52 protein-coding genes and 1 pseudogene are annotated in these 55,432 nt (G+C 71.3%); 27 read left to right on the plus strand and 26 right to left on the minus strand.

Going from position 1 to position 55,432, the window contains the following annotated elements; translation table 11 throughout:
• Positions 1-55 precede the first annotated feature (55 nt).
• On the plus strand, positions 56-1,390 hold the full coding sequence (locus ABZU91_RS03285; protein ID WP_355233372.1) for a cupin domain-containing protein: 1,335 nt from the start codon (positions 56-58) through the stop codon (positions 1,388-1,390).
• Here ABZU91_RS03285 and ABZU91_RS03290 read toward each other — a convergent pair.
• The 5 genes from ABZU91_RS03290 to ABZU91_RS03310 form a co-directional block, all read right to left on the minus strand.
• Positions 1,356-2,018 (minus strand): hypothetical protein, encoded by a 663-nt coding sequence (locus ABZU91_RS03290; RefSeq protein WP_355233374.1) that lies wholly within the window; start codon positions 2,016-2,018, stop codon positions 1,356-1,358. The two genes, ABZU91_RS03285 and ABZU91_RS03290, sit on opposite strands and share 35 nt — an antisense overlap.
• Positions 2,015-4,690, minus strand: coding sequence for an FtsK/SpoIIIE domain-containing protein (locus tag ABZU91_RS03295; RefSeq protein ID WP_355233376.1), 2,676 nt, complete (start codon positions 4,688-4,690; stop codon positions 2,015-2,017). Before ABZU91_RS03295 ends, ABZU91_RS03290 begins: the two co-directional genes overlap by 4 nt.
• On the minus strand, positions 4,683-5,642 hold the full coding sequence (locus ABZU91_RS03300) for a hypothetical protein (protein WP_355233378.1): 960 nt from the start codon (positions 5,640-5,642) through the stop codon (positions 4,683-4,685). Before ABZU91_RS03300 ends, ABZU91_RS03295 begins: the two co-directional genes overlap by 8 nt.
• A 6-nt stretch (positions 5,643-5,648) precedes the next feature.
• Positions 5,649-5,909: a hypothetical protein gene (locus tag ABZU91_RS03305; RefSeq protein ID WP_030332749.1), complete on the minus strand. Its 261-nt coding sequence runs from the start codon at positions 5,907-5,909 to the stop codon at positions 5,649-5,651.
• Between the two features lie 152 nt (positions 5,910-6,061).
• A complete protein-coding gene (locus ABZU91_RS03310) occupies positions 6,062-6,442 on the minus strand; it encodes a hypothetical protein (RefSeq protein WP_355233381.1) in 381 nt (126 codons plus the stop codon).
• Between the two features lie 141 nt (positions 6,443-6,583).
• Here ABZU91_RS03310 and ABZU91_RS03315 point away from each other — a divergent pair, with 141 nt between their 5' ends.
• Genes ABZU91_RS03315 through ABZU91_RS03325 form a run of 3 tightly spaced genes read left to right on the plus strand, consistent with a single transcriptional unit; the run spans position 6,584 to position 9,701 of the window.
• On the plus strand, positions 6,584-9,142 hold the full coding sequence (locus ABZU91_RS03315) for an ATP-dependent Clp protease ATP-binding subunit (RefSeq protein ID WP_355233383.1): 2,559 nt from the start codon (positions 6,584-6,586) through the stop codon (positions 9,140-9,142).
• Complete coding sequence (locus tag ABZU91_RS03320; protein ID WP_355233385.1) at positions 9,139-9,351, plus strand: hypothetical protein; 213 nt, start codon at positions 9,139-9,141, stop codon at positions 9,349-9,351. The genes ABZU91_RS03315 and ABZU91_RS03320 overlap by 4 nt, the downstream gene beginning before the upstream one ends.
• Entirely contained in the window at positions 9,351-9,701 is a 351-nt protein-coding gene (locus ABZU91_RS03325) for a DUF3140 domain-containing protein (protein ID WP_355233387.1), read from the plus strand. The genes ABZU91_RS03320 and ABZU91_RS03325 overlap by 1 nt, the downstream gene beginning before the upstream one ends.
• Positions 9,702-9,758: 57 nt before the next feature.
• Here ABZU91_RS03325 and ABZU91_RS03330 read toward each other — a convergent pair whose 3' ends face one another.
• Both ABZU91_RS03330 and ABZU91_RS03335 read right to left on the minus strand, forming a co-directional pair.
• Entirely contained in the window at positions 9,759-10,004 is a 246-nt protein-coding gene (locus ABZU91_RS03330) for a hypothetical protein (protein WP_266241928.1), read from the minus strand.
• An 85-nt stretch (positions 10,005-10,089) separates the two neighbouring features.
• Complete coding sequence (locus ABZU91_RS03335; RefSeq protein ID WP_355233390.1) at positions 10,090-10,806, minus strand: TetR/AcrR family transcriptional regulator; 717 nt, start codon at positions 10,804-10,806, stop codon at positions 10,090-10,092.
• A gap of 24 nt (positions 10,807-10,830) precedes the next feature.
• Here ABZU91_RS03335 and ABZU91_RS03340 point away from each other — a divergent pair, with 24 nt between their 5' ends.
• The gene (locus ABZU91_RS03340) at positions 10,831-11,961 is read left to right on the plus strand and encodes an NAD(P)/FAD-dependent oxidoreductase (RefSeq protein ID WP_355233392.1); all 1,131 of its coding nucleotides are present in this window, start codon (positions 10,831-10,833) and stop codon (positions 11,959-11,961) included.
• Between the two features lie 4 nt (positions 11,962-11,965).
• On the opposite strand, the gene ABZU91_RS03345 is transcribed toward ABZU91_RS03340, so the two are convergent.
• Positions 11,966-12,937: a LysR family transcriptional regulator gene (locus tag ABZU91_RS03345; protein WP_355233394.1), complete on the minus strand. Its 972-nt coding sequence runs from the start codon at positions 12,935-12,937 to the stop codon at positions 11,966-11,968.
• An 88-nt stretch (positions 12,938-13,025) separates the two neighbouring features.
• A complete protein-coding gene (locus tag ABZU91_RS03350) occupies positions 13,026-13,634 on the minus strand; it encodes a hemerythrin domain-containing protein (protein ID WP_355233396.1) in 609 nt (202 codons plus the stop codon).
• A 174-nt stretch (positions 13,635-13,808) separates the two neighbouring features.
• On the opposite strand from ABZU91_RS03350, the gene ABZU91_RS03355 reads away from it, so the two are divergent.
• Both ABZU91_RS03355 and ABZU91_RS03360 read left to right on the plus strand, forming a co-directional pair.
• A complete protein-coding gene (locus ABZU91_RS03355) occupies positions 13,809-15,137 on the plus strand; it encodes a M20/M25/M40 family metallo-hydrolase (protein ID WP_355233398.1) in 1,329 nt (442 codons plus the stop codon).
• Between the two features lie 42 nt (positions 15,138-15,179).
• Complete coding sequence (locus tag ABZU91_RS03360; RefSeq protein ID WP_355233400.1) at positions 15,180-15,839, plus strand: hypothetical protein; 660 nt, start codon at positions 15,180-15,182, stop codon at positions 15,837-15,839.
• 80 nt (positions 15,840-15,919) lie between these two features.
• On the opposite strand, the gene ABZU91_RS03365 is transcribed toward ABZU91_RS03360, so the two are convergent.
• The gene (locus ABZU91_RS03365) at positions 15,920-16,111 is read right to left on the minus strand and encodes a DUF5703 family protein (RefSeq protein ID WP_039906151.1); all 192 of its coding nucleotides are present in this window, start codon (positions 16,109-16,111) and stop codon (positions 15,920-15,922) included.
• A gap of 99 nt (positions 16,112-16,210) precedes the next feature.
• On the minus strand, positions 16,211-17,182 hold the full coding sequence (locus ABZU91_RS03370; RefSeq protein WP_355233402.1) for an aldo/keto reductase: 972 nt from the start codon (positions 17,180-17,182) through the stop codon (positions 16,211-16,213).
• A 187-nt stretch (positions 17,183-17,369) separates the two neighbouring features.
• Between ABZU91_RS03370 and ABZU91_RS03375 the strand changes: the two genes are divergently transcribed.
• The 6 genes from ABZU91_RS03375 (at position 17,370) to mshC (ending at position 23,434) form a co-directional block, all read left to right on the plus strand.
• Positions 17,370-18,422, plus strand: a complete 1,053-nt coding sequence (locus ABZU91_RS03375) for an LLM class F420-dependent oxidoreductase (RefSeq protein ID WP_355233404.1) — start codon at positions 17,370-17,372, stop codon at positions 18,420-18,422.
• Positions 18,419-19,255, plus strand: coding sequence for an undecaprenyl-diphosphate phosphatase (locus tag ABZU91_RS03380; protein WP_355233406.1), 837 nt, complete (start codon positions 18,419-18,421; stop codon positions 19,253-19,255). Before ABZU91_RS03375 ends, ABZU91_RS03380 begins: the two co-directional genes overlap by 4 nt.
• 662 nt (positions 19,256-19,917) lie before the next feature.
• Positions 19,918-20,622, plus strand: coding sequence for an MSMEG_4193 family putative phosphomutase (locus tag ABZU91_RS03385; RefSeq protein WP_355233408.1), 705 nt, complete (start codon positions 19,918-19,920; stop codon positions 20,620-20,622).
• 112 nt (positions 20,623-20,734) lie between these two features.
• Positions 20,735-21,313 carry a DUF3090 domain-containing protein gene (locus tag ABZU91_RS03390; RefSeq protein ID WP_355233410.1) on the plus strand — a complete coding sequence of 193 codons (579 nt, stop codon included), beginning with the start codon at positions 20,735-20,737 and terminating at the stop codon, positions 21,311-21,313.
• On the plus strand, positions 21,310-22,128 hold the full coding sequence (locus ABZU91_RS03395; protein ID WP_355233412.1) for an SCO1664 family protein: 819 nt from the start codon (positions 21,310-21,312) through the stop codon (positions 22,126-22,128). The genes ABZU91_RS03390 and ABZU91_RS03395 overlap by 4 nt, the downstream gene beginning before the upstream one ends.
• Before the next feature lie 67 nt (positions 22,129-22,195).
• The gene (gene mshC, locus ABZU91_RS03400) at positions 22,196-23,434 is read left to right on the plus strand and encodes a cysteine--1-D-myo-inosityl 2-amino-2-deoxy-alpha-D-glucopyranoside ligase (protein ID WP_355233414.1); all 1,239 of its coding nucleotides are present in this window, start codon (positions 22,196-22,198) and stop codon (positions 23,432-23,434) included.
• 190 nt (positions 23,435-23,624) lie between these two features.
• Here the strand turns inward: mshC and ABZU91_RS03405 are convergent, their stop codons facing one another.
• Both ABZU91_RS03405 and ABZU91_RS03410 read right to left on the minus strand, forming a co-directional pair.
• Complete coding sequence (locus tag ABZU91_RS03405) at positions 23,625-24,416, minus strand: GntR family transcriptional regulator (RefSeq protein ID WP_355233415.1); 792 nt, start codon at positions 24,414-24,416, stop codon at positions 23,625-23,627.
• 159 nt (positions 24,417-24,575) lie between these two features.
• On the minus strand, positions 24,576-25,445 hold the full coding sequence (locus ABZU91_RS03410) for a PAC2 family protein (RefSeq protein ID WP_269678735.1): 870 nt from the start codon (positions 25,443-25,445) through the stop codon (positions 24,576-24,578).
• Between the two features lie 262 nt (positions 25,446-25,707).
• Between ABZU91_RS03410 and metH the strand changes: the two genes are divergently transcribed.
• Positions 25,708-29,223 (plus strand): methionine synthase, encoded by a 3,516-nt coding sequence (metH, locus tag ABZU91_RS03415; protein WP_355233418.1) that lies wholly within the window; start codon positions 25,708-25,710, stop codon positions 29,221-29,223.
• A gap of 107 nt (positions 29,224-29,330) precedes the next feature.
• On the opposite strand, the gene ABZU91_RS03420 is transcribed toward metH, so the two are convergent.
• From ABZU91_RS03420 to ABZU91_RS03430, 3 genes are read right to left on the minus strand one after another with little or no spacing between them, the layout of a single operon-like run.
• Positions 29,331-29,732, minus strand: coding sequence for an arsenate reductase ArsC (locus ABZU91_RS03420; protein ID WP_355233420.1), 402 nt, complete (start codon positions 29,730-29,732; stop codon positions 29,331-29,333).
• Positions 29,729-30,466, minus strand: coding sequence for an MIP/aquaporin family protein (locus tag ABZU91_RS03425; protein ID WP_355233422.1), 738 nt, complete (start codon positions 30,464-30,466; stop codon positions 29,729-29,731). The genes ABZU91_RS03420 and ABZU91_RS03425 overlap by 4 nt, the downstream gene beginning before the upstream one ends.
• A complete protein-coding gene (locus tag ABZU91_RS03430; protein ID WP_355233424.1) occupies positions 30,463-30,831 on the minus strand; it encodes a metalloregulator ArsR/SmtB family transcription factor in 369 nt (122 codons plus the stop codon). Before ABZU91_RS03430 ends, ABZU91_RS03425 begins: the two co-directional genes overlap by 4 nt.
• Before the next feature lie 77 nt (positions 30,832-30,908).
• On the opposite strand from ABZU91_RS03430, the gene ABZU91_RS03435 reads away from it, so the two are divergent.
• Positions 30,909-31,367: an ArsI/CadI family heavy metal resistance metalloenzyme gene (locus tag ABZU91_RS03435; protein ID WP_355233426.1), complete on the plus strand. Its 459-nt coding sequence runs from the start codon at positions 30,909-30,911 to the stop codon at positions 31,365-31,367.
• A 552-nt stretch (positions 31,368-31,919) separates the two neighbouring features.
• Here ABZU91_RS03435 and ABZU91_RS03440 read toward each other — a convergent pair.
• Positions 31,920-32,240 (minus strand): putative quinol monooxygenase, encoded by a 321-nt coding sequence (locus ABZU91_RS03440; protein ID WP_355233428.1) that lies wholly within the window; start codon positions 32,238-32,240, stop codon positions 31,920-31,922.
• 498 nt (positions 32,241-32,738) lie between these two features.
• On the opposite strand from ABZU91_RS03440, the gene ABZU91_RS03445 reads away from it, so the two are divergent.
• From ABZU91_RS03445 to ABZU91_RS03460, 4 genes are all read left to right on the plus strand, one after another.
• A complete protein-coding gene (locus ABZU91_RS03445) occupies positions 32,739-33,632 on the plus strand; it encodes a hypothetical protein (protein WP_355233430.1) in 894 nt (297 codons plus the stop codon).
• A 131-nt stretch (positions 33,633-33,763) separates the two neighbouring features.
• Entirely contained in the window at positions 33,764-34,198 is a 435-nt protein-coding gene (locus ABZU91_RS03450) for a hypothetical protein (RefSeq protein ID WP_355233432.1), read from the plus strand.
• Positions 34,199-34,395: 197 nt separating this feature from the next.
• The gene (locus ABZU91_RS03455; protein ID WP_355233434.1) at positions 34,396-34,806 is read left to right on the plus strand and encodes a hypothetical protein; all 411 of its coding nucleotides are present in this window, start codon (positions 34,396-34,398) and stop codon (positions 34,804-34,806) included.
• Positions 34,803-37,430 carry a tetratricopeptide repeat protein gene (locus ABZU91_RS03460; RefSeq protein ID WP_355233436.1) on the plus strand — a complete coding sequence of 876 codons (2,628 nt, stop codon included), beginning with the start codon at positions 34,803-34,805 and terminating at the stop codon, positions 37,428-37,430. The genes ABZU91_RS03455 and ABZU91_RS03460 overlap by 4 nt, the downstream gene beginning before the upstream one ends.
• Before the next feature lie 317 nt (positions 37,431-37,747).
• Here the strand turns inward: ABZU91_RS03460 and ABZU91_RS03465 are convergent.
• A pseudogene (locus tag ABZU91_RS03465) lies at positions 37,748-38,025 on the minus strand (hypothetical protein).
• Between the two features lie 160 nt (positions 38,026-38,185).
• Between ABZU91_RS03465 and ABZU91_RS03470 the strand changes: the two are divergent.
• The gene (locus ABZU91_RS03470; RefSeq protein WP_355233438.1) at positions 38,186-38,650 is read left to right on the plus strand and encodes a hypothetical protein; all 465 of its coding nucleotides are present in this window, start codon (positions 38,186-38,188) and stop codon (positions 38,648-38,650) included.
• A gap of 16 nt (positions 38,651-38,666) precedes the next feature.
• Here ABZU91_RS03470 and ABZU91_RS03475 read toward each other — a convergent pair whose 3' ends face one another.
• Positions 38,667-39,206, minus strand: coding sequence for a GNAT family N-acetyltransferase (locus ABZU91_RS03475; protein WP_355233440.1), 540 nt, complete (start codon positions 39,204-39,206; stop codon positions 38,667-38,669).
• 71 nt (positions 39,207-39,277) lie between these two features.
• On the opposite strand from ABZU91_RS03475, the gene ABZU91_RS03480 reads away from it, so the two are divergent.
• Positions 39,278-39,751, plus strand: a complete 474-nt coding sequence (locus tag ABZU91_RS03480; RefSeq protein WP_355233442.1) for a hypothetical protein — start codon at positions 39,278-39,280, stop codon at positions 39,749-39,751.
• 41 nt (positions 39,752-39,792) lie between these two features.
• Here ABZU91_RS03480 and ABZU91_RS03485 read toward each other — a convergent pair whose 3' ends face one another.
• Positions 39,793-40,362, minus strand: coding sequence for a helix-turn-helix domain-containing protein (locus ABZU91_RS03485; protein ID WP_355233444.1), 570 nt, complete (start codon positions 40,360-40,362; stop codon positions 39,793-39,795).
• Between the two features lie 83 nt (positions 40,363-40,445).
• On the opposite strand from ABZU91_RS03485, the gene ABZU91_RS03490 reads away from it, so the two are divergent.
• On the plus strand, positions 40,446-41,408 hold the full coding sequence (locus ABZU91_RS03490; protein ID WP_355233446.1) for a zinc-dependent alcohol dehydrogenase family protein: 963 nt from the start codon (positions 40,446-40,448) through the stop codon (positions 41,406-41,408).
• A gap of 46 nt (positions 41,409-41,454) precedes the next feature.
• Here ABZU91_RS03490 and ABZU91_RS03495 read toward each other — a convergent pair whose 3' ends face one another.
• Complete coding sequence (locus ABZU91_RS03495) at positions 41,455-42,174, minus strand: SDR family oxidoreductase (RefSeq protein WP_355233448.1); 720 nt, start codon at positions 42,172-42,174, stop codon at positions 41,455-41,457.
• 143 nt (positions 42,175-42,317) lie between these two features.
• Between ABZU91_RS03495 and ABZU91_RS03500 the strand changes: the two genes are divergently transcribed.
• Both ABZU91_RS03500 and ABZU91_RS03505 read left to right on the plus strand, forming a co-directional pair.
• Positions 42,318-43,229, plus strand: coding sequence for a LysR substrate-binding domain-containing protein (locus ABZU91_RS03500; RefSeq protein WP_355233450.1), 912 nt, complete (start codon positions 42,318-42,320; stop codon positions 43,227-43,229).
• Positions 43,230-43,314: 85 nt separating this feature from the next.
• The gene (locus ABZU91_RS03505) at positions 43,315-43,755 is read left to right on the plus strand and encodes a VOC family protein (RefSeq protein ID WP_355233452.1); all 441 of its coding nucleotides are present in this window, start codon (positions 43,315-43,317) and stop codon (positions 43,753-43,755) included.
• A gap of 182 nt (positions 43,756-43,937) precedes the next feature.
• Here the strand turns inward: ABZU91_RS03505 and ABZU91_RS03510 are convergent, their stop codons facing one another.
• Positions 43,938-47,264, minus strand: a complete 3,327-nt coding sequence (locus tag ABZU91_RS03510; protein ID WP_355233454.1) for a GH92 family glycosyl hydrolase — start codon at positions 47,262-47,264, stop codon at positions 43,938-43,940.
• Positions 47,265-47,509: 245 nt separating this feature from the next.
• Between ABZU91_RS03510 and ABZU91_RS03515 the strand changes: the two genes are divergently transcribed.
• Positions 47,510-47,950, plus strand: coding sequence for a GNAT family N-acetyltransferase (locus ABZU91_RS03515; RefSeq protein WP_355233456.1), 441 nt, complete (start codon positions 47,510-47,512; stop codon positions 47,948-47,950).
• Here ABZU91_RS03515 and ABZU91_RS03520 read toward each other — a convergent pair.
• Complete coding sequence (locus ABZU91_RS03520; protein ID WP_355233458.1) at positions 47,916-48,851, minus strand: NAD(P)H-binding protein; 936 nt, start codon at positions 48,849-48,851, stop codon at positions 47,916-47,918. The genes ABZU91_RS03515 and ABZU91_RS03520 overlap by 35 nt on opposite strands.
• A 92-nt stretch (positions 48,852-48,943) precedes the next feature.
• Between ABZU91_RS03520 and ABZU91_RS03525 the strand changes: the two genes are divergently transcribed.
• Both ABZU91_RS03525 and ABZU91_RS03530 read left to right on the plus strand, forming a co-directional pair.
• Positions 48,944-49,372: a VOC family protein gene (locus ABZU91_RS03525; protein WP_355233460.1), complete on the plus strand. Its 429-nt coding sequence runs from the start codon at positions 48,944-48,946 to the stop codon at positions 49,370-49,372.
• Positions 49,373-49,455: 83 nt separating this feature from the next.
• Positions 49,456-50,040 (plus strand): hypothetical protein, encoded by a 585-nt coding sequence (locus tag ABZU91_RS03530; protein WP_355233462.1) that lies wholly within the window; start codon positions 49,456-49,458, stop codon positions 50,038-50,040.
• A gap of 91 nt (positions 50,041-50,131) precedes the next feature.
• Here the strand turns inward: ABZU91_RS03530 and ABZU91_RS03535 are convergent, their stop codons facing one another.
• From ABZU91_RS03535 to ABZU91_RS03545, 3 genes are all read right to left on the minus strand, one after another.
• A complete protein-coding gene (locus ABZU91_RS03535) occupies positions 50,132-52,963 on the minus strand; it encodes a PQQ-dependent sugar dehydrogenase (RefSeq protein WP_355233464.1) in 2,832 nt (943 codons plus the stop codon).
• A gap of 88 nt (positions 52,964-53,051) precedes the next feature.
• Positions 53,052-54,332 (minus strand): ThuA domain-containing protein, encoded by a 1,281-nt coding sequence (locus ABZU91_RS03540; protein WP_355233466.1) that lies wholly within the window; start codon positions 54,330-54,332, stop codon positions 53,052-53,054.
• Positions 54,333-54,604: 272 nt separating this feature from the next.
• Positions 54,605-55,348 (minus strand): methyltransferase domain-containing protein, encoded by a 744-nt coding sequence (locus ABZU91_RS03545; RefSeq protein ID WP_355233468.1) that lies wholly within the window; start codon positions 55,346-55,348, stop codon positions 54,605-54,607.
• Positions 55,349-55,432: the final 84 nt, after the last annotated feature.

Genomic DNA, 55,432 nt, shown 5'->3' on the forward strand with positions numbered 1-55,432 from the left:
GACCCCGGGTCACCAGGACGGTGGCGCCGACGGCAGCGCCCGGTAGCGGGACGGCATGACGCACCTCGACCCGCCGGGTGGTCACGGCCACCCGGCGGTTCCGTCCGTTGCTCCCGATGGCGGCGTACCCGTCGCGGCGAGCGCCGTCGCCGCGCTGGCGCGCTGCGTCTCGGTCGAGCCGGCGAAGTTCGCCGCCGCGCACTGGGGCCATACCCCGCTGCTGTCGCGCGCGGCCGAGCTGCCCGACCCGGCGGGCTTCACCGACCTGTTCAGCCCGGACGACGCCGACGAGCTGCTCAGCCGGCGCGGTCTGCGTACCCCCTTCCTGCGCGTCGCCAAGGACGGACAGCTCGTGCCGGCGGCCCGCTGGACCGGCGGCGGCGGGGCCGGCGCCGAGATCGGCGACCAGGTGCTCGACGAGCGGATCCTCGAGCAGTACGCCAGCGGAGCCACCCTGGTGTTGCAGGGCCTGCACCGGATCTGGCCGCCGCTCGTCGACTTCGCCCGCGACCTGGGCCTCGCGCTGCGCCAGCCGTTGCAGGTCAACGCCTATCTCACCCCGGCGGGCAGCCAGGGCTTCGCCACCCACTACGACACCCACGACGTGTTCGTGCTCCAGGTGGACGGCCGCAAGCACTGGCGGATCCACCCGCCGGTCCTGCCCGACCCGCTGGAGAAGCAGCCCTGGGGAGGCCGCGCCGACGAGGTCGGCGCCACCGCGCAGGGCCCCGCCGCGCTGGACGTGGTGCTCGCGCCCGGCGACGCCCTCTACCTGCCGCGCGGCTGGCTGCACAGCGCGCAGGCGCAGGAGGCCAGCTCGCTGCACCTGACCGTGGGCATCCGCGCGTTGACCCGCTACGCGCTCGTCGAGGAGCTGCTCGCGCTGGCCGCCGAGGACCAGAGGCTGCGGGCCAGCCTGCCGTTCGGCACCGACGTCGCGGACCCGGACGCCATCGAACCGGAGCTGACCGAGACGGTGGAGGCGCTGCGCGACTGGCTGCTGCGGGCCGACCCGGGGGCGGTGGCCGCGCGGCTGCGGCAACGCGCCTGGCCGGCGGCCCGTCCGGCGCCGATCCGTCCGCTCGCCCAGGCCGGCGCGCTGGCCACGCTGGACGCCGACTCCCGGCTCACCCTGCGACCCGGCCTGCGCTGGCGGCTCGTGCCGCACGGAGACGGCCAGGTGGCGCTGCGGCTGTTCGACCGCAGGATCACGCTCCCCGCCGACTGCGCGGCGGCGACCCGGGCGCTGCTCGGTGGCACCGCCGTCCGCGTCGGTGACCTGCCGGGCCTGCCCGACGACGCCGACCGGGTCACCCTGGCCCGCCGGCTGCTGCGCGAGGCGGTCCTGGTGCCGGTCAGCGGCCGAGCACCAGGAGCAGCACCGTCGTGACCAACCCGGCGCCGAGCACCACCATGATCGGTCGGGGACCGAGCATCGCGTGCCGACGATCGGCCAGCAGCCGCGCCGGCGCCAGCCCCATCAGCGGCCCGAACAGCGTCACCACCAGCGCCAGCACCGGCATCCCGACCGCCAGGTCGCCGCCGTACCCGACGCCGAGCGCTCGCGCGGCAACGCCCAGGGCGTAGCCCAGCACCGCGCCGCCCACCCCGCACAGCGCCAGCAGGGGGTTGGCCGAGCCCGGCAGCTCACCCGGCTGCCCGGCCCGGTTGAGCAGGTCACGGGCGCGGCCGAGCAGCGACGCCGGGTCGGCCCCGTCACCGCCGTTGGCCGGCGCGGGGGGTCCGCCGAGACGACGAGCGCCCAGCCGTGCCCGGGCCTGCTGCCAGAGGTGTGCCACCTCGGCGTCCACCCGCTCCTGCTCCTCGCGGGCGTCGACCAGCTCCTGCTCGGCACGCCGCACCTCGGCGACGGCCTCGGCGACGGCCCGCTCGGCCGCCGCGCACTGCCGCTCGTACCAGGTACGTGCCTCGGCACGCTGCTCGTGCACCCGAGCGGTCAGCTCGGCCAGCCGTCGCAGCTGCGCCGTGTACGTCTCACTCTCCACCGGTTCGTTCATCGCGACGGTCCATAGGGGATGACCACGTGGCCCGTGCGGTGCACCGCACGGTCGAAGAAGAGCCCACGCCACGGGCGGGGGTACCAGTCCGGGCCGCCGGTGCCCGGGTAGAGCGACGCGCCCAGCTCGCCGCCGTGCGCGTCCAACGCCACCCAGGCCCCGATCTGGTCGGTGCGGGCGGCCGGACCGCCGAGGTCGGCGCGCATCCGCGCCACGCCCCGCCACCAGGCCAGCACGTGGGTACGCCGCTCCGGGCCGTCGTGCAGGATCCGGCGCAACTGCTCCAGACCGGTACGCCGCCCGGTCCGGGCCGCCAGCGCGCCGGCTGCCGCATCGACCGCGAACAGCAGCAGGTAGTGCGGGCTGCCCGTGCTGGACAGCCCGTCGGCCGTCTCGGTCATCAACTCGCCGACGGTCTCCTCGTCGTACCAGGCGGCATCGTCGGCAAGGTCGTCGTAGAGCGCGCGGGCGATGCCGTCGGCGTCCGGGTCGAGACAAGCGATGGAGAAGCGGGCGGTGCCGGGCGGGTGCTGGCGGGCGAGCGACCGGGCCGCGGCGTCCAGCACCGCGCACGCCTCGTCCACCCGCGTGCCGAGCACCGCCAGGTTGCGCCCCGGCGCGCGGGGCAGCCGCAGCGCCGCCGAGCGCGCCTGCACGTCGATGATCTCGCCGAGCAGGGCCACCGGGGTGCGTGGCGCACGGCCGTCCGGCGGGGCTTCGAGAGCCCGGAAGTCGGGAGCCTCGGTCAGCCGGGGGATCGCGTCACCGTCGAAGAGTCGGGCCGGCGCCGCGTCCGGCGGGCGCATCCGCCACAGGCGGTGCTGCAGGCCGCTCCACGTCTCCCAGTCACTGGCGGCCGGGATGCGGGCGACCTCGTTGCCCTCGACCATGCCCGACTCGGCGTTGACGACCGCGTGCCAGCGCGGCAGCGACTGCGCCGCGTCGTTGCGCTCGGCGAGGATCCGCAACGCCTTCGGCAGCGCGATCCGCAGGGCGAACTGGGCCACCAGCGCGGGACGCCCCCACAGCGCCTCGATGCCCCGGACGTCCTGCGAGGCGAGCACCAGATGGATGCCCTGTGACCGGCCCCGGCGAGCCAGGTCCTCCAGCAGGTCGGCGGCCTCCCGGGCCACCACGTCGCGGCCGGCCAGCAGCATCTGGAACTCGTCGACCACCGCGACGATGCGTGGCCAGTGCCCGGTCGGGTCCACCGCGCGCAGCTCGGCCAGCTTGGTGACCTCGTGCTTCTTGGCCGCGTCGGCCCGCCGCCGCAGCTCCTCGGCGAGGAACCGCAGCAGCGCCAACCCGAACTCCCGGTCGGTGTTGACGTTGATACCGACCAGACGCATGTGCGGCAGCCAGCTCGGGTCACGCCGACCCTGCGCGAACCGGGCGAAGGACACTCCCTCCTTGAAGTCCAGGAGATAGAACTCCAGCTCGGCGGGGGAGTAGCGGGCCGCCAGGGCGCCGATCCACGCGAAGATCAGGTTGGTCTTGCCGGTGCCGGACGGGCCTCCGATCAGGGCGTGCGGCGGATAGTCGCCGAGTGTCAGGCGTACCGACCGGCCCTGCGGTCCCTCGCCGATCGGCACGGTCAGGCCGTCCGCCGAGTTCTCCCGCCACATCAGCTCGGGCGGCGGCAGCAGGTCGCCGAACGGCGTCGGCGGCGGACCCTCGTTCACCCGGGCGGCGATCTCGCGGCAGGTCTCGGTGACCAGCGTCGCCGGCGGCGGCGGGTCCAGCCGGACCGACAGGCCCGACGGCCCGCCGATCCGAGCGCCCGAGGCGTCCGTCACCACGCGGGTCACGGTCGGGTCGTCGGGGAGCGGCACACCACGGACGACCAGGTGCACCCCGCAGGCGGCACCGGCGCGGACCACCCGGTCGAGCTGCCCGCGTTCGTGCCGGTTCAGCTCGTCGCCGCCGAGCAGCACCGCCACGCGCCACGGTTCGGGACGGCGGCCGGTCGCCGAGGCCAGCTCCCGCAGGGACCCGTACTCGCCGGCCAGCACCGTCTCGTTGATCCGCCGGATCTGTTCGACCAGGTCGTCGAGCAACGGGCCCAACCCGCCCGGTCCGACGAAGGTGAGCAACCCCGCCGTGCCCAGGGGCGCGAATCCGGCCAGTCCGCCGCCGAGGTGCTCCGGGTCGTACCCGATCAGTCGTACCCCACCGGGGTCGGCGCGGCCGACGGCCCGCAGCAGCAGCGCGGACACCACGGCGTCGCAGCCGGCGCGGTCCTCTCCGGACAGGTGGACGTGTCCGGCGTCGAGCAGCGGCACCAGCGCGGGCACCGGCTCGACGTCGTCGAGCCGGACCGTGCCGACGCGCAGCGCGCCGGGCGGCTCGGCCCGGCTCAGGGGCGTGGGTGTCCAGCCCGGCCAGTCGGCGCCCGCGCAGCCGGGTGCCTCCCGGCGTGCGGCGGCGGCGGCCTGGCGGGCCAGCTCCGCGATCCGGGCGGCGTGCCGGGCGTCGATCTCGGCGAGGCGGCGGTCGCGCTGGCCACCCACCCGCTCGGGTACGGCGGCGGCGGCCCGGCGGACCCGGGCGAGCCGTTCCCGGCCGGCGCTCAGCTCGGCCTGTGCCGCCGACAGTCGGGTACGGGTGGCGCCCAGCGCCTCGGCGAGGGCGTCCCGGACGCGGGTGGCCAGCTGCCCGCGCTGGTCAGCCATCGGAGCCCCGGCGTGCCGGCGCGTCCCGCCACGGGCTGCCCGCCCGGGGCGGCGGGCCGCCGGATTTCGGTTCGGCCGGATCCGGTGCAGACTGCGGCGTGCCGCCGGCGACGGCCAGGTCCCGACCCAGCCGGGCGAGCAGCAGCCCGGCCGTGACACCGGCGGCCACCGCGGAGTCGGCGGCGTGTGGTGGCTCCCCGGACGACCGCGGCGGCGGCATGCGGCACACCCGGGTCAGCAGCGTCTCCAGCACCGGCGGTGGCAGCCCGGGCAGCAGGTCCCGGACCCGGCCGTCCAGCTCTCCGCGCAGCCGGCCCAGGTCGGCGGCACGGGGTGGGTGCCCCAGCAGCTCACCGGCCAGCTCGCGCAGCAGCGGCGGTGCCAGCGCCGCCATCCCGAGGCCCACGTCGGCCGAGGCGCGGCGCAGCTCGGTACGGAGGCGGTCGCGGTCACCGGCGCGTACGCCGCGTACGACCCGGTGCAGCAGCTCCTGGGAGTCGCGCAGTTGCTCGTCCGGCTCGTCGCCGGCACCGTCGCGCCCACCGGTCAGCTCGGCCACCCGCACCGACCACCAGCGACGCATCCGCACCTGCTCCGCCCGTTCCGGCGCCACGGTGGTCGGCCCGTCCGACGGGGCTTCGTCGTGGCGCTGGTCGCGCTGGTCGCGTTGCTCTGGCCGGGGCGCGGGGGTGCCGTCGGCGGTCAACCCGATCGCGGTCAGGTACGCCGACAACTGCTCCTGCGCCACCCGTAGCGCGTAGTTGGCGCTCTCGGCGTGCTCGGTGGCGGCGGAAAGCTCGGGAACCCCCATCGGGTTGGCCGACTCCTGGCGGACCCACCGCAGCCGCTCCGCGGCCAGGCCGAACTTCTCCAGGGCCTGACCGAGCAGGCCGACCGGGAACTCCTCGCTTGCCGCGCGGACCTGGCCGCCGATGTCCTCGATGATGGACACGTCGGCCTACAGAGTGGAGACGTAGAGCTGGGCCTGCTCCACCGCGACCAGTGTCGCGGCGAGACATTCCTCCAGCTCCTGACTGGCCTGTGTCAGCGACGCCTGGGCCGCCTCGACCGTCTCGTGCCCGCTGCCCTCCAGTGCGCCGGCCAGCGTCTGCTGCGCCTCGGACAGCTTCTCACCCGCCGCCTGGACGGCTGTCTGCCCGTCGCCGATCTGTTGGAGGGCGACATCGATGGCAGCCTTCAGCTCGGCGACGCTCGCCACGGCGGAACCTCCTGGGGGCGGGGAGATCTCCATTAGAGCCTATCGGTGTCCACGGGAGAACATCCGCCCTGGCGGTGTTCCTGCCCGCCTGACCGTTAACCCCCTGGAAGTGCCGGGAGTCCGTTCTGTGGGAGTCCCAGTGCGAGAACTTCTCAATTATCGCGGAGCCAGCGCGGGCCGTACACCTCGGCGCCCAGGGCGGTGACCCGCTCGCGCAGCTCCCGGTCGGCGGTGACCACCAGCCGGCGGCGCTGCGGGGCCGCCTCCACCAGCTCGACCACCGTGTCGTCGCCGGACCCGGGAGCGGAGACCACGCGGACCTCGTCGATGCCCGGTACGTCCCGTGCCGCGCCCTCGACCACGAGCACCACGTCGACAGGTGCCGGCAACCGGGCGGGCAGCCCCTCGGCGGCCACCGGCGCGAGCGCGTCCCGCAGCCGGGCGGCGGCCCCGGCCCGGTCCCGCCACCACCCGTTCGGGCGGGAGCCCACCACGTTGGCGCCGTCGACGATCAGCAGCGGGTTCTCAGTCATGCCGCCAGCCTGCCATCCACCGGCCCGAACCGGCCGGACGCCACTCCACAACGCGGGGTGCGCCACCGCGTGCGGCGTTTGTCGGGCCGGGTGCCGGGTAGCCCCTGCCGACCGTGCCGCGCCCGACTGCGGAGGACAGACATGATGGGACCCGGTGATCTCGGCTCCGACCCGTGGGACGAATTCCTGGCCCGGTACTTCGGCCGGGGAGAGGGAGGACGCCGACCGCCGCACCGGGTCGACATCACCCGCCTGATGACGGCCGACGCGCGGGAGATGCTGGCCGACGCGGCCCGCCGTGCCGCGCAGCGGCAGAGCAGCGACCTCGACACCGACCACCTGCTGTGGGCGGCCCTGCAACGCGAACCCCTGCGCGATCTCGTACGCCGGGCCGGCGCCGACCCGGACACCCTGCTCAACGCGCTCGGCGGCAAGGGCGACGGCGCGCCACGCGGCGAGGTGCCGCCCAACCTGTCGCTGACCCCGGCGGCCAAGCGGGCGCTGCTCGACGCCCACCAGCTCTCGCGGGCGATGGGGGCCAACTACATCGGCCCCGAGCACATCCTGATGGCCCTGCCGCTCAACCCCGAGTCGCCGGCCGGACGGATGCTGGCCGCCGGGCGAATCCAGCCCGAGTCGTTGCAGGCCGCCAACGCCGAGCGCGGCCCGATGAACGGGCCGAAGCCGGACCGGGGCACGCCCACCCTCGACCAGTACGGCCAGGACCTCACCGACCTGGCCCGCAACGACCAGATCGACCCCGTGATCGGCCGCGCCGACGAGATCGAGCAGGCCGTGGAGATCCTGTCCCGGCGGACCAAGAACAACCCGGTGCTCATCGGCGAGGCGGGTGTCGGCAAGACCGCCATCGTCGAGGGGCTGGCCGAGCGGATCTGCGACGGGGACGTGCCGCAGACCCTGCTGGGCAAGCGGGTCGTCCAGCTCGACCTCGCCGGCCTGGTCGCCGGCACCCGCTATCGGGGCGACTTCGAGGAGCGCCTCAAGAAGGTCATCGACGAGATCCGGGCGCACCGGGACGAGCTGATCATCTTCCTGGACGAGATCCACACCCTGGTCGGCGCGGGAGGCGCCGGCAGCGAGGGCGGGATGGACGCGTCCAACATGCTCAAGCCCGCCCTGGCGCGCGGCGAGCTGCGGGTGATCGGCGCGACCACGCTGGACGAGTACCGCAAGAGCATCGAGAAGGACGCCGCGCTGGCCCGGCGGTTCCAGCCGGTGCTGGTGCCCGAGCCGAGCATCGACGACACCATCGCCATCCTGCGCGGGTTGCGGGACCGGTACGAGGCGCACCACCAGGTGCGCTTCACCGACGAGGCGCTGGTCACCGCCGCCGAGCTGTCCGACCGGTACGTCACCGACCGGTTCCTGCCGGACAAGGCCATCGACCTGATCGACCAGGCCGGCGCGCGGGTCCGGCTGCGTACCCGCACCCCGGCGTCCGACGTGCGGGAGCTGGAGCAGGAGCTCGACGACGTACGCCGGGACAAGGAGCAGGCCGTCACCGACGAGCAGTACGAGCGCGCCTCCGCGCTGCGCGATCGGATCGCCGAGCTGGAGGGGGAGATCCGGCGCGCCAACGGCGAGGACGGAATGTCGTCCTCGCAGGTGCCCGAGGTGGGCCCGCAGGAGATCGCCGAGGTGGTTTCCCGGGCCACCGGCATCCCCGTCAGCCAGCTCACCGAGGAGGAGCGCGACCGGCTGCTGCGCCTGGAGGGTCACCTGCACGAGAAGATCGTCGGCCAGGACGACGCGGTCACCGCGGTGGCCGAGGCGGTCCGCCGCTCCCGTGCCGGGCTCGCCGACCCGGAGCGCCCGATGGGCAGCTTCCTGTTCCTCGGACCCACCGGCGTCGGCAAGACCGAGCTGGCCCGCGCCCTGGCCGAGGCGCTGTTCGGCGAGGCCGACCGCATGGTGCGCGTCGACATGAGCGAGTTCCAGGAGCGGCACACCGTCAGCCGGCTCGTCGGCGCCCCGCCCGGGTACGTCGGCTACGAGGAGGCCGGTCAGCTCACCGAGGCGGTACGCCGCCGCCCGTACGCGGTGGTGCTGCTCGACGAAATCGAGAAGGCCCACCCGGACGTGTTCAACATCCTGCTCCAGGTGCTCGACGACGGGCGGCTCACCGACAGTCAGGGTCGTACGGTGAACTTCAAGAACACCGTACTGATCATGACGAGCAACCTCGGCTCCGAGTTGATCACCGGAACGCAGCGTGCCGTCGGCTTCGGCACCGGCGCGCCCGGCAGCGAGCAGGAGAACGACGAGCTGCGCGAGCGGCTGATGCGCCGCCTCCAGGAGAACTTCCGCCCCGAGTTCCTCAACCGCATCGACGAGGTCATCATCTTCCGCCGGCTGGAGGCCGAGCAGCTGCGCGACATCACCGCGCTGCTGCTGGAGGACACCCGTCGCCGGCTGCACGCCCAGGACATCCAGGTGGAGTTCACCACCGCCGGCGTCGACTGGCTGGCCGAGCACGGCTACCAGCCGGAGTTCGGCGCCCGTCCGCTGCGCCGGGTGATCCAGCGCGAGGTGGACAACCACCTGTCCCGGATGCTGCTGGAATCCGCGATCTCGCCCGGGCAGAAGGTCGTCGTGGACGCCCGCGACGGGCAACTCACCTTCGAGGTGACCGCGGGCGAGCGGGGCTACACCGCCGCCACGACAACACACCCGCGATGAGCGGGCCGGCGCGACGCGACGAGCACGAGGAGCCGCACGAGGACGCGGACGCCGCGAAGCCCCGGGACGAGGACGACCATCCCGACCCGATCCTGGCGCCCCCGACCGCGAATCCGCGCCGGACGCGGGTGCCCGCCGAGGGCCTGCATCCCAAGACCGACCAGGACGACCCGGAGGCGTCCGGGACGCGCCGGCGAGAGGAGACCTGATGGTACGCGACACGCGGCTCGACCCCGAGGTGGAAGTGCTCTGGGAGGACTTCCACGCCGAGGTCAACGTCCCGTCCGAGCAGCTGCGCACCTGGCTGTTGACCCGGGGCTCGGGGGAGGAGTCGTTCAGCCCGAACCCGGACCTCGACCTGCCCCAGCCGGGGCGGGAGATCCTCAAGGTGCTCAACAAGCGCAAGGTCGACCTCACGCCGGAGGACATCGACGTGATGCGGGAGGCGGTCGAGCGCATCCGCGAGCTGATGGACGCCAAGCCCCGGCGCGGCAACGCCGACGACGAGTGGCGGCACTCGCTGCTCGACCTCGGCCACGATCCACTCGTGGAACGCTGAGTTCGTCGACCTGTGCGACGGTGCCGCCCCGGTCCGGGGCGGCACCGTCGTCGCGCGCTACTGGCCCTGGTCGGGCTCCAGGCTGCCGATGGTCAGCCCCGCCGCGTCGGCGGCCGCGTCGCGCTCGCCCCGGGTCTGGTCCTCGCGCGTGAGCAGGTTGGCGTACTCGGTGACGTCGGCTGGGTCGGGCACCTCTGGCAGCCGGCGCAGGAACGCCTCGACCTGGCGGGTGGCGGCGGTGTGCGCGGCGGCGGCCTGGCGGAGCAGTTCGCGGTCGTCGGCGGGCGGGTAGAGATCGGTCATGTCCGCCAGATACCCGGACAGCGGCGGTTCGCACCGCCGGTGACCGCCGCGTCGCGGGTGGCCTTCGTCTCGCTGGTCGGTCGTGTCACCGCCCGGCGACGCCGTCCAGGAGGGTTGTCAGGTTGTGCGCGAAGGTCTCCTCGGCGTCGAGGTGCGCGCCCTCGATGACGAGTCGGGCGACGGTGGGATAGCGGCCCGTGTCGAGCATGCGCGTCAGGTAGGGGCCGAGGCTGGCCTGCCAGGCGTTCAGCTCGGTGCCGGTGGAACGGGCGGTGCGCCGCTCGGTGACCTCCCGCCGCAGCGCCCCGACGATGAAGGCGTTGAGGGCGCCCAGGGCCCGCTGGAGGTCGTCGACGCCGCGTATGCCGGGGGCCTGGCTGAGCGCCGCGGCGGTCGACTCACCCACGGCGAGCGCGTGCGGCCCCAGGTGGGGTCGCCCGCCGAGCAGGTCGGAGAACCACTCGTGCTCGAGGGCGGCGGCGCGGGTCCGCCGCACGATGGCCAGCAGCGTGGTGCGCCAGTCGGAGTGCTGACCGGCTTCGGCGATCTGGGCGTAGACGGCGTCGACCATCAGGTCGAGCAGCTCTGACCGGTTGGCCACGTAGTCGTAGAGGCGCATCGGGCCGACGTCGAGCTCCTTGGCGATCCGGCGGACCGACAGGCCGTCGAGGCCGTGCGCGTCGGCGAGCCGGATCGCCGCGTCGGCGATCTTCGCGCGGCTCAGCGGCACCGGCGTCGCCCGGGGGCGAGGCTCGGGCCGTTCCCACACGGGCACCACTTCGCTACCGTACGGTGTATCCACGCAATACAGCGTACGGTAAGGAGAATGATGATGCGAATGGCGATCGTCGGCGGTGGCCTGGGCGGGTTGACGCTGGCACGGATCCTGCGCCGACACGGCACCGAGGCGGTGGTCCACGAACGCGAGGCGAACCGGTCCGCGCGCGCACAGGGCGGGTTGCTCGACCTGCACCCGGAGTCCGGGCAGCACGCTCTCGCCGAGGCGGGTCTGGACGAGGAGTTCCGGTCGACGGCGCGGCCCGAGGGCGAGGAGCACCGCATCCTCGACCCGGCCGGACGTACCCTCGTGCACCACATGCCGCGACCCGGCTCGTTCGACGGACGCCCGGAGGTCGACCGCGCCGTACTGCGTGGTCTTCTGCTCGACGCGCTCCCGCCCGACGCCGTCGCGTGGGGGCGCCGGCTCGTCGCGGCGTCGCCGCGACGAGGCGGGGGCTTCGTCCTCACCTTCGACAGTGGCCACCGCGCCGAGTGCGACATCCTGGTCGGCGCGGACGGCGCGCGCTCGGTCGTCCGGGCGCTGCTGACCGACGCGCAGCTGTCCCACGTGTCCAGCCACGTCGAGCTGACCATCAGCGACGCCGAACGACGCCACCCGGACCTCGCCGAGTTGGTCGGTCCCGGGAACCTGTGGTGCGTCGGCGTCAGCCAGATCCTCGCCGCGCAGCGACTCGGCGACGGCAGCATCCGGGTCGGGATCTCCCTCCCCGCCGACGACCGAGACCTCGACGCCTACCGGGACAAGCGTGTCCTGCTGGACCTGTTCGACGGCTGGGACACCCGTCTGACCGCCCTCATCGACGCCGGCGACGACGCGCCGACCACACGCCGGGTCGAGGCCCTCCCGGTCGGCGCGCGCTGGGCCCACCAGCCGGGCATCACCCTCCTCGGTGACGCCGCGCACCTCATGCCTCCGGTCGGCGAGGGTGCCAACCAGGCCATGCTGGACGCCGCCGAACTCGCGCGGGAGATCGTCGCCCACCCCGCCGACCCGGACGCGGCGATCCGGTCGTACGAGGAGGCGATGTTCGCGAGGATCCAACCGATCGCCGAGATGTGCGCGCGGGTTCAGGCGATGATGCTGTCCCCGACGGCGGCCGACGACCTCGTCCGCTTCTTCACGCCACGCGCCGCAGAGCCCGCCGCGCCCCGCTAGACCCTCACACCCCGCTGGGCTGCCGGACGCCGAAGCCCGGATTGCGCACCAACCAGTCCAGGTAGCTGGGGTGCGGCGCCAGCGAGTCGGTGTACGCGGCCTTCGCCGTGGAGAGCAGCAGGTCGGCGTCGCGGGCGGCGGGCGAGTCCGGGTGCCACCCCAGCAGCAGCCGCCAGCGCAGCGGGACACCGGCCAGGCGCCGGGTGACCAGACCGGACACCGGCCGGAACGTCGCCTGGCACAGGGCCACCGCCACGCCCGCCTCCACCAGGTCGACGCAACCGCGGATGTCGGTCTCGTACACCTTGCGGGGAGTGAAACCGGCGCGGGCGCACGCGGCGGCGAAACAGTCGCCGAAGCAGCCGTCGCCGGGCGCCGCCACCCACTGCTCGTGGCGTAGGTCCGCCAGGCGCACCTCGTCCCGGTCGGCGAGCGGGTGGCTCGCCGGCAGCAGCACCAGCACCGGGTCCACGGCCACCTCCCGCCACCTCAGCCCGAACTCGGCCGACGGGGTGGCGTCGCCGCACACGCCGGTGAGGGCGAAGTCCAACCGCCCACCGGCCACCAACTGCGCCAGCTCGTCCACCGACCACGAGGCGTACGTGGTGATCTGGGCCGGCGGCTCCTCGGCGGCGAGCCGATGCACCAGCCGGCCCAGGATCGGGCTGTTCACGCCGCCGAGGCGGTAGCAGCGCGACACCTCGGCGGCGCCGGCCAGCCGTGCCGCCTCGTCCTGTAGGCCCTTCATCGCCGGCAGCAGCACCCGGGCCCGGGCGAGCACCAGCTCACCGAGCGCGGTGGGCCGCGCGCCGCGCCGATCCCGGTCGAACAGCGGCCCGCCCAGCGTCCGTTCGATCCGCTGGAGCTGGGCGGTCAGCGCCGGCTGGGCGAGCCCGAGCGACGACGCCGCCTTGGTCACACTCCCTGTCTCCGCGATCGCGCAGACCACCCGCAGGTGTCGCAGCTCCAGGTTCATACGGTGACGGTAGGACCACGCCGCAGCCTGCGGAAGGGGCCAAGTGTATCGGTGACATTGAATGCATTCTGTGGTGCGGCCCGCGCCTTCAGTCGCGCGGCGGCTCCGGCAGGTCCTTGAGGTACGTCGGCCGCCGCGTCACCGCGTCGCGGAGCTTGTCCACCACGCCCACCGCCGGCTCGACGATACGGTTCCACGGCGGCGTGGCCGGGGTGCCCGGGTGCGGCCGGGTCGGCGCGGCCTCCTCGGCGATCTCCAACCGGTTGCCCAGCCGGATCAGCTCCTCCGACGTCGCCACCGCGCGCAGCTCGGCGACGAGCGTGCCCACCCCGTCGACGTGGCGGCGGACCCGCTCGGCGACCTCGGTCACGGTCTCGTCGCTCAGCCCCTTGAGGGCGGCCAGTAGCGCCGCGTCGCCGTCGATCTCGGCGTCCACCCGGGCGGCCTCGGCCGGCAGCGCCGCCCGCACCGCTGGCAGCAGGTACTGCTCCTCGGCGGAGATGTGCCGCGACAGCGCGGCGGTGAGGACGGCCAGCGCCTCGTGCGGCGTCGCGTCCGGGCCGCTCAGCTGGTCCACGAGGGTCAGCAACTGCCGGTGCTCGCGGTCCACGATGTCGGCGACACTGCGGCCGCCGGGCCGGTAACCCTCCTCGGGTGCGGGCGTGGGCGGCAACGGGGGCAGGGGAACGGCGGACATGATGCCCTCCTCGACTGGCGGGCGGAAGCTCCGGCAGGGGAATGTGCGGTCGTGGGCGGCGGTACCCGAACGCGAGCGTCGCGAAACCGCTCCCGGATCAGTCGACCTGGATGCCCGCCCGCGTCCCGTCGGTGCGCCGACCCGCCGCTCATCCCGGGCTGGTATGAAGGGGCGATGACGAGCGACGCCGCCTCCGCCCGACCGGACCCCACCGCGGAGGTCGTCGACCTCTGCCGCGACCTGCTGCGCATCGACACCACCAACACGGGTGACAACGACACCAGCGTCGGCGAGCGCCGCGCGGCCGAATACGTGGCGGAGAAACTCGCCGAGGTGGGCGTCGAGTCGGTCCTGCACGAGTCCGCGCCCGGCCGGGCGAACGTGGTGGCCCGCATCCCCGGCGCCGACCCGAGCCGCGGCGCCCTGCTCGTACACGGCCACCTGGACGTGGTGCCCGCCGACGCCGACGAGTGGTCGGTGCACCCGTTCTCCGGGGAGGAGCGCGACGGCTACCTGTGGGGTCGCGGCGCGATCGACATGAAGGACTTCGACGCGATGGTGCTCGCCGTGGTGCGGCACTGGCAGCGCACCGGCGTCCGGCCCCCGCGCGACATCGTCCTCGCGTACACCGCCGACGAGGAGGCGGGCAGCGACTACGGCGCGCGCTTCCTGGTCGAGAACCACCGCGACCTCTTCGACGGGTGCACCGAGGCGATCGGCGAGGTCGGCGGGTTCTCCTACTCGGTCAACGACAGCCAGCGCCTCTACCTCATCGAGACCGCTGAGAAGGGCATCGACTGGCTGCGGCTGCACGCCAAGGGCCGCCCCGGGCACGGATCGATGGTGCACGACGACAACGCGGTCACCGCGCTCGCCGAGGCCGTGGCCCGCATCGGCCGGCACCGCTTCCCGGTGGTGGTCACCGACACCGTACGGGCGTTCCTGACCGAGGTCTCCGACCTGCTCGGCATCGAGCTGGACCCGGACGACCCGGAGGTCGCCATCGCCAAGCTCGGCCCGATCGCCAACATCATCGGGGCGACCATCCGCAACACGGCCAACCCGACGCGCCTCGCCGCCGGCTACAAGGACAACGTCATCCCGGGCCGCGCCACCGCCACCATCGACTGCCGCAGCCTCCCCGGCCAGTCCGAGCTGTTGGAGCGGCAGTTGCGCGAGCTGGTCGGCCCGGACATCGACATCGAGTACGTCCAGCGGCAGCCCGCGTTGGAGACCACCTTCGACGGCGACCTCGTCGAGGCCATGTCGGCGGCGCTGCGCGCCGAGGACCCGGGTGCCCGGCCGGTGCCGTACATGCTCTCCGGCGGCACCGACGCGAAGGCGTTCTCGACGCTCGGCATCCGCTGCTTCGGGTTCGCGCCGCTGCGGCTGCCCGCCGACCTGAACTTCTCCGCGCTGTTCCATGGCATCGACGAGCGCGTTCCGGTCGACGGACTACAGTTCGGCGTGCGGGTTCTCGACCGGTTCCTCCGCACCTGCTAGCAGTGTCCGCGTTACCTCCCCATCGTGAAGGGACTGCCCCACATGACCGACCAGCACGGTGAGCTGGACGCCGCACTCGAGCGGGTGATCGAAGCGGCCCGCCACCACCTGGCCGCCGTACGCGCCGCGCAGGGCCGCGTCGACGACGACGACGTCTGGCAGGCGTACGTGGCGTTGAACAACGCGTCCTTCGCCTACGACGAGCAACTCCTCGACGCCTTCGGCGAGGTGACGCCGTGGGACGTCGACTCGATCGATCCGAACGAGGCCGACGAGCGCTTCGGTGGCGAGGGTGTCGAGGCCAGCGACCCGCACCCGCGGGTGATCTCGGTGCGGCAACGCCGCGACTACCGGGTGCCGAGCATCTCCGCGCTGCTGCGGGCGGCCGAGGCGGCCCGCCGCGAGGGCACCCCGGAGGACGACGAGCCGGCGCCCGTGGAGGGGGTCGGCGAGGCGGTGCTGGAGCTGCTGCAGAGCGGCGACGGCTCGCTCGGCGCGCTGGACGTCCCGGAGCTGGAACCGCTCGACGGGGTGGTCATGGTCAGCGAGGTGGGCACCCCTGTCGACCTGGAGTCGTTCGACGACGACGACGCGGTCGGTCCGTTCCAGCCGGCCGGCGACGACCGGCTCGTCGGTCGACTCGACGAGCACCCGTTCCTGGAGCTCGACGACGACCACGACCACGCCGGGCACCAGCACTAGGGCCAGGAGCCGTACGACGCCCGGGGCCCGACCGTACGCGGTTCGGGCCCCGGGCGTTCACCGCCCGTCCCGGCCTGGTGTCAGTACGACAGGCCCGGCTGCGGCTGGTTGACCCGTCGACGCCGCAACATGACCTGCCGAGTGCCGTCACGGAACAGCCGTACCCGGGCCAACTCCCATCCGGAGAACTCCGCCTGGATCGCCAACTGCGCCGCGGCGGTCAACCGGTCGACGTTCGGCGGCAGCCGCAGCGGCGCGTACTCGTAGTCCATAACGTCCATGCTGCCCAGCCCAGCGGCCGTTCGCCACCCCCTGGAGGGTGACCAACGCCGCTGCCGCGCGTGGTTCGTGCCGTCCTGGGCCGTCTCGGGTCACCCGTCGCGCTCGGGATAGCCGACCGGCACCGACGAGACGTCCTCCAACGCGGTGGTGATCTCCTCGGGCAGCGTGATCCGCTCGACCTGCAACGCGCCGAGCAGTTGCCCGACCGTCCGGGCGCCCAGGATCGGCGCGGTCACCCCCGGCCGGTCCCGGATCCAGGCCAGCGCTACCTCCAGCGGCGACACCCCCAGCCCGCCGGCCGCCGTCGCCACCGCCTCCACGATGCTCGAGCAGCGCGGCTCGAGGTAGGTCGAGACGAACCGCTCGAAGTGGGGGGAGGCGGCCCGGGAGTCCGCCGGCCGCCCGTGCCGGTACTTGCCGGTGAGCACACCCCGACCCAGCGGCGACCAGGGCAGCACGCCGAGGCCCAGCGCGTCAGCGGCCGGCAGCACCTCCCGTTCCACGCCCCGTTCCAGCAGCGAGTACTCCACCTGGGCGGCGACCACCGGCGCGCGGCCCGGCCAGGCCGTCTGCCAGGCGGCGGCCCGCGCGGTCTGCCAGCCGGAGAAGTTCGACACCCCCACGTACCGGACCTTGCCGCTGGCCACCGCGTGGTCCAGCGCCGCCAGGGTCTCCTCCAGGGGGGTGTCCGGGTCGTACCCGTGCAGCTGGAACAGGTCGACGTGGTCGGTGCCGAGCCGGCGCAGCGACGCCTCCAGGGTGCGCAGCAGGTGGCCTCGAGAGCCGTCGCGCCGCCGGCCGCTGCCCGGGCGCAACCCCGCCTTTGTGGCGATCAGCAGTTCGTCGCGCGGGACGAGGGTGCCCAGCAGCGAACCGATCACCGACTCGGCGTCGCCGTCGCCGTACACGTCGGCGGTGTCGATCAGGTTGCCGCCCGCGTCCAGGAAACTCTTCAACTGGGCGGCCGCATCGTCGGCGTCGGTGTCCCGGCCCCAGGTCATGGTGCCGAGCGCGAGCCGCGAAACCGCCAGCCCGCTTCGGCCGAGCGGTCGCTGTTGCATGGGTGAACCTTATTTCGAACCCGCCGCCACGGATATCCTCGCTCCCGTCATCTCTGGCGGTTCTGCCGGTTCCGCCTCCGGCAGGCACCTCGACGGACGGGGGATCATTGGCGGTGAGCCGGTGATCGAGTCCGTTTTCGGCATTGCGTAACCTGGTGCGACCTGTGCCACGGATGGGGGAGGACCAGTGCGACTCGGGCTCAGCCTCGGATACCAGACAGCGTGGAGTACGCCGGCCGACCACCTGGCGCTGGCCCAGGAGGCGGACCGCCTCGGCTATTCGGTGGTGTGGGCGGCGGAAGCGTACGGCTCCGACTCGCCCAGCATGCTCGCCTGGATGGCCGGCCAGACGCAACGGATCGACGTGGGCGCGGCGGTCATGCAGATCCCCGCCCGCACGCCGGCCGCCACGGCGATGACGGCCGCCACCATCGACGCGCTCTCCGGCGGCCGGTTCCGGCTCGGCCTGGGCGTCTCCGGCCCGCAGGTCTCCGAGGGCTGGCACGGTGTGCGGTTCGGCAAGCCCCTCGGGCGGACCCGCGAGTTCGTCGACATCGTCAAGCTGGCCATCGCCCGCAAGGAGGTGGCGTACGACGGCGAGCACTACACACTGCCGCTGCCCGACGGCCCCGGCAAGGCGCTGCGGCTGAGCTTCCACCCGCCGCGCGAGCACATACCGATCTACCTGGCCGCCGTCGGCCCGAAGAACCTGGAGCTGGCCGGCGAGATCGCCGACGGCTGGCTCGCCGTCTTCTACGCCCCCGAGTTCGCCGACGAGCACCTCGCCGCCGTCTCCGCCGGCCGGGCCAAGGCGGGCAAGGAACTGGCCGGCTTCGACGTGGTGCCGTCCGTGCCGGTCGTCATCGGCGACGACGTCGCGTCCTGCGCCGAGCTGGTCCGCTGGTACGCCGCGCTCTACGTCGGCGGGATGGGCAGCCGGCAGCAGAACTTCTACAACCAGCTTGCCACCCGGATGGGTTACGGCGACGCCGCCCGCGAGGTCCAGGACCTCTACCTGGCCAAGCGCCAGCGCGACGCCGCGGCGGCCGTACCCATGGAGTTCATCGACCGTACGTCGCTGCTCGGCCCGAAGGAGCGCATCGCCGAGAGGATGCGTGAGTACGCCGCCTCCGGCGTCACCACGCTCTCGGTGAGCCTGTTCGTGGCGGACCGGGACAGCGGCGTGCAGACCCTGCGTACCGTGGCCGAGGCGCTCGACCTGTCCGGAGTTGGCGAGTGACCTGGATCGAGGCCATCGTCCTGGGCATCGTCCAGGGGCTCACCGAGTTCCTGCCGGTCAGCTCGTCGGGGCATCTGCGGATCACCTCGGCGATCTTCTTCGACCGCGACGCCGGCGCGTCGTTCACCGCGGTCACCCAGCTCGGCACCGAGGCCGCCGTGCTGATCTACTTCGCGAAGGACATCTGGCGGATCACCCGTACCTGGCTGGTCGGGCTCAGGGACAGGTCGGTGCGCTCCAGCCTCGACTACCGGATGGGCTGGTACGTGATCGTCGGCTCGATCCCCATCGGGCTGTTCGGGTTCCTCTTCAAGGACCAGATCAAGACGGCCGGGCGCAACCTGTGGGTGGTGTCGACCACGCTGATCGTGTTCGCGTTCGTGCTGGCCTTCGCCGAGTACTGGGGTCGGCAGACGCGCACGCTGGAGAACTTCCGGATGAAGGACGGCATCGTGATGGGCTTCGCCCAGGCGATGGCGCTGGTCCCCGGCGTGTCCCGCTCCGGGGGGACGCTCACCGCCGGACTGCTGCTCAACCTGACCCGGGAGGCGGCGGCACGCTACTCGTTCCTGCTGGCCATCCCGGCGGTGGTGATGTCGGGGGTGTTCAGTCTCGGGGACGTCTTCGAACCGTCCGCCCCGGGCACGTCCGTACCCTCGGTCGCGCAGACGATCGTGGCCACCGCCATCGCCTTCGGCATCGGCTACGCGGCCATCGCCTGGCTGCTGCGCTACGTCGCCCACCACACGCTGTACGTCTTCGTGCTGTACCGGGTCGCGCTGGGCACCCTGGTCCTCGCCCTCCTGCTGACCGGCACGATCAGCGCCACCTGATCCGCTCCCTGCGGGTACGACGATGGCCGGCACCCCGTGCGGGGTGTCGGCCATCGGTGGTTCTTAGCTGTTCCAGTGCTGGGCGACCAGGTCGGTGGCCTGCTGCTCCCACTGGGCGTACGCGTCCGGGTAGGCGGAGACCTGTACGGTCTGGGCGGCGTCGGTCAGCGGCATGTCCTGCCAGCCGTCGACCTGCTTGAGGCCCTTGAGGAACGCGGTCGTGGGGGGTCATTCCCCGGGGTCGGCGAGCTGCCTTTGCTCTGCTTCAGCCCAGGAAACACCTGCCGTTCGATAATCGGACACCGGGTGTCTCCTGGGCTGAAGCAGAGCAAAGGACGCGAGCTGAGGGGGCCTGGCCCGACGGGCGGGCGGTGACCCGTGGTCCTTCGATCGTCCGAGAGCGACGAGTTCCGGCACGCCACGAGGCCCGCTTGCGGATGCACCCGGTCACACCCCACATCCCCCACACGCCACGAGACCGGCCAATCGCACCCAGCGGAGGCGATCCGACGCGGTGATCGACTCCAGTTCACTGAACTCGGGGTGTCCGGGACCGGTCGATACCGCCAGATCGGCGACGTCTTGTCGATCACGCCGATCCGGGGCGGCGTGGCCGGGGCCCGTGGCACTCGGGAGGTACCGGGGAGGCCTAGGGTGATCGTGTGGCGACCCTTCTGCTTCTGCGACACGGCCGTACCACCGCGAACGCCGACGGCGGCCTGGCCGGCCGGCAGCCGGTCGAGCTGGACGACACCGGGCGCGCCCAGGCCACCGCGGTCGGCGAGCGGCTGCGGTCGGTGCCGCTGGCAGCGGTCGTCACCAGTCCGCTGATCCGCTGCCGGCAGACCCTGGAGCTGGCCTTGCCGCAGGCCACGCCGGTTGTCGAGGAGGGCCTGATCGAGTGTGACTACGGCAGCTGGGAGGGGCAGCCGCTGAAGAAGCTGGCCAAGGAGCCTCTCTGGCCGGTGGTCCAGCAGCACCCCAGCGCGGCGGTCTTCCCGCAGGGCGAGGCGATGGCGGCGATGGCGGCCCGCGCGGTGGCGGCCGTCCGCGATTGGGACGCCCGGGTGAGCGCGGAGCACGGGCCCGAGGCGGTCTGGTTGGCGTGCAGCCACGGCGATGTGATCAAGGCCATCGTGGCGGACGCGCTCGGCGTACACCTGGATGCCTTTCAGCGGATCGTGGCCGACCCGGCGTCGGTGACCGCGATCCGCTTCACGCCGCTGCGTCCGTTCCTGGTCCGGCTCAACGACACCGGCGGTGACCTCGCCGCGCTGGTTCCGCCGCCGCGCAAGCGGCGTCGGCGGGCCACGCGGGCGGCCGACTCGGACGCCGCTGTCGGCGGCGGAGCGGGCGCGGCCAGGTGAGAAACACCGCCACGCCCGGGTGTGGCCCCCGCTACACCGGGCGCGTTGCCCCTGCGGCGATTCGGGTCGGTGGGGTGCGCGACGCCATGGTGGGCCGGATAGGGTCGTGGGTATGACCCACCAGGTGCACGCCTTCGAACCGCCGGAGCGGTTCGTCGCCGGGACTGTCGGGCCGCCGGGGGAGCGCACGTTCTTCCTGCAGGCCCGCGGCGGCGGCAGGCTGGTCAGCGTCGCGCTGGAGAAGGTCCAGGTGTCCCTGCTCGCCGAGAAGCTGGAGGAGCTGCTGACCGAGGCGCAGCGTCGCTTCGGGGTGGACCTGCCCGAGCTGGCGCCGGTGATCGGCGACAACGAGCCGCTGGACACCCCGGTCGACGAGGAGTTCCGGGTCGGGACCCTCGGGCTGGCCTTCGACGTCGACACCGCGACAGTGGTGATCGAGGCGATCGCCGCCGGCGAGGTGGAGCCCGAGGTCGAGCTGGGCGACGAGGACGACGACGAAGACGACGAGGACGAGGAGCCGGACGAGGACCTGGACCGGCTGCGCGTCCGGCTCACGCCGCAGGCGACCCGCCAGTTCATCGAGCGGGCCCGGAGGGTCGTCAACGCCGGCCGGCCGCCGTGCCCGCTGTGCGGCCAGCCGTTGGATCCCGCCGGGCACCTGTGCCCGCGGCACAACGGTTACCACCGGTGACCTTGTCCGGCCTTCAGCCCCTGCACGACGGTGATGCCGCGCTGCGGCTGCTGCGCGACGGCACGATCGACCTGGAGGGTCGGCTGGTCGACGCGTCGAACACCACGCTGCGGGGCATCCTGACCCTCGACGGCGTGACGGCCCGCTGTGTCTACAAGCCGGTACGCGGGGAGCGCCCGCTGTGGGACTTCCCGGACGGCACCCTCGCCGGCCGGGAGGTGTCGGCGTACCTGGTGTCCCACGCCACCGGATGGGACCTGGTCCCGCCCACCATCCTTCGCGACGGTCCGTTCGGCCCCGGCTCCTGCCAACTCTGGATCGACGAGCCGGAGGACGCCGAGCCGCTGGTCGGGTTCGTGCCGGCCGAGGAGGTGCCGCCGCGCTGGTTCCCGATCGCGGCGGCCCGGGACGACGACGGCGCCGCGTACGCCCTCGCGCACGCAGACGATCCACGGCTGGCCCGCCTCGCCGTGCTCGACGCGGTGATCAACAATGCGGACCGCAAGGGCGGGCACGTGCTCGTCGGCGCCGACGACCGCATCTACGGCGTGGACCACGGGGTGAGTTTCCACGTCGAGGACAAGCTTCGTACCGTGCTCTGGGGTTGGGCCGGCAAGCAGTTGCCGCCGGACGCCGTGGAGATGCTCGACGGGCTCGCCGGACAGGTCGCCGGGGCGCTCGGCGAGGAGCTTGCCGACCACCTGACGATCAGCGAGATCGGCGAACTCGCCGCCCGTGTCGACCTGCTGCGGGAGACCGGCCGCTTCCCGCAGCCGCCGGAGGACTGGCCGGCGATACCGTGGCCACCCATGTGAGTCCCCTGTCATCTTGATCACCCGTGGGGCATCCCGGTGCCGCCTGAGGGCTGGTTAGGCTGAGGCCATGGAGTCTTGGGCGGGACACGAGGTGCCACGGCTGCCGGGTCGGGGCGAGCCGTTGGCGTTGTACGACTCGGCGCGACAGGGTGTCCACCCCAGCGACCCGGCCGACGCGGCGAGCATGTACGTCTGCGGCATCACCCCGTACGACGCGACCCACCTCGGTCACGCCGCCACCATGATCACTTTCGATCTCGTGCAGCGGATGTGGCGCGACGCCGGCCGTCCGGTGCGCTACGTGCAGAACGTCACCGACATCGACGACCCCCTGCTGGAGCGGGCCGCCCGCGACGGTGAGGACTGGGTGGTCCTGGCGATGCGGGAGACCGCGCTGTTCCGCGAGGACATGGAGGCGCTGCGGATCATCCCGCCGGAGCGTTACGTGGGCGCGGTCGAGTCGATCCCGGACATCGCCGACAAGGTCGAGGTGCTGGTCAAGGACGGTGCCGCGTACCGGCTCGACGACGGCACCGGCGACGTTTACTTCGACATCTCCGCCACCGGCCGGTTCGGCTACGAGTCGAACCTGACCCGCGAGCAGATGCTGGAGATCTTCCCCGAGCGCGGCGGTGACCCCGACCGGGCTGGCAAGCGCGACGCCCTCGACCCGCTGCTGTGGCGCGGGGCCCGCGAGGGCGAGCCGTCCTGGCCGGGCGGGGAGTTGGGCCCGGGCCGCCCCGGGTGGCACATCGAGTGCGCGGTCATCGCACTGAACCTGCTCGGCGACCGCATCGACGTGCAGGGCGGTGGCAACGACCTGCTCTTCCCGCACCACGAGGCGTCCGCCGCGCACGCCGAGCGGCTCACCGGGCAGACGCCGTTCGCCGAGCACTACGTGCACGCGGGGATGATCGGCCTGAACGGCGAGAAGATGTCCAAGTCCCGCGGCAACCTGGTCTTCGTCTCCCGGCTGCGCGCCGACAAGGTCGACCCGATGGCGATCCGGCTCGCGTTGATCTCCGGGCACTACCGCAGCGACCGTACCTGGACCGACGACCTGCTCACGGCCGCGCAGGAGCGGCTGGACCGCTGGCGGCGGGCCGCCGCGGCGCCCGCCGGGCCGTCCGGGGCCGAGCTGCTGGCCGGGGTACGCGCCAGACTGGCCGACGACCTCGACACCCCCGGCGCCCTGGCGGCAGCGGACCGCTGGGCCGAGGCAACCCTGGCCGGCGCAACGGACGACCCCGAAGCCCCGGCCCTGTTCGCGAAGACGGTGGACGCCCTCCTAGGCATCCGCCTCTAAAACACCCGCCCCGGCCGCCGTGCCCCTTATGCGAGGCCTCACAAGTCCATGATCGACGCGAACCCCTCACCTACTGCGCCGATCTTGCACTTTCGGACGTAACGAAAGTTGCCAATCGGGGCAAAGGGGCGACACAAAGTGCAAGATCGGCGGGGCGGAATGGGGCGAGGCAGGGCAGGGCGGGGTGGGGTTAGCCCAGGACCAGGCCGGGGTCGGGGTCCGGGTCGGGGGCTGGGGCGGGGATCTGGTACTCCTCGGTGAGGGTGGTCATGGGTCCGGGCCAGGTCGCCTGGGCCACCTCGATCGGCTTGCGGTGCGCGTCGTACGCGACGTGCAGCAGGTGCAGCACCGGGGTGTCGGGCCGGATCTGCAGCGTCTCGGCCTCGTCTCGGCTGGGCTGGCGGGCGGTGATGGTGTCGGTGGCCGAGACGTACCGACGGCCGGTCGCCTCCTCGGCCTCCTGGTAGAGCGGCCGGCCGAACGCCTCGGCGCGCTCCAGTGAGGTGCCGGCGGTGTTGGCGGGCAGGAACCAGGAGGCGCCCACCTCGACGGGGGAGTCGTCGGTGCGGACGAGGTGGCGGCGGCAGAGCAGGTTGGTGCCGTCGGTGACGCCGAACGCGTCGGCGACCTCGGCGGGCGCGGGGGCGAGACCGACCGAGACGAGTTGCTGACGGTACCGGGCGGCGAGGTCGGTGTGGTAGCCGCGGAAGCCGCCGTACCGGCCCCGGGAGAGGCGGTTCAGTCGACGCCGGGTGCCCCGGACGTACGTACCCGAGCCGGGTTTGGTGATCAGGATGCCCTCGACCCGCAGCTGGTCGACGGCGCGTTGGACGGTCTGCTTGGCGACGCCGAACATCTCGGCGATGGCCGGAATGGACGGCAGTCGTTCACCCGGCCCCCAGTCGCCGCGGCGGACCTGGACCTTGAGCTGCGCGGCGATCTGCCGGTGTGGAAACTCGGCGGCCCCGGGGTTGATCTGCACACCAGCCTCCCTTGATCACATCTAGGTTCCTAGGATGCCCTAGCGGGTGTGCCGGCGCCACCCCTGACACGCGAAAAACGGGCCCCCGGACCGCGAAGGTCCGAGGGCCCGCAGAAGGCCAGTGCTCCCAGAAGCCAGTGCTCCCAGAGGCCAGTGCTGCTACCAGGAACCGGCGGTGGGGCCGGCCGAACCGCCCCGACGCCGCAGGTACTTCTCGAACTCCTGGGCGATCTCGTCACCGGTCAACGGGGTGATGCCCTCGTCGCCGACGCGCTCCTCCAACTCGCGGACGTACTCGCCCAACTCGGCGTCCTGCTCGGCGGCGCTGCGTACGCGCTGCTCCCACTCGGCGGACTCCTCGGCCAGGTCGGCCATCGGCACCGGCAGGTCGACGACCTCCTCGACGCGGTGCAGCAGAGCGAGGGTGGCCTTGGGGCAGGGCGGGTTGTTGGCGTAGTGCGGCACGTGCACCCAGAACGACACGGCGTCGACCTCGGCGCGGGCGCACGCGTCGTGCAGCACGCCGACGATGCCGGTCGGCCCGTCGTAGCGGGTCGGGGTGAGCTGGTAGCGCTCGGCGGCCTGCGCGTCCGAGGCGCTGCCGCTGATGGGCAACGGCCGGGTGTACGGCACGTCGGCCAGCAACGCGCCGAGCAGCACGACCCGTTCCACCTCCAGGCTGTGGCAGATCTCCAGCACCTGTTCGCAGAATGTCCGCCAGCGCATGCTGGGCTCGATGCCCCGGATCAGCACCACGTCACGGTCGGTGCCCTCGGGGCTCGCCACCATGAACCGGGTCGTCGGCCACTCCACGCGGCGGGTCTCCCCGTCGGCCATGGTGATGGTGGGCCGGCTGACCTGGAAGTCGTAGAAGTCCTCCGGGTCCAGCTCGGTGATCTGCCGGGCGTTCCAGACCTGCTCGAGGTGCTCGACGGCCGCGGTGGACGCGTCGGCGGCGTCGTTCCAGCCCTCGAACGCGGCGATGGCCACGGGGGACCGCAGGACAGGCAGTCCGTCGAACTCGGTCACGCCGTCACCTCACCCTGCTCGTCGCGGCCGATACCGGGACCGCGCCCGGTTGTCGGACCGTGGTGCACGATGGCGTCCCTGTTCTCCTTCACGTCCGCCAGCCTACGTGCCGGGCAGGGATGCGGCCCGTCGGCCGCGCCGGTCCGCCCGGTCGGTGACCGGGCATACGGCGGCGAACCGGACAGCGTGATCCGCCCGACACAATATGGGATCGGGCGCGGAGGGCGCTCGAGTTCGCCTGCGGCCGCACTAACCTGAACGGGTGCGGAACTCGTTGCTGGATGTGCTGGCCGACCGGATCCTCATCGCCGACGGCGCGATGGGCACGATGCTGCATGCCGCCGACCTCACGCTCGACGACTTCGACGGCCTTGAGGGATGCAACGAGATCCTCAACGTCACCCGTCCCGACGTGGTGCGGGGGGTGCACGACGCATACCTGGCCGCCGGCGCGGACTGCGTGGAGACCAACACGTTCGGGGCCAACCTGGCCAACCTCGGCGAGTACGACATCCCGCACCGCATCCGCGAGCTGGCCGAGGCGGGCGCGCGGATCGCCCGGGAGGCCGCCGACGCGGCCAGCACTCCCGAACGCCCCCGGTTCGTGCTCGGTTCGATCGGTCCGGGCACCAAGCTGCCCACCCTCGGGCACGCCGACTACGCGACCCTGCGCGACGCGTACCAGGAGAACGCCGCCGGCCTGATCGCCGGCGGCGCGGACGCGCTGATCATCGAGACCTGCCAGGACCTGTTGCAGGTCAAGGCGGCGGTGATCGGCTCGAAGCGGGCGATGGCCGAGCTGGACCAGCAGGTGCCGATCATCTGTCACGTGGCCGTGGAGACCACCGGCACGATGCTGGTGGGCAGCGAGATCGGCGCGGCCCTCGCGGCCATCGAGCCGCTCGGGGTCGACCTGATCGGGCTGAACTGTTCGACCGGCCCGGCCGAGATGAGCGAGCACCTGCGCTACCTGTCGCAGCACTCCCGCATCCCGCTGTCGGTGATGCCCAACGCCGGCCTGCCGGTGTTGACGGCCGACGGCGCGTACTTCCCGCTGACTCCCGTGGAGCTGGCCGAGTCCCTGGAACGGTTCATCACCGAGTACGGCGTGGGGCTCGTCGGCGGCTGCTGCGGCACCACCCCGGAGCACATCCGGGTGCTGTCCGAGCGGCTGCACGGCAGCGTCGCCCCGGCCCGCGAGGCCCGGCACGAGGCCGGCGTCTCCTCGGTGTACCACCCGGTGCCGTTCGCCCAGGACGCGTCGGTGCTGATGGTGGGGGAGCGGACCAACGCCAACGGCTCGAAGGCGTTCCGCGAGGCGATGCTCGACGGTGACTGGCGGGCCTGCGTGGAGATCGCCCGCAGTCAGGCCCGCGACGGCTCGCACCTGCTCGACCTGTGCGTCGACTACGTCGGGCGCGACGGCACGCAGGACATGCGCGAGTTGGCCGCTCGGTTCGCCACCGCGTCGACGCTGCCGATCATGTTGGACTCCACCGAGCCGGCGGTCATCGAGGCCGGGCTGGAGATGCTCGGCGGTCGCTGCGTGGTCAATTCGGTGAACTTCGAGGACGGCGACGGCCCGGAGTCCCGCTACGGGCGGGTGATGCCGGTGATCCGGGAGCACGGAGCCGCAGTTGTGGTGATGTGCATCGACGAGGAGGGGCAGGCGCGCACCGCCGCGGACAAGGTCCGCATCGCCTCGCGCACCATCGACGACCTGACCGGCAGGTGGGGGATGGACCTCTCCGACATCCTCATCGACACGCTGACCTTCCCGATCGCGACGGGGCAGGAGGAGACCCGCCGCGACGGCATCGAGACGATCGAGGCGATCCGGGAGATCGCCCGGCGTTACCCGGGCGTCAACTTCACCCTGGGCATCTCGAACATCTCCTTCGGCCTCAACCCGGCCGCTCGGCAGGTGCTCAACTCCGTGTTCCTGCACGAGTGCGTGCAGGCCGGCCTGACCTCCGCGATCGTGCACGCCAGCAAGATCCTGCCGATGTCGAAGATCCCCGACGAGCAGCGTGAGGTCGCCCTGGACATGGTCTACGACCGACGCCGCGAGGGGTACGACCCGTTGCAGCGCTTCCTCGAACTCTTCGAGGGTGTCGACGTGACCAGTGCCCGGGCCAGCCGGGCGCAGGAGCTGGCGGCGCTGCCGCTGGACGAGCGACTCAAGCGGCGCATCATCGACGGTGAGCGCAACGGCCTGGAGGCCGACCTCGACGAGGCGATGGCCGGCGGCCGGTCCCCGCTGTCGATCATCAACGACATCCTGCTGGACGGCATGAAGGTCGTCGGTGAGCTGTTCGGCTCCGGGCAGATGCAACTGCCGTTCGTGCTCCAGTCGGCCGAGGTGATGAAGACCGCAGTGGCGTACCTGGAGCCGCACATGGAGGCCACCGAGGACGGCGGCAAGGGCCGCATCGTGCTGGCCACCGTGCGCGGCGACGTGCACGACATCGGCAAGAACCTGGTCGACATCATCCTGTCCAACAACGGCTACGAGGTCGTCAACATCGGCATCAAGCAGCCGATCAGCGCGATCCTCGACGCGGCCGAGCAGCACCGCGCCGACGCGATCGGCATGTCCGGGCTGCTGGTCAAGAGCACGGTCATCATGAAGGAGAACCTGGCCGAGATGGCCACGCGCGGCGTTGCCGAGCGCTGGCCCGTCCTGCTCGGTGGGGCGGCGCTGACCCGGTCGTACGTCGAGGACGACCTGCGCGCGACGTACCCCGGGCAGGTGCACTACGCCCGTGACGCGTTCGAGGGCCTGTCCCTGATGGACCGCGTGATGACCGCCAAGCGCGGCGGCGCCCCGGTCGTCGACCCGGAGCGCGAGGCCGCGCTCGCCACTCGCCGGGCCCGCCGCGAGCGGCAGCGCGCGGTGGTCACCGAGTCGCTGCCGGAACTGCACGACTCCTCGGTCCGCTCCAATGTGGCCCTCGACGTGGAGGTGCCCACCCCGCCGTTCTTCGGCACGCGGGTGGTCAAGGGCGTGCCGATGGCCGACTACGCGGCGCTGCTCGACGAACGGGCCACATTCCGTGGGCAGTGGGGGCTCAACGGCGCCCGGGGCGGCAACGGACCCTCCTACGACGAGCTGGTCGAGACCGAGGGCCGCCCGCGACTGCGGTACTGGCTGGACCGGCTGATCGCCGACCAGGTCCTGGAGGCAGCCGTGGTGTACGGCTACTTCCCCGCGTACTCCGAAGGAAATGACCTGGTGGTGCTCGACGAGAACGGGCACGCGGAGCGCGCCCGGTTCTCGTTCCCCCGCCAACGCCAGGAGCGACGGCTCTGCCTCGCGGACTTCTTCCGGCCCAAGGGCGACCAGCTCGACGTGGTCGCGCTGCAACTGGTCACGGTCGGGCAACCCGTCAGCGAGTACGCGGCGAAGCTGTTCGCCCGCAACGAGTACCGCGACTACCTGGAGGTGCACGGGCTGTCCGTGCAGCTCACCGAGGCCCTGGCCGAGTACTGGCACCGGCGGGTGCGCGCCGAACTGACCCTGCCCGACGGGCGCCCGCTGGGCCACGACGACCCGCAAGACCTGGCGGGCATCCTGCGCAACGACTACCGGGGCTGCCGGTACGCGTTCGGCTACCCGGCCTGCCCCGATCTGGAGGACCGGGCGAAGATCGTGGATCTGTTGGGCGCGGAGCGGATCGGCGTCGAGCTGTCGGAGGAGTTCCAGCTCATGCCGGAGCAGGCCACCGACGCCATCGTGGTCCACCACCCCGAGGCCAGCTACTTCAACGCCAAATAACGGGCGCACGGATTGCGCTGGACGGCTATCTCTGCCAGCCGTAATTGGTGGCGCAGTTCAGGAAACCCTGTTGACTGCATGAGGGTCAAGGGCCGCTGATCCCAGCACTACGTGCGGAGAGTGTCGACGAGCTTTTGAACCTGGACGCGGATGTCGTCGCGTACCTGACGGACGACGTCGAGGGGTTGACCCGCTGGGTCGGTGAGTTTCCAGTCTTCGTAGCGTTTGCCGGGGAAGACGGGGCAGGCGTCGCCGCAGCCCATGGTGATGATGACGTCGCTGGCTTCGGCCGTGTCCCAGGTGAGCTTGGCGGGCGATTGGCTGGTGATGTCGATGCCGACCTCCCGCATGGCTTCGACGGCGACCGGGTTGATGTGGTCGGCGGGCTCGCTGCCGGCGGAGCGGACCTCAACGGTGTCGCTGGCGAGGTGGCGTAGCCAGCCGGCGGCCATCTGGGAGCGGCCGGCGTTGTGGACGCAGACGAATAGGACGGTGGGCTTGCTGCTCATCGAGCTTCGGTCTCCTGGGTGAGGCGGGGCACGACGACGGCGTTGGCGGTGTCGGCGGCGTGGGGGTACCAGGCGGCGATGGCGGCGACGGCGACCAGGCCGCCGACGAGCTGGGCGGCGATGAAACCGGGTACCGAGGTGGGGGCGATACCGGCGAAGGTGTCGGTGAAGGCCCGGCCGATGGTGACGGCGGGGTTCGCGAACGACGTCGACGAGGTGAACCAGTAGGCCGCGCCGATGTAGGCGCCCACGGCGGCCGGGGCTGCTGTGGCGCGGCCGGAGCGGGCGAGGGCGAAGACCAGGACGACCAGGCCTGCGGTGGCGACGACCTCGGCCAGCCACAGGTTCCCGCCGCTCCGCTCGGTGCGGGACCAGGCCACGGCCGGCACGTCAAACATCAGGTCAGCCAGCACCGTGCCGGCGATGGCTCCGCCGGTCTGCGCGGCGGTGTAGGCGGCGAGGTCCCGGGTGGTGAGGCCGAGGCCGGCGCGGCGGCCGAGCCACCAGTCGACGACGGAGACGATCGGGTTGAAGTGCGCGCCGGAGACCGGGCCAAAGGTCAGGATCAGCGCGCCCAGGGCCAGGGCGGTGGCGATCGCGTTTTCCAGGAGTTGGAGACCGACGTCAGTGGGGGAGAGCCGGGCGGCGGCGATCCCGGAGCCGACGACGGCGGCGACCAGCAGGGCGGTGCCGGCGCACTCCGCCGACGCCCGCCGGGGCAGGGTGCGGCTCACGCGGCGGCGGCCGGGGCGGCGGAGATGTCCAGTAGCGCGCCGAGCTTGCGGAATGCCTCCGGCTTGGCCCGGTACCAGACCCAGGTGCCGCGCCGCTCCGAGTCGACCAAGCCGGCTTCGCGCAACAGCTTGAGGTGGTGGGAGATGGTCGGCCCGGACAGGTCGAACGCCGGAGTCAGATCACAGACGCAGATCTCGGGGACCGACGCGATCATCGACATCAGCCGCAGCCGGACCGGGTCACCCAGGGCCTTGAACAGCGGCGCGACCAGCGCCGCCTGATCGGCGTCCATGGGGCGGGCCGCTATCGGGGAGCAGCAGGCGACCGCGTTGAGGTCCACCACCGGCAGCTCTTGTTTCGACATTTCTCTAGCTTGACAGACTTCGAAACAGGGGGCAACGTAGGTCTTGCTTCGATAAACATCTAGGCAAGGAGATGGCCATGTCCCGCGTTCAGCTCGCCCTGCGCGTGTCCGACCTCGAAGGCTCGGTGGCCTTCTACTCGAAGCTGTTCGGCGTCGAGCCGGCCAAGCGTCGCCCCGGCTACGCCAACTTCGCCGTCGAGAACCCGCCGCTCAAGCTCGTCCTGTTGGAGGGCGAGGCCGACCAGCCCACCGTGATGGACCACCTGGGCGTCGAGGTGCCCACCACCGACGAGGTCAACGCCGCTACCAAGCGCCTCACCGACTCCGGCCTGATCACGTTGGAGGAGAACGACACCGAGTGCTGCTACGCGCTCCAGGACAAGGTGTGGGTGCGCGGTCCCGGCAACGAGCCATGGGAGGTCTACACCGTCAAGGCCGACTCCCCGCAGTTGGAGAAGGCCACCGAGAGCGCCTGCTGCACCCCGGCCGCCGAGAAGGAGCCGGCCACCAGCGGGGCCGCAGCAAGCTGCTGCTGATCGTTGCGCCCTCGTGCGCCCGTCCTCGATCCAGGAGGCGGGCGCGCAGCGCTGGGGCACGACGGGGGCACAAGACAGCGTGAAACGTCGTCAACCAGCGCGACACGACGAGGACCCGGAGCTGCCCCCAACAGCGTGCGGGCAGCGTTGCCGGAGGTCACAAAGATGCCGCACCAAGTTCCGCTTCAACGTCTGACACCGCGTAGAAGAAGCGCTTGTCAGTCAGAGCATTGCAGCAAGCATGGTGCCGATCAGACCCGCAGCCCAAACGCCAAACCAGGACCACAAGGCAGCGCGGCCATAGGGAAGGGCGCGGATGGCGGTGTAGAAGCGACGGTGCCGTTGTCGCGGACCTCGATCCGGTAGCCCGGTTGCGCCGTGTCGCCAGCAAGCTCCCATTGAGGAGCCGAGACCGAGCCGTCTTCAGCCGTGAACTTCCCCCAGCACCACCGGGTCTCGTGGCGGTCGTCGGAGACGCGCACACAGCTCGGGTGGTCCGGTCACGGGCTGGAAATTCTCCATGTGCCAGTTGGCGCGCAAGGAGGAGCGGCTCTAGTGGGAGACAGTGAGCGCCGTGAAAGGGGACCAGCCGGACGCGTTGGTCTTGACGATTTGCACTGTCTCGGTCAGACGCGGTGGAAGATCGCGTTGAGCCTGCTGGAACTGCTCCGTGCCAAGATGCGCCGCGTTGGCCGCCTCGTCTTTCCAGAACTCAACGAGAATATATTCGGTGGGATCATCGAGGCCGCGCGACCAGTCGAAGGATACGCAGCCCGGCTCTTTTCGGGTGTCGAGGGTGTACTCACGAATGATTTCTGGCCATCGGTCTGCGTCTTCCGGGCGCACTCGAAACCGTGCAGTTACGATGATCATGGTCAGCCCCTCGTCTCAAAGTCTCCGGGTCGGTGTCGGTGGTCTCGGCGATACGTCGATCCTAGGATCGTCGGTGTCCCAAAACTCGAACAAGCAGTTTTCTGACCCGTTTGCTCGACGTCTGCCGTCGGGCGGTGGAGGTCGGCGGGGCGGCATCGCCGGCCGGGCGCCCGAGCCTCGCGCTCCGGCTGGCGACCTCGCGTCCACGACGGGAGATCGGAGGTGTAGGGGGTTCAGATCCCCTCGCGTCTCGGGTTGCCGCCCTTCGCGAGATCGTGCCGCATCCAAGCCGTCCAACGAGAGCCAACGGCGGCCATCGTCGACCATCCATGCCAGGTGTGGCAGCAGCTCGAACCCGCAGTCATCCGGTTTGATCGACCATCCCCCTGGCTGGACCAATACAACGCCAAGCGAGGACCTCGGGCTGCGGCGGCGTTGACAGTCGAATTCGCCTGATGGCAGCCCCTGCGGACAGCCGCACTCCACGAGGGACGATCCGTGGGCGCGGCCGTCGATGAGCGATCCGAATCGCCGCAGGTCGGCCGGCTTGAGGGCGAAGTGACCCTTTTAACACGTCTTCTGGTGAACTCGGTGGTGCTCCTCCACGTCGGTGGCGACGTCGACTACTTTTCGGAGGACCACTTGCGCAATCAGCCCCATCCCGAACCGCCGCTGTGGCTCCAGGCAGCCGAGACGGCCGGGGCGTCGGTACTCCGCGAGATGAATGCGCCCTGGTTGCCGGCGCTGGCGGGCATCTGGGCGGCGAGCGTCACGCTGTTCGCCTACGCGCCGGTCGCCACGGCCATCAGTCGCCGACTCCGCGGCGAGCGGCGGGCGAATGTCGTCGAGGAACTGTTCACGCGGACCATGCTCGGGGTCTACCCAGGTGCGAAGCGGGACGAGCAGCGGCACCATCCGTCAAGGTCGAAGAGCCAGGACCGCTCCTACGAGGCGACCTTTCAACGACGGGACCCGCTCCACTCGACGGCTGTCTACACCGTCGTCGTACGCGATCTGCTGCGCATCCAGGAACTGTTCTACCGAAGACTGAACCACCCTGAACGGATAATGTACTGCCGTGACGCGAACGAGCGTATCGCTGCACAGTTGGCGCCCGACGGTCGAAGCCCGCAGACCTATGAGGAACTGGATTTCCACCATCAGGCCATCGTCGAACGTCAGATAACTGTCGACAGGCAGTTCTTCAGGTTGTACGAGACGTTCAGCGATCAGCAGGTGGCCGGCGCGCCCATCAGTGAGCTGACGCCGGTCAGCGCCCCGGCGCTGCCCCCCGTCGTCGTGGACGCGCTGGGTCTGGTCGAGGCCACCAGAGCACCGTTTCCCACCTTGGCGCCGTACCACCTGACCGCCCACGCGATGGCCGTCGGCTGACGGGTCCCCGTGTACGAAACGGCTGGACTGCTCCGCGCGGTGGGCGCGGAGCAGTCCAGCCGGATACCGCGTCCGGCGTGCCAGCTCGGCGAGGGGTGTGGTCACAAGGTGGTCGGGGAAGGATGACGGTCATGGTGGAGGCCTTCGTCGCGGAGCCGCCGTGCGCGGTGTGTGGGCAACCGGCGACCCACGTCGAACTCGTCGCACCGGATGCCCAGCCGGTCGGTTGGCAGGGCTGGTCACCGGCGCAGCGCGACGCCCACACCGCCGCGCGAGAGCGCCACAGCGGCCAGCGATGGTGGCTGCTGTATTCCGGGATTGCGGCGGGTAACGGGCTCGGCCGACCGGCGGACCCGGCAGAGGCACAGCGCATCGTCGACGCGTTCACCCAGCCGTACCGGTACGCCGCCGTCACGACTGCCGGCTTCTACGACGACGCCGGCTTCTGTGCGCGGTGCGACGCCCCGTACTGCTTCCACCACTGGAACGTGTCCAGCACCGGCTACGGACGGTGTCCCCGGGGGCACGGCAAGAGCCTCGACCCGCACTGGTCGTCCGACGACTAGTGCGGCACGATGACCGGTTCGGATGTGCGCTCCGCTGGGGCCGGCACCGGATTCGGCGATCCAGCGATTCGACGAAGCACGGCTGTAGCCCGCGCGGCTTGCGGCCCGGTGCATGTGGTCGCACCGTGACGGTGTGTGCACCGGTGTGGTACTGATCGGGTCGCTGGTGTGCTGTCTCGCTCGGAGGGTGTGGGCTGATGGATCCGGATGTGACTTCCCTGGCTGGTGCCGTGGTGCCATACGTGGCCGCGGCGGCCGGAGCGTACGGGGCGGGCGTGGTGGCGCGGGTGCAGGAGGTGGCGGCGGACGCGACGGTCGGCCTCGGCGGGCGGCTGTTGCGTCGGTTGCTGGGGCGGGAGGAGTCAGCGCCGCTGGTGGAGGCGGCGGTGCTCGATGTGGCTGAGGACCCGGCTGACGAGGACCGTTTGGCGGCGTTGCGTTTGCAGATCCGTAAGGCGGTGGCCGCCGACGCGCGGTTGGTCGCCGATCTGTCGGAGATGCTGGCGTCGGCGGGGGTGACGATCACCGCATCGGGCGAGCGGTCGGTCGCCAGCCAGACGATCAGCGGGGTGGTGATCACCGGGGATGGTGGCCAGGTGACTCGATGAGCGACCGGGATGCCGCCGACCGTGGCGCGGAGTCCGCCGGGGTAAGCGCCGAGGGCGGCAGGTCGGTCGCGGCGGGTGAGATCAGCGGGCTCGCCATCACGGGGAACGACGCGAAGGTCGATGCGCGGCGGATCGAACTGCATCGGGCGTCGACGGCACCCGATACGGGGGCTCGATTGCACAACCTTCCCAAGCCGGCGACGCGGTTGTTCGTGGGCCGTCAGGAGGAGTTCGCGGCGCTGGAGGCGGTGATGTCCGCTGGTAGCGGGGTGATCTGTCAGGCGGTGCACGGCCTGGGTGGGGTCGGCAAGACCGAGTTGGCGTTGCAGTACGCCCACCGCTGTCGCGACCGGTATCCGGTGCGGTGGTGGCTGACCGCCGACAGTCCGGCGGCGATCGAGAACGGCCTGGTGGCGTTGACGGCCCGGATGAACCCGGACCTGGTGTTGACCGCGACGGCAGCGGAGGCCGCGAGTTGGGCGGTCGGTTGGTTGCAGAACCAGTTGGGCTGGCTGCTCGTGCTGGACAACGTGGAGCAGCGCTCAGACGTCGAGCCGCTGTTGGCGCAGCTGGACACCGGGCACCTGTTGATCACGACCCGGCGTGACGTGAACTGGGAGACGCTTGTCGACGGTTGTCTGCGTCTTGACATGCTGGATCGTGAGTCCGCGGTGCGGCTGCTGCTGGAGCGAGGGGAACAGCAGGACCTGTTGGCGGCGGCGGTGTTGGCCGACGAGTTGGGGTATCTGCCGTTGGCGTTGCAGCAGGCGGCCGGCTACCTGAGGCAGACCCGCCTGCCGGTGTCGGTCTACCTGGATCGGCTGCGGGCGCAACCTGCCGAGGTGTTGAACACGATCGCGGAGGGCGACCAGGCAGAGCGTGCGGTGGCCCAGGTGTGGCTCCTCACCCTCGACCGGCTGCGCGAAGTCCGGCCGGCGGCGATCGACCTGCTGCGGATCTTGTCGTGCTACGCGCCCGACGACGTGCCGCGATCGATCCTGGCCGGGTACGCCGACCAGGCTGGGGCTGTTGACCAGGCGATGTCGGCATTGGCGTCGTACAACCTGGTCACGCTCACTCAGACGACAGTCAGCACGCACCGCCTCCTCCAGACGGTGGTCCGCGGTCAAGCGCAGACACAGGCCGAGGCTGGCCACCACGACGGGCGCAGCGACCTCTCCGAATCGTTGTGGCAACGAGTCCTTGACCGCGCGATGGCCCTGCTCGACCAAGCCGCGCCGTCGGGCAACCCATCAGAAGACGTAGATACCTGGCCGCAGTGGCGGGCACTCGCCCCACACATCGAGGTGCTCTTTCAACACACGCCAGAGCACGCCGTAGACCTGACTTTCGCCTACCTGTTGGGCCAGTTGGGGTTCTATCACTACACGCAGGCCAGGTACAGCCAGGCATTGCAGGCCGAGAGGCGTGTGTTGGAGATGTCCGAGGCGGCGTTGCCGGCGGGGCATCCTGACATCGCGCTGCGGTTGGACAATCTGGCGGGCACGTTGGGTGCTCTGGGGCGGTCGGACGAGGCGTTGCCATTGCAGCGGCGGGCGTTGGAGATCAGTGAGGCCGCGTTGCCGGCGGGGCATCCTGACATCGCGCTGCGGTTGGACAATCTGGCGGGCACGTTGGGTGCTCTGGGGCGGTCGGACGAGGCGTTGCCGTTGCGGCGGCGGGCGTTGGAGATCAGTGAGGCCGCGAGGCCGGCGGGGCATCCTGACATCGCGCTGCGGTTGGACAATCTCGCGTCCACGTTGAGTGCTCTGGGGCGGTCGGACGAGGCGTTGCCGTTGCAGCGGCGGGCGTTGGAGATCAGTGAGGCGGCGTTGCCCGCAGGACACCCCACCATCGCGCTGCGGTTCAACAATCTCGCCTTCACGATGAGGGTTCTGGGGCAGGCTGAAGAAGCGCTGCCGTTGCAGCGGCGGGCGTTGGAGATCAGTGAGGCGGCGTTGCCGGCGGGGCATCCTGACATCGCGCTGCGGTTGGACAATCTCGCGTCCACGCTGGGTGCTCTGGGGCGGTCGGACGAGGCGTTGCCGTTGCGGCGGCGGGCGTTGGAGATCAGCGAGGCGGCGTTGCCGGCGGGGCATCCTGACATCGCAATCCGGCTGGACAACCTGGCGTACTCATTGGGGGATTTGGGGCGGGAGCAGGAGGGGTTGCCGTTGCAGCGGCGGGCGTTGGAGATCAGTGAGGCGGCGTTGCCGGCGGGGCATCCTGACATCGCGCTGCGGTTGGACAATCTCGCGTCCACGTTGGGTGCTCTGGGGCGGGAGCAGGAGGGGTTGCCGTTGCAGCGGCGGGCGTTGGAGATCAGTGAGGCGGCGTTGCCGGCGGGGCATCCTGACATCGCAATCCGGTTGAACAACCTGGCGTACTCATTGGTGAAGTTGGGGCGGGAGCAGGAGGGGTTGCCGTTGCAGCGGCGGGCGTTGGAGATCAGTGAGGCGGCGTTGCCCGCGGGGCATCCTGACATCGCAACTCGCCTGAACAACCTGGCATACACGTTGAGGGAGCTGGGGCAGACCGAGGAGGCGCTGTCGCTGCAGCAGCGGGCTTCGGAGATACGAATGAAGATTCAGCGTAGGCGGTCGGGTTCGAATGACGCAGGCTGAATGCTGTCCTGCCGTGAGGTCCACTCCATCGCTGATCTCGTCCGAGCGCTGCGACTGCCCGACGCCATCACGCTCCGCCCGGCGAGGTGAGTCGAGACACCGGCTGGGAGTTGACGCGGCCTGAGCACGGCCCGGAGGGATGTAATCCCGGTACTCAGACGATGCCTCGTCTGATCGGCGGATACCCCGCCTCGGCCTCGCAGGCGTCCATGACTCGCACTCCGGGCCGTGCCGGACGAGGATATGCGGGCGAGGCGGCGCGTGGGGCACGGCGTTCCGGTCTCGGCACGCTCGGCGCGATTCTCGGCCGGGGCGGGTCACTCGACGAACGTGCCATCCGGATGCATGATCTGGTCTCGCACCAGCGGTGCGAGCGCGGACCAGGCCCATCGTCCACGGCGACCGACATGCGGATACGCCCATCGCCGTCGTCAAGGGCGTAGCTGACCACGCTGTACCGCTTCCCGTCCTCGCCGACGACCTGCCGGATGTCCTTGTCATCGAGCATCGCGCGCCACCCGTAATAGCCGATGCGCTGCCACTCGACCAGACGTGCGTCGGCAAGCACTGCTGCGATTCGCCCGTCCAGACTCACGCGCCCAGCCTCTCACCCGGACGAGGGGAGCAGCGATTCCACGTAGGGCGTGCACCACGCGCCAACCGACGACCACCGTTTTCGGTGCACGGCAAAGCCTCGTCGCGCGGTGCGGTGTGCGGGATCGCGCCGGGCGCTGACCGCCGCTAGTGTTCGCGCGGTGAACCTCGTGATCGATGAGAGCAGCCGCCAGGTACGCGAGTTCGTGTGCCAGTGCTGTGACACGGACGCGGACCGGACGTGGGCCAACATCTACGAGGGCGACACCGCTTTCGCCGTCTACTTCGCGAGCTGCTACCACCACAACGGGATCCACGAGGCGTGGATCGATGCCATCCTGGGGACGTGGGGGAATGATCGCTTCGACGACCACATCACGTTCGGCTGCCGGGTCGGCCCGGTGGTCGGCTCCCCGGCGGCCCCTGCTGCGACGCTCGTCAACGGTGGCGAGGTTGCCGGTGACAGTCCGATCTTCGGACGCAAGCTCACCCGGGAAGAGGGGCTCAGTCACCCGAGGATCGCCGAGTTCTGGCAGGTCGTGGACGTGATCCTGGAACGGGACGACCTGGTGCGCCGCCACGTGTACGGGCCGGTCACGCCCGACGGTGCGCGGCCCGGGCGGTAGCGCCCAGGATCGTCGGTCAGGGGTTCGCCGTCACCGACGGGTCGAACCCCGCCGCGGTACGGGGGCCGGCGAGCTGCGTGACCATGGTGTCGGCGTCGTCGAACGATTCGACGGTGTGGAAGCCCTCGCTGGCGTACAGCTTCGCGGCGACGTTCGCCCGCTCCACGCTCAACGACACCGCCCGCAGGCCCCGATCGTGTGCGACGGACAGAACGGCGCGCAGGAGCGCCCGGCCCACACCGCGATTGCGCCAGTGTTCCACCACACCGAGGGTCAGCTCTGGTATGTCGTCACTCACGTACCCGTAGCCCGGATCGGCGGCGGTCAGGTGTCGACACCAGGACGCGCCGACCGGCCGGTCGGCCGGGTCCACCGCGATCACCCCGAAATCCCCCGGCCGCATCCAACCGTCGACGTAGTGGGCCAGCTCGGGGTTGGCCAGGATCTCCTCGCGCGGCCAGTTGCGCTCGGGCAGCCAGTTGACGGCCTGCACGAGCATGTCGACAAGGAAACCGTTGTCGGCCGACGTGGCGGTACGGATGCTGAACGTCGTCACCGCCGAAGCCTCGCACAACGGCGCCCTGTCCCGGGACAGTGCGGCGTCGACGGCGGGGCTACCGTGACGGCATGATCGTGCGTACGCGCTGGATGATGCCCCACCCACCCGAGTTGTTGTGGCCGGCGCTGTGCGACTCACGCCTGGAGTTGCAGCCCAGGTGTCCGGTCTTCTATCTGGGTACGCCTCGACCGACGACGTGCCGCCTGCCCGAGGGCCACGGTGAGGTGGGCGCCGCCCGGCAGTGCGTGTCGGAGCAGGGTGTGGTGCGGCAACGCATCACGACGTGGGAGCCGCCGGTCCGGTTGGCGTTCCACATGGAGTCGACCGACCTGGGCTTCCACCGCTTCGTCGACCAGCTCGGGGACGTGTTCGAGTTGACCCGGACGGAACGCGGCACGCAGGTGACCCGGACGACGACGGTCACGGTTCGTGGGTTCGGTCGGGCGGCCCTCTATCCGGCCCTGTGGGTCGGGTTGAAGTCGGTCCACCGCTTCGTGTTCCGCAACTGGCAGCAGATGCGGTTGTCGCCGGCGACGGTGTGACGGGTCAGGGCGAGGCGCGGCCGGGTCGGTAACGACGCGCTTCAGGCGCGGAACGCTCGGATGGCCAGCGCGGCGAATCGTCGGGAGGCGGCGACCCGGGCGTCCGTCGAGGTCGCGTGCAGGCCACCGTTGGCCATCAGGATGAGGATGAGGTCGTCCAGGACGAAGTCGGGTCGCAGGTGGCCGGTGTCCCTGGCCCGGAGTGTCAGGTCGGCGAGTGAGGCGAGGGCCGTTCGGCGTTTCGCGGCGAGATCCACGGCGTGCGGGAAGGCCGTGGTGAACGCCGTGGTGTAGCCCCGGTCGCGGGCGTGTAGCTCGCAGAGCTGTTCGATCACCTGGCACAGGCCACGCCACGGGTCGGGGTCGGCGAGTCCTTCGTCGACGATGACCTGGCAGGCGTCCATCTGTTCGGCGAATGCCTCGGTGGCCAGTGCCTCCTTGGTGGGGAAGCGCCGGTAGAGGGTGGCGGGGCCCACCCCGGCCCTGCGGGCTATCTCGCGCATCGGCACGTCCATGCCGTCGGTGGCGAACATCGTCCGGGCGACGTCGAGGATCCGTTGGCGGTTGTCCCGCGCGTCCGACCGTAGGTTTCGAGTCAACTGCTCGGTCACGCTCTCATTTTAGCTAAACGGACGCCGGCGTCCACTACCGTTTGCGCTGACCACAGGGCGGTCCGGCTCGAGAAGAGGCACATGTGAAGGCAGTCATGATCCGGGAGTTCGGCGATCCTCGCGGCTTGGCGGTGACCGACATCCCTGACCCGGTTCCGGCTCGGGGGCAGGTGATGATCACCGTCGAGGCGGTCGGTGTCGCGGGCGCCGACGTCATGATCCGAAGCGGCGCCCTCGCCGCCTACGGCTTCCGGGAGGGTCACATCCTCGGCGGCGAGGTGGCGGGGACGGTGGCCGCGGTGGGCGAGGGCGTCGACGCGGCGTGGATTGGGCAGCGCGTCTGGGCGTTCACCGGCACCGGCGGTGGGTACGCCGAGCGCGCGGTCGCCCCGATCCCGGAGGTGCTGCCCCTCCCCGCTGGCCTCTCCGTCGTCGATGCCGTAACGCTCGGCAGCTCCGGGGTCGTGGCCCACTTCGGTCTCGCCCACGCGCATCTCTCCGACGGAGAGACCGTCCTGGTACGCGGTGCGGCCGGCAGCATCGGGATCATGGCGGTGCAACTCGCGAGCCGCCGGGACGCCAGCGCTGTCGCGGTCACCACCTCGTCGCCCGAGCGTGGTCGCCGGCTGCGTGGCCTTGGTGCAACCCACGTGCTCGACCGCACCGGAGCAGGAGGGTCGGACGCTCCCCGCGGCTATGACGTGATCATCGACGTTGTCGCGGGTGACAGCATGCCCTCGTTCTTCGACAGGCTCAATCCCAACGGCCGTCTCGTGCTCGTCGGCGCGGTCGGGGGCCAGCCGCCAGCAGACTTCGGCGCGACGCTGATGGCCGCCTTCCAGAAGTCGATGTCGTTCGCCACGTTCAGCGCCGCGACGGTGCCGGAACCCGCCCGCCAGGCCGTGCGGCGTGACCAGTTCGCCGCGGCGGCCCGTGGCGAACTGGTCTCCGTCGTGCACGAGGTGCTGCCCCTGGAACAGGCGGTGGCCGCCCACCAGAAGATGGCCGCCGGCCAGGTCTTCGGGCGGATCGTCCTCACTCCGTAGCGGGGACGGGCGGCGACCACCCGCGCAGGGCCGCGGCGCACGGGTCTCAGGCGAGCAGGGTGCCGCCGTCCACGGTGACTACCGTGCCGGTGGCGTACGTCGACCGCAGGAGGTAGACGAACGCTTCGGCGACGTCCTCGGGCTCGCCCACCCGGCCGAGCGGCAGTGACGCGCTGAGCTGGGCGTACATCTGCTCTCGGGTGTCGTCGGGCAGTGCGTCCCACAGCGGTGAGCGGATGACGCCGGCGGAGACGGCGTTGACCCGGATCGGTGCCAGTTCGACGGCGAGCGAGCGGACCAGCGCGTCGATCGCTCCGGTGATGCTGGCGGCCACCGACCATCCCGCGTTCGGCCTGTGATTGGCGGTGCCGGTGGTGAGGGTGATCGACCCGCCGGGCCGCAGGTGCGGGAGCGCCGCGTGGACCGCCGCCAGCGACCCGAAGTAGCGCAGGTTGAAGGCGGCACGGGCGGCGGCGAGGTCGAGGGCGTCGACGGACATCAGCGCGAGCGGTTCGCCGGCGGTGTAGACGAGGTGGTCGAACGGGCCGAGCCCCTGGAACAGCCGCGTCACGTCGTCCGGGTTGGCGAGGTCGGCGACGTACCCCTGGGTGCCGGCCGGCAGGGCGGCGAGGGCGCGGTCCACGCTGCGCCGGTTGCGGGAGGCGACCACGACCTGGGCACCCTCCTGGGCGGCCCGGGCAGCGGTCGCGAGCCCGATTCCCGATGTTCCGCCGAGGACGATGACGCGCTGGTCGGTGAGGGTCATGATGGTCCTTCCGGATCGTGTTCGGCTGACGCACACCACGGTGCGTCGGCACTGTTGCTCTCGTCCAAGACCTCTTTGACCTGCTGTGATACCCGACGGGTATCGTGGAGGTCGGGTACGTGCGCGGCGGACGGAAGGGTCGGATGGACATCGATCTGCGCAAGCTCCGCTACTTCGTGGCCGTTGCCGAGGAACTGCATTTCGGCCGGGCCGCCGCGCGGCTGCACATCGCCCAGCCGGTCCTGTCGCGGCAGATCCGGGCGTTCGAGCACGAACTCCGCGCCGAGCTCTTCGTCCGGGACCGCCGCTCCACCGTGCTGACCGAGGCCGGTCGTCAACTGTTGGCCGACGCCGGTCCGCTTCTGGCCTCGGCCGAGGCCCTGCGTCGGCGCGTGCAGCGGGCGGCGCACGGCCGGCAGACGTTCACCATCGCGTTCATGCCGGGCATCATCGTCACCGCCGAGGCCCGCGCCATCGCTCAGCGGCACCCCGAGCTGGCCGTCGGTGTCGTCCGCACATCGTGGGACGACCAAGCCGCGGTCGTCCGCGAGGGGCGCGCCGACGTCGGCTACGTGCGGCTTCCGGTCGACCAGCGGGGCCTGCGCCTACGCCCGCTGTTCACCGAGCCCCGTGTCGTCGTCCTGCCCGGCGAACATCGTCTGGCGGGCAAAGAGTCGGTCGACCTCGCCGAGCTGGCCGAGGAGCGCCTTCTTCAGGACCCGGACGCGGTGCCGGAGTGGCGGGACCTGCCGAACCGTCCGACGGACCCGGAGCCCCGCCCCCGGCCGGTGCTGACCTCCGTCGAGGAGAAGTTGGAGCACGTCGCCGCGTACGCCGGGGTGGTGATCCTGCCGCTGTCCACCGCGAGGTTCTACACCAGGCCGGACGTCGTCCACGTGCCCGTCGGCGACCTCGGTCAGAACCAGGTGTGCCTGGCCTGGGCCGAGAACAACCGCTCACCGCTGGTGCGCGAGTTCGTCGACATCGCGGCGCAGCGGGCCGGCGACGTGGGCGCTCCCATGCCGGGCGGTGCCGGATCGGGCCGGTCCAGCTGAGGCCGCGCCCCGCGAGGAGGCGCGTGAACTTGGGTGCCACCATGACGCGGTCATTGCGGCCGCACCTAGAGCAGGGGGAACCAGCATGGCGATCCGGCGGATGGACAACGTCCTCATCGTTGTCGAGGACCTTGACGCGGTCATCGCGTTCTTCGTCGAGCTCGGCATGGAGTTGGAGGGCAGGGGACCGGTCGAGGGCCGGTGGGTGGAGCGCGTCATCGGCGTCGAGGACGTGCGGCAGGAGGTCGCCATGCTGCGGACCCCGGACGGCCAGGGCAAGGTCGAGCTGGCAATGTTCCATGCGCCCACGGCCGTTCGCCACGAGCCGGAGGACGCCCCGGCGAACACCCTCGGCATTCGTCGGGTCATGTTCGCCGTCGACGACGTCGAGGAAACGATCGCCCGGCTGCGCCGCCACGGGGCGGAGCTGGTCGGCGAGGTGCAGCGATTCGAGGACATCTTCCTGCTCTGCTACGTCCGTGGCCCCGAGGGCATCATCGTCGGGCTCGCCGAGGAGTTGCGCTGAGTGCTGGCGTGCGGCCGCCGCTGTCGGTCGGGAGCCAGCAACGTCGGGGATGTTGTGGAAGCCGGCACCGCCCGAAGCCGGCACCGCCCGAAGCCGGCACCGCCCGAAGCCGGCACAATGTCGGTGAGGGCCTGCTCCGCCTCGCGGCAGAGCAGGCCCTCATGTCGTCCGTCCGGCCAGGGTCAGGCCGTCGCCACCCCGAAGAGGTGGATGACGCCGCCCTCGGCGGTGGTGGGCAGCGTCAGGCTCGCGAGCTGCTTGCCCGGCTGCAGGTCGATCGGGGTCGTGGCGAAGACGTACGTCGCCACCGGGTCGACCCCCGTGCCCAACACGTCGCGGTACGTGGTGTGCACCGCCGTCACGTTGCCGAACGACGGCTGATCGCCCCCGCCGCCCAGCGTCCAGTCGCTGAAGCCGATCGTCGCCTGCTGCGTGGTGCCGTCGGTGTACGTCAGCGTCACCGTGCCGGTCGTGGGACCGAACGCGGCGCTGCCCAGCAGGCTCAGCGTGGTGTCACCCTCGGCCGCCTGGACGCTGAGCACCTGACCGCCGCCGCCGACCAGGACGTTGTCCGCGTCGCCGGGGGCCACGTTCGGCCAGGTGAAGTCAAACCCGTTGGCCGACACGGTGGACCCCGGCTTCACCCCGGCAGCCTCGAGCGCCTTGGCGGAGTAGCTCCAGCCTCCGGTGTCGAAGTTGGCCTGCGGATTGGTGTCGTCGGCCGAGATGCCGTTGTTGTTGAGGTTCCACAGCACGCTGTCCCGGACGGCCACCGTCACGGGGATCGTCACGCTGGGCAAGGGCGTACCGGTGGTGGTGGCGGCGGTCACCGTCACGGCGTAGGCGCCAGGCTTGAGGTCGGCCGACGCGGAGACGGTCAGCTCCTTGCTGCCCGACCCGTCGCCGGTCAGCGTGAACTGACCCTGTGCGGGCGTGACGGTCAGTCCGGCGGGCGCGCTGACCTTCCAGCGCGCGGCGGCGGGCGTGTCGGTCAGCGCCTGGATCTTGTAGGTCGCCGCCGAGGTGCTGCCCGGCTCCACCTTCAGGGTCTGCGGGCTCGCGCCGGTCAGGTACGGCCGGCGACCGTCGCCGTAGGAGGGCGGGGCGTCGGCGGGTGAGCTGCCCCACGACGTGTTCGGCTTGCCGCCCAGCACGAAGCTGACGGTGCCGCCCTTGTTGACGAGGGTGTCGGGGACCCAGCTCCGGTTCGACGTCTTACCGTTGACCTTGACCGACTGGATGTACCTGTTCTGGGCCGAGGCGTCCGGAGCGTCGATCGTGATCTTCCGGCCGTGGCCGGCGTCGATCACCGCGCGCCGGAAGAGCGGTGCAGTGAGCACCAGGTCGGCCCGGCTCGGGTTCTGCGGGTACATGCCCAGTGCGGAGAAGACGTACCACGACGACATGGTGCCGGCGTCGTCGTTGCCCGGGATGCCGCCGGGGGTGTTGCCCCAGAGTTGGTCCATCACCGCGCGGACCGTCTCCTGGGTCTTGTAGGGCGCGCCGAAGTAGCTGTAGAGGTACGGCGCGTTCATGTCCGGCTCGTTGGTGGGGTCGTACCGGGTGAGGTCGCGGGCGGAGAAGTCGTAGGTGCCGGCCGGGGTGCGGAAGAAGGCGTCGAGGCGCTGCTCGGCGGCCTTGTTGCCGCCCATGGCGCGGGCCAGGCCGGCGACGTCGGAATAGACCATCCAGGTGTAGCGGGCGCTGCTGCCCTCGACGAACCCGTTCTCGGTCGCCGGGTGGAAGGTGCGCTCCGCCCAGGTGCCGTCCGCCTTGCGGGAGCGCGGGTAGCCGCCCTGCGCGGTGGCGGTCAGGTCGAAGACGTTGCTCCAGGTGCCGGACCGCTTGCGGAAGGCCCGTTGGTTCGCCTGGTCGCCGACCTGTCCGGCGAGTTCGGCGAGCGCGGAGTCGGCGACGGCGTCCTCCATCGTCTCGGCCGCGCCGCCCCAGCAGGAGCAGCCGTCGGCCGGGACGTAACCCAGCTCCAGGTACTTGTCGAGGGCGGGACGCTGACCGACGCACGCCACGTTGCAACCGGCACTGTCGGAGTCGTTGGCGTTCGGCACCGTCGCCGCGGTGATCAGCGAACGAAGTGCACCCTTGACGTCGAAGCTCCGCCCGCCGAAGGCGTAGATGCCGGCGACCGCCGGGGCGGACGGGTCGCCGGACATGACGCTCGTCTTGCCGTGCTGGAGCAGCCAGCGGTCCCACTCCCCGCCACGCTGGGTGGCGTAGTTGAACAACGACTGCGCATAGTCGCTGCCCGCCTTCGGGTTGACCAGCGTCATCAGCTGCACCTGGGCGCGGTACTGGTCCCAGCCGGAGAAGGTGCCGTACTGCGCGTCCTGGCCCTTGGCCAGCCGGTGCGGCTTGCCGTCGGCGCCGACGTAACGGCCGTCCACATCGCTCGTGAGGGTGGGTTCGAGCATGGAGTGGTACAGCGCCGTGTAGAAGGTGCTGAGCTGGTCGTCGGTGCCTCCACCGACCTTGATCGTGCTCAGCTCACGCCGCCAGGCCGCCGTGGCCTCGGATCGAACGGCGTCGAAGCTCTTCTTCTGCGGGTTCTCCGCCCGTAGGTTGGCTTCGGCGTTCTCCAGGCTGAGGTAGGAGATGGCGACCTTCACGCCGACGGTCGTGGTGCCCTTGGCGAAGGTGACGTAGGCGCCCGATCCCTTGCCGGGCGCGGGGCTGCCCCCGCCGAGGCCGGTGCCCCCGGAGGCCGTCGTGGCGTCCGGCGTGAGGTTGCCGTCCTGCCACGTGCCGACCCGGGCGAACGGCTGGTCGAAGTGGGCCGTGAAGTGCAGCGTGTACAGCGCCTTGCGGTTGTTGTCGCTCTGCGGGCCGCAGAAGTTGCCGGCGGTGACCGAACCGGTGATGGTCCGGGCCGCGGAGTCCACCCGTACGGTGGCGTCGGCGCTGCCGGTCTCCGAGTTGGAGGTGCGGAACAGCATGCTGGCGGGCTGGTCGTCCGGGAAGCCGAACCGGCCCGAGCCCGTGCGGGGGGTGGTGGTCAACTCGGCCGACGCGCCACTGTCGAGGCCCACCCGGTAGTACCCGGCCCGCGCGGTCTCGTTCGTGTGGGAGAAGCTGCTCGCGTACGTCGCGTCGGAGGTGTCGACGGATGGCGAGGAGTTGACGTCCCCCACGTACGGCATGATCGGGATGTCGCCGGAGCCTCCGTTGCAGCCGACCCCGTTGAGGTGGGTGAGGCTGAAGCCGCGGATGCGGTTCGCGCCGTACTCGTAGCCACCGGGCGCGGGGGTGGAGACCTGCTTACCGGTGCTGGTCTGCGGGCTCCAGGCCAGCATGCCGAACGGGCGGACCGCTCCGGGGTAGGTGTTGCCGAGGTTCGTGGACCCGATCAGCGGGTTGACGTACGCGGCGGGGTCGGTGACCAGGTGCGGAGCGGGTGCGGCCGAGGCGGGGGTGCCCGCGGAGACCGCCGTCAGCGCCGCCACGGCCACGGCGGTGGCGGCGGCGAGGGTTCGGCGTCTGGCGGTGTACGCCATGCGCGCCGTCGTGTCTGACACAGTGTTGGCCCTTCGGTTGGCATCGTGTGCGTAAAGCTCGATGGGGCGACCCGTCACGCTTCCTCTCTCCATACCGGAGCCGCACACGGTTGTGACAACGTTGTCTAATTCGCGCTGATGCTTCTCTTCCCGCACAGGGCTGTCAAGATCCTGATCACGATCGGTCGTGGAGGGGACGTGACGCGCGGACAGCGGCCGTCCATCGTCGCGGTTACGCTCCCGGCATGTTCCGTGCGGCCCGGCCCGACGACTTCGCGCAGATCATCCACCTCTACCGACAGTTGAACCCGGACGATCCCGTGCTGGACGACGGCACCGACCGGACGGCCTTCACGCAGATCCTCGGCACACCCGGGCTGCGGCTGTTCGTCCTCGACCTGGACGGGGTCGTCGTCGCCACCACGTACCTCAACGTGATCCCCAACCTCAGCCGGTCGGCCTCGCCGTACGCCGTCATCGAGAACGTCGTCGTCGAGCAGTCGCGGCGCGGTACCGGTCTGGGTCGGCAGATCATGGCTGCCACGCTCCAGGCCGCCTGGGACGCGGGCTGCTACAAGGCGATGCTGATGACGGGCTCGCGGAACCCGGCGACACACGCGTTCTACCGTGCCTGCGGGTTCTCCACCGACGTCAAGACGGCGTACCTGGCGCGCCCACCCCGCTAGGGAAGGTCTCGCGCAGCGCGGCGTCCAGCGCGCGGCCGGTCGTCGGCTCGATGAACAACTCGGCGAGCAGGAGATCGGCGAGGTAGGTGGGGTTGATGCCGGACTCCTTGCGACCCAGCGCCTGGGACGCGCCGCCGAGTCGCAGGGCCGTCCGCGCCGCGCCGGTCGGCAGCCGGCCGACCCGGCGGCGGCGGCCGACCGCCTCGGCGATGCGTGCGAGCATGTCGTGCCAGGTGAGGTTCTCGTCGGCGACCGGGATGTCCGCGCCGCTGGCCTGCTCCAGGGCGTCGGCCGTGACCTCGGCCACGCTGCGCGCCGAGGCTGCGGCGCTTCCGCCGGTCGGCGCCACCAGAGGGGTACGCGAGCGCGCCCACCGGTCCAGCGGACCGGCCCAGTTCGGCAGCCGATCGCCGACCCGACCGAAGACGAAGGGCAGTTCGAGTACGGCGACCGGCAGACCGGGACCGGCGGCGGCACGCCCCTCGCCGGCCTGCTCCAGGCGGCAGCGGATGTACGTGTGCCGCTCACCGAGCCGCCACTGCGGGTGCAGCCGGTCGAAGTACGTGTAGTACGAACCCATGATCACCCCGCGGGTGAGGCCCTCCGCGCGGGCGGCGGTGAATAGGCGCACCACCGGATCGACGTTCTCGCGGCGGAACTGCGGATAGATCGGCTTGGGCAGCGCCCGCTGCTCGTCGGTACGGGTGGCGTACACGACGCCGTCGTGACCGGCGAGCAACGATCGCAGGTCGTCGGTCGAGGCGGACCCGACGTCGAGCAGGGAGTCGACCCCCTGCTGGGCGGTACGCGCCACCGAGGTCGTGGCGTGCCCGCGCTCCCGCAGCACCTCCACGACGTGCGCGCCGATCAGCCCACTGCCACCCACCACGAGAATCCGCACGCTGAATCGTCCACTGCGAAGCGGGGTGCGTGTCAAGTGCGGATGCGACGGCGGCGGGGCGCGACCAGAATGGCGTCCGGAGGTGATCGAGGATGACCGACAAGGAGAGCGTTCCCCGGCTGACGTCGGTGGTGCTCGACGGCACCGACGCGCGAGAGTTGGCGGAGTTCTACCGGCAGCTCATGGGCTTCGTCTACCGGCCCGGAGACGAGCCGCCCGCGGACGGCCGACCCGACGAGCGCGGTCGTGACTGGCTGGTGCTCAGGTCACCGGACGGCGGCCCGCAGATCGCGTTCCAGCAGGTCGACGACCTGCCCGAGGCGACGTGGCCGAAGAACGACGTGCCCCAACAGCTGCACCTGGACCTGACCGTCGGGTCCGTCGACGAGCTGCTGGTCCAGCACGAGCGCGTGCTACGCCTCGGCGGCCAGCTACGGTTCGACCGCATCGTGGACCCCGAGGAGCCGCTGCGCGTGTACGCCGACCCGGCGGGCCATCCGTTCTGCATCATGGTGGGATAGCGGCAACGACGCCGTCCGTATCCGTATCCGTGCGCGGCACGCGTGCGACAGTGGTGCGGACCATGTCGAGGACGGGGACGAGGATGCCGGAACCGCGCGCCTTCTGGCTGGACGAGCAGTTCGACCGCGAGCACGGCACCGACGGGCGCGGCCGCTACGAGGCCGAGGTGCTCCGCCGGATCGGCGAGTTCGCCGAGACCTGGGGTGACTTCGCGCCGGTCGCGTTCGCCGCGACGGCCTGGCGGGTCGCCAGCGAGCTGTCGCCGGGCTTCGTGCGGTGGCACCGGCGCATCCTCTCGGCGACCTGCGAACGCAGTCCGTGGGACGGTGGCATGGTCTGCGCGGTCACCGTGGCCTCCCGCTGGCCTGCGGAGCTGACCTGGAGCAAGCAGTGGCAGCGGGACCGCGGATGGCAGGACTGGCCGCGGCTGTTCGGCCAGTTCACCACACCCACCGAGCAGGACCGGACGCGCCGTCCGCATCTTCGCGCGCTGCTCCAGGTGGAGGCGCCGCTGCCGCTCGACGGCCTGCCGCCGACACCGGACGGTCCGGACGACCACGTCGCCGCCGCGGCACGTCGGGCGGTCGTGGTGCTGGCCCGGGAACTCAACGACCTGCTGGCACCGGTGATCGGGCAACTCGACAGCGGAGTCCCCGCCGACTCCTGACGGCGGGGACTCGTCTCGACACGGCGCGTCGGCAGTCGCGATGGTGCAGTGGGCCCGGCCCGGTCACCGATCGGGCCGGGCCCACCACGTGTCAGCCGGTGGTCAGGTAGAACTTCTCCCAGGCCCCGGCGGACGTGCGGTTGGCGATCAGAGACCCGGCCCCGGAGTTCTCCGCGCACACGAACTGGCTGTTGATCGTGGCACGCAGACTGACCGTCCCGTCCGAGTTGGTGACGATCTGGAAGGTCTGCGCCGCCCCGATCGACGTGCCGCTGGCGACCAACGGTGCGGTAGTGCTCGTGGCCGAGACATAGAGCCCGTTGGAGCGCGACTTCAGGGCGATGTTGCCGTTGCCGGCGTCCACCCGGTCGAACTGCTCGGTGCTGCCGACGCTGGCCTTGTTGGCGATCAACGCGGTGGTGCCGACCGCCGACACGTACTGGTTGTTGATCTGCGCCCGCAGGGTGGTCACCGGCGTGCTGCCACCGGTGCCGGTGGTGAAGGTGAACGCGTCCACGTCGAACAGGTAGCCCGACCCGCCCTTGAACACCAGGTAGAGCGTGGTCGACGCGGTGGGCGGGTTGCTGATCGTGCCGGACACCTCGGTGAAGGTCTCCCAGTTGCCGGTCACCGGCACCGTGACGGTGCCCAGCAGGGTGCCGGTGGCCGAGCCGGCCCGAACCTCGATCGTGCCGCCGGCCCCGGCCGACGACGCCCGCACGGTGATGCGGTTGGCGCCGGTCAGGTTGTACGGCTGGTACGAGATCCAGTCGTTGTTCTCGATGAACCCGGCGGTGCGGCCACCCTCGGCGCTGGTGTGGTCGGTGGCCTGGACACCCGACTGGCCGCCGAAGTGCTCACCCTGGCGGTGCTTCGGTTGCAGCGTCCTGATGCTGTGCGTGGTGAGCCCGCCGTTGTCGGTGTAGGCGGCGTCGAAGACTCCGTAGATGTTGGCCGCGGAGTCGTGCTCACCGTCGGTCGGGACGGTGATCGACCCGCTGCACCCGTTCTTCGAGGTGATCTGGTGGGCGTGACTGTCGTGGCCCAGCGCGTACGTCAGGCTCACCTTGGAACAGTCGATGGTGCCGTCCTGCGGGTCGCTCACGCTGATCTGGTACGAGACGGTGTCACCGAAGTTGAACAGTTGCCCGTCGGCGGGCGAGGTCAGTGTCACCGTCGGTGCCGTGTTGCCCACGGTGATGACCAGGCTCGCCGTGCCGGTCAGGCCGGTCGGGTCGGTGACCTTCAACGTGGGGGAGTACGTGCCGTTCGTGGTGTACGTCTTGGTGGGGTTCGCCGCCGTCGACGTGGTGCCGTCCCCGAACGTCCACAGGTAGCTCAGCGCCCCACCCTCGGGGTCGGAGCTGCCGGCCGACGAGAAGTTCACCGTCAACGGGTTGGCACCCGACGTCGGGTTCGCGGAGGCGACCGCGATCGGGTTGCGGTTGCCGCCGCCGATGTACTCGATGCGGAACAGCGCCTGGTTGTTCGAGCCGGTGCCGTAGTCCAGCACGTACAGCGCGCCGTCCGGGCCGAAGGCCATGTCCATGACCTGCGTGCCGCTCCACGGGAAGCTGGAGATCTCCCCGCGGGAGCCGTCGGAGTTGATGGCGATGGGCTTGATCCAGCGGCGGCCGTACTCGCCAGCGAAGAACTGGCCGTTCAGCGACTGCGGGAACTTGACGCTGGAGTTGAGCGAGGCGTCGTACCGGTACACCGGCCCGGCCATGGGCGACTCGGAGCCGCTGCCGAACTCCGACGGTGAGCCGGAGTCGCCGGCGTACTTGATCCAGGCCGGCTTCGCCGCGGGCAGCGTGCCCAACCCCGTGTTGCGGAACGAGTTGTTGGTCGGCCCGCCCGTGCAGTTGTACTTCGACTGCGACGGCCCGGACGGGAAGGTGTATTCATTGTATGTTTCGGTGCTCGTGTTGCTGCCGGTGCAGTACGGCCAGCCGAAGTTGCCCGGCGCGGTGATCCGGTTGAACTCGACCTGACCCGACGGACCCCGGCTCGAGTTGGTGCTTCCCGCGTCCGGCCCGTAGTCACCGACGTAGACGACGCCGGTCGCCTTGTCGACGCTCATCCGGAACGGGTTGCGCATACCCATCGCGTAGATCTCGGGACGGGTGTTGGCCGTTCCGGGCGCGAACAGGTTGCCCGACGGGATGGTGTACGTCCCGTCCGACTGCGGCGTGATCCGTAGCACCTTGCCCCGCAGGTCGTTCGTGTTGCCAGCCGAGCGCTGGGCGTCGAACTGCGGGTTGCGGTCGGTCCGCTCGTCCAGCGGCGCGTAGCCGGACGACTCGAACGGGTTGGTGTCGTCGCCGGTGGTCAGGTACAGGTTGCCGGCGGCGTCGAAGTCCAGGTCACCGCCGACGTGACAGCACTGCCCGCGGTCGTTGGCGACCTGGAGCACGATCTTCTCGGTGCTCAGGTTGACCGTGTCGTCGCTGTTCAGGGTGAACCGGGACAGCCGCAGGTGCCCCTTCCACCGGTCCCAGTCGGACTGCGAGCCGGTGGTGGGGGCGTCCCCGGACGGGGTGCTCAACGTGGGCGAGTAGTACAGGTAGATCCACCGGTTGGAAGCGAAGTTGGGGTCGACGGCGACGCCCTGCAACCCCTCCTCGTCGTGCGTGTAGACGGACAGGGTGCCGGAGACCTTCGTGTTGCCGGCCACGTCGGTGACCCGCAGGACACCGTTGCGGGCGGTGTGCAGCACCGAACGGTTGGGCAGGACGGCCAGGGACATGGCCTCGCCCAGCTCGGAGGAGCCGGTGGCGAGTTTGACCTGCTGGTAGTCACTGGCGGGAATCACCACCGCCTGCGCGGCGGAGGAGGGTGCGGCTACGGCCAGGGTCACACTCGCGACGGTGGTGACCGCCGCGATGAGTGCCCGTGACCAGCGCCGGGGGTTCGAGAGCATTGATCGTCCTTCCTCGACGACCAGGGCCGGGGCGTGCTGGGGCGCACCACGGCCAGGTGAGGGTGGTGGGGAGCGAGCCGCGGCGCGGTCAGTTGGTGACGAGGGTGAACTTCTCCCACTGACCGATGGAGGTCCGGTTGGCGATCAGCGGAGAGGAGCCCCCGTTGTCAGCGGCCACGTACCGGCTGTTCACGGTGGCCCGCAGGCTGACCGTGCCGTCGGAGTTGCGGATCAGCTGGAACGTCTCCCATGCCCCGGCGCTGGCCCGGTTGGCGATCAGCGCGGCAGCCCCGGCGTTCTCCGCCGCGACGAACTGCCCGTTGCTCTTGGCGCGCAGCGCGACGTTGCCGTTGGCGAGGTTGACCAGTTCGAACCGCTCGGTGGTCCCGGCAGTGCTCTTGTTGGCGATGAGCGGGGTGGAGGCGTTGGCGGCGCTGACGTACTGGTTGTTGGCGAGGGCACGCAGGGTGGAACCGGTGGCGGCGGGCGGCGGGGTCGTCGGCGGGGCGGTCGTCGGCGGCGCCGTGGTCGGCGGCGGGGTCGTCGGCGGGGCCGTCGTCGGCGGGGCGGTGGTCGGCGGCGGGGTGGTCGGCGTGGTCCCCGGCGAGCAGTTCGCGCTCACCGAACCCGCGGCGACCTGCAGGCCACCGAGCAGCATCCGGGTGAAGTTCGGGTCGGTGTACGACGCCTCGGTGTGCCCGAGACCCGTGTACCAGGAACGCCCGGCGCCGACCGTCTTGCACCAGGTGATCGGGTGGTCGCCGTTCATGTTGCCGCCGCTGTAGGACGACTCGTCGAGGCTGGCGAGGACGTGTGCGCTGGAGCGGGGGTTGGTGCGGTAGTTGTACCACTCGTCGGAGCGGACCCAGGTGGCGCTGAGGTGCGCGGTCGACGGGTTGCTGCGGTCCTCGATCTTCACGGTCGCGGTCTGGATCGCCGGGTGCGAGTCGAACCACGCGCCGACCAGTTGCCCGTACCACGGCCAGCTGTACTCGGTGTCGGCCGCGGCGTGCACGCCGACGTAGCCGCCGCCGGCGGCGATGTACGACTCGAACGCGGTCTGCTGGCTGGAGTTGAGGACGTCGCCGGTCGTCGACATGAAGACCACCGCCTGGTACTGGGCCAGGTTGGAGGTGGTGAACTGGGCGGCGTCCTCGGTCGCGGTCACGCTGAAGCCGTTCGCAGCGCCGAGCTGCTGGATGGCGGCGATGCCGTTGGGGATGGCCGAGTGGCGGAAGCCGGCGGTCTTGCTGAACACCAGGACCTTGGTCAGCGGTGCCGCCGAGGCGGTGGTCGGCAGTGCGACCAGACCGGCCATCATCACGGCCAGGCCGGTGACGAGCGCCAGTAAACGGGGACGGGAACGCATGGTGATGCTCCTTAGCTGAGCGTCGACCCCGCAGGGCGCGCGTGGGCGCGCCCGGGGCCATGGTGGCGGTGATGCGGAAGCCGGGCCGCCGATGCTCGGCTGAGGTGATGTGGAGCGGTGGTGATGGCGCGGTGCGCCAGTCGACGCTCCCCGTCCGACCAGTGTGGACGGACGGACTGCATCGACTGACGTCGCTGACGCAGTAAACCTCTGATGTCTACGCGCCGTCAAGCCCGCCCGCTGCGGCCTGCCACTGCGGCGGGGAGTCGACCTCAGTGGCCGAGGACCAGGTACGCGAGGCCGAGGACGCCACGGTAGCCGCCCACGTACTCGCGCAGCCGATCGTCGAGCTCGGCGCGGACCTGGGCCGCGCGGGGATCCTCGGGGTACGTCAGCAGCCACTCCTGCCGGCCCGCGAGCCAGGTGGACTCGAAGTCGTCCCACTCCCGTTGGTCGGCGGTGCTCAGGTGCAGCAGCCGCCAGCCCCGCTCACGGGCGGCCTCGACGAGGCTCGCGAGGTCGGTCACGTCCGCACCGAAGATCTCCGCGACCTCCGCGGTGGGGTCGCGCTGCCAGTACCCCTCGCCGAGCAGCAGCCGCCCACCGGGGCGGACCACCGTGGCGAGGGCGTCGAGGGCCGCTCCGGTGCCCCCGAAGGCGTGCGCCGAGCCGATGCACAGAACCCGGTCGGCGGGCTCCTGCCAGGCGGCGGCCTCGCCCATCACGAAGGCGACGTGCCGGTTCAGCGACCTCTCGGCGGCGAGGCTGCGCCCCCGGGCGAGGACCGCCTCGTCGGTGTCGACGCCCACGCCCCTCGTCGCGACCGGGCCGGCGACGCCACCGGCGGCGACAGCGCGCAGCAGCAGCTCACCCCACCCGCAGCCCAGGTCGAGCACGCGCGCGCCGGGCCGTACGTCGAGTCTCCGCAGCAGCAGGGCCGCGTGCTCCTCCGACAGGGGCGTGTTCCAGCGCATCCGCGCGTAACGGCTGGCGGCGAGGTGGTCGGTGGATTGCATCGGTCCAGGGTGTCAAGTCATGACCATCGGCGCACACCGGGTCCGGTGCGTCGGCGTCGTCGGCAAGCGGGGACGGGCGTCGGC

The sequence above is a fragment of the Micromonospora sp. NPDC005174 genome, from assembly GCF_040608495.1.
GTDB lineage: Bacteria > Actinomycetota > Actinomycetes > Mycobacteriales > Micromonosporaceae > Micromonospora.

What these genes read in the sequence shown, in the direction of transcription:
- ABZU91_RS03285 (WP_355233372.1), top strand. Translation starts at nt 56, where the DNA reads ATGACGCACCTCGACCCGCCGGGTGGTCACGGCCACCCGGCGGTTCCG.
- ABZU91_RS03290 (WP_355233374.1), bottom strand. Translation starts at nt 2,018, where the DNA reads ATGAACGAACCGGTGGAGAGTGAGACGTACACGGCGCAGCTGCGACGG.
- ABZU91_RS03295 (WP_355233376.1), bottom strand. Translation starts at nt 4,690, where the DNA reads ATGGCTGACCAGCGCGGGCAGCTGGCCACCCGCGTCCGGGACGCCCTC.
- ABZU91_RS03310 (WP_355233381.1), bottom strand. Translation starts at nt 6,442, where the DNA reads ATGACTGAGAACCCGCTGCTGATCGTCGACGGCGCCAACGTGGTGGGC.
- ABZU91_RS03315 (WP_355233383.1), top strand. Translation starts at nt 6,584, where the DNA reads ATGATGGGACCCGGTGATCTCGGCTCCGACCCGTGGGACGAATTCCTG.
- ABZU91_RS03320 (WP_355233385.1), top strand. Translation starts at nt 9,139, where the DNA reads ATGAGCGGGCCGGCGCGACGCGACGAGCACGAGGAGCCGCACGAGGAC.
- ABZU91_RS03325 (WP_355233387.1), top strand. Translation starts at nt 9,351, where the DNA reads ATGGTACGCGACACGCGGCTCGACCCCGAGGTGGAAGTGCTCTGGGAG.
- ABZU91_RS03330 (WP_266241928.1), bottom strand. Translation starts at nt 10,004, where the DNA reads ATGACCGATCTCTACCCGCCCGCCGACGACCGCGAACTGCTCCGCCAG.
- ABZU91_RS03340 (WP_355233392.1), top strand. Translation starts at nt 10,831, where the DNA reads ATGATGATGCGAATGGCGATCGTCGGCGGTGGCCTGGGCGGGTTGACG.
- ABZU91_RS03345 (WP_355233394.1), bottom strand. Translation starts at nt 12,937, where the DNA reads ATGAACCTGGAGCTGCGACACCTGCGGGTGGTCTGCGCGATCGCGGAG.
- ABZU91_RS03350 (WP_355233396.1), bottom strand. Translation starts at nt 13,634, where the DNA reads ATGTCCGCCGTTCCCCTGCCCCCGTTGCCGCCCACGCCCGCACCCGAG.
- ABZU91_RS03355 (WP_355233398.1), top strand. Translation starts at nt 13,809, where the DNA reads ATGACGAGCGACGCCGCCTCCGCCCGACCGGACCCCACCGCGGAGGTC.
- ABZU91_RS03360 (WP_355233400.1), top strand. Translation starts at nt 15,180, where the DNA reads ATGACCGACCAGCACGGTGAGCTGGACGCCGCACTCGAGCGGGTGATC.
- ABZU91_RS03365 (WP_039906151.1), bottom strand. Translation starts at nt 16,111, where the DNA reads ATGGACTACGAGTACGCGCCGCTGCGGCTGCCGCCGAACGTCGACCGG.
- ABZU91_RS03370 (WP_355233402.1), bottom strand. Translation starts at nt 17,182, where the DNA reads ATGCAACAGCGACCGCTCGGCCGAAGCGGGCTGGCGGTTTCGCGGCTC.
- ABZU91_RS03390 (WP_355233410.1), top strand. Translation starts at nt 20,735, where the DNA reads ATGACCCACCAGGTGCACGCCTTCGAACCGCCGGAGCGGTTCGTCGCC.
- mshC (WP_355233414.1), top strand. Translation starts at nt 22,196, where the DNA reads ATGGAGTCTTGGGCGGGACACGAGGTGCCACGGCTGCCGGGTCGGGGC.
- ABZU91_RS03420 (WP_355233420.1), bottom strand. Translation starts at nt 29,732, where the DNA reads ATGAGCAGCAAGCCCACCGTCCTATTCGTCTGCGTCCACAACGCCGGC.
- ABZU91_RS03430 (WP_355233424.1), bottom strand. Translation starts at nt 30,831, where the DNA reads ATGTCGAAACAAGAGCTGCCGGTGGTGGACCTCAACGCGGTCGCCTGC.
- ABZU91_RS03435 (WP_355233426.1), top strand. Translation starts at nt 30,909, where the DNA reads ATGTCCCGCGTTCAGCTCGCCCTGCGCGTGTCCGACCTCGAAGGCTCG.
- ABZU91_RS03440 (WP_355233428.1), bottom strand. Translation starts at nt 32,240, where the DNA reads ATGATCATCGTAACTGCACGGTTTCGAGTGCGCCCGGAAGACGCAGAC.
- ABZU91_RS03450 (WP_355233432.1), top strand. Translation starts at nt 33,764, where the DNA reads ATGGTGGAGGCCTTCGTCGCGGAGCCGCCGTGCGCGGTGTGTGGGCAA.
- ABZU91_RS03455 (WP_355233434.1), top strand. Translation starts at nt 34,396, where the DNA reads ATGGATCCGGATGTGACTTCCCTGGCTGGTGCCGTGGTGCCATACGTG.
- ABZU91_RS03460 (WP_355233436.1), top strand. Translation starts at nt 34,803, where the DNA reads ATGAGCGACCGGGATGCCGCCGACCGTGGCGCGGAGTCCGCCGGGGTA.
- ABZU91_RS03480 (WP_355233442.1), top strand. Translation starts at nt 39,278, where the DNA reads ATGATCGTGCGTACGCGCTGGATGATGCCCCACCCACCCGAGTTGTTG.
- ABZU91_RS03495 (WP_355233448.1), bottom strand. Translation starts at nt 42,174, where the DNA reads ATGACCCTCACCGACCAGCGCGTCATCGTCCTCGGCGGAACATCGGGA.
- ABZU91_RS03500 (WP_355233450.1), top strand. Translation starts at nt 42,318, where the DNA reads ATGGACATCGATCTGCGCAAGCTCCGCTACTTCGTGGCCGTTGCCGAG.
- ABZU91_RS03505 (WP_355233452.1), top strand. Translation starts at nt 43,315, where the DNA reads ATGGCGATCCGGCGGATGGACAACGTCCTCATCGTTGTCGAGGACCTT.
- ABZU91_RS03510 (WP_355233454.1), bottom strand. Translation starts at nt 47,264, where the DNA reads ATGGCGTACACCGCCAGACGCCGAACCCTCGCCGCCGCCACCGCCGTG.
- ABZU91_RS03515 (WP_355233456.1), top strand. Translation starts at nt 47,510, where the DNA reads ATGTTCCGTGCGGCCCGGCCCGACGACTTCGCGCAGATCATCCACCTC.
- ABZU91_RS03525 (WP_355233460.1), top strand. Translation starts at nt 48,944, where the DNA reads ATGACCGACAAGGAGAGCGTTCCCCGGCTGACGTCGGTGGTGCTCGAC.
- ABZU91_RS03530 (WP_355233462.1), top strand. Translation starts at nt 49,456, where the DNA reads ATGCCGGAACCGCGCGCCTTCTGGCTGGACGAGCAGTTCGACCGCGAG.
- ABZU91_RS03535 (WP_355233464.1), bottom strand. Translation starts at nt 52,963, where the DNA reads ATGCTCTCGAACCCCCGGCGCTGGTCACGGGCACTCATCGCGGCGGTC.
- ABZU91_RS03540 (WP_355233466.1), bottom strand. Translation starts at nt 54,332, where the DNA reads ATGCGTTCCCGTCCCCGTTTACTGGCGCTCGTCACCGGCCTGGCCGTG.
- ABZU91_RS03545 (WP_355233468.1), bottom strand. Translation starts at nt 55,348, where the DNA reads ATGCAATCCACCGACCACCTCGCCGCCAGCCGTTACGCGCGGATGCGC.